The 54,798-nt window shown below is 68.6% G+C and carries 57 protein-coding genes and 2 tRNA genes (1 of these 59 cut by a window edge); 31 read left to right on the top strand and 28 right to left on the bottom strand.

Annotation, left to right across the window (positions count from 1 at the left end):
* The 3 genes from NO889_RS06990 to NO889_RS07000 form a co-directional block, all read right to left on the bottom strand.
* A protein-coding gene (locus NO889_RS06990; protein WP_256411573.1) for a dipeptide epimerase crosses the window boundary here: on the bottom strand, positions 1-409 show its start. It extends 632 nt beyond the left edge of the window; 409 of the gene's 1,041 nt are visible here — the first part of the coding sequence; it begins with the start codon at positions 407-409; the stop codon falls past the left edge of the window.
* Positions 406-1,461, bottom strand: a complete 1,056-nt coding sequence (locus NO889_RS06995; RefSeq protein WP_256411574.1) for an N-acetyltransferase DgcN family protein — start codon at positions 1,459-1,461, stop codon at positions 406-408. Before NO889_RS06995 ends, NO889_RS06990 begins: the two co-directional genes overlap by 4 nt.
* A gap of 90 nt (positions 1,462-1,551) precedes the next feature.
* A complete protein-coding gene (locus NO889_RS07000) occupies positions 1,552-1,869 on the bottom strand; it encodes a DUF5785 family protein (protein ID WP_256411575.1) in 318 nt (105 codons plus the stop codon).
* A 155-nt stretch (positions 1,870-2,024) separates the two neighbouring features.
* Between NO889_RS07000 and NO889_RS07005 the strand changes: the two genes are divergently transcribed.
* A complete protein-coding gene (locus tag NO889_RS07005; protein WP_256411576.1) occupies positions 2,025-4,577 on the top strand; it encodes a methyl-accepting chemotaxis protein in 2,553 nt (850 codons plus the stop codon).
* A 47-nt stretch (positions 4,578-4,624) separates the two neighbouring features.
* Positions 4,625-5,101, top strand: coding sequence for a hypothetical protein (locus tag NO889_RS07010; protein WP_256411577.1), 477 nt, complete (start codon positions 4,625-4,627; stop codon positions 5,099-5,101).
* 43 nt (positions 5,102-5,144) lie between these two features.
* Here NO889_RS07010 and NO889_RS07015 read toward each other — a convergent pair whose 3' ends face one another.
* From NO889_RS07015 to NO889_RS07025, 3 genes are all read right to left on the bottom strand, one after another.
* On the bottom strand, positions 5,145-5,648 hold the full coding sequence (locus tag NO889_RS07015; protein ID WP_256411578.1) for a cupin domain-containing protein: 504 nt from the start codon (positions 5,646-5,648) through the stop codon (positions 5,145-5,147).
* Positions 5,649-5,837: 189 nt separating this feature from the next.
* Positions 5,838-5,912: transfer RNA gene (locus NO889_RS07020), tRNA-Glu, on the bottom strand.
* Positions 5,913-6,145: 233 nt separating this feature from the next.
* Positions 6,146-7,210: a M20/M25/M40 family metallo-hydrolase gene (locus tag NO889_RS07025; protein ID WP_256411579.1), complete on the bottom strand. Its 1,065-nt coding sequence runs from the start codon at positions 7,208-7,210 to the stop codon at positions 6,146-6,148.
* A 132-nt stretch (positions 7,211-7,342) separates the two neighbouring features.
* Between NO889_RS07025 and NO889_RS07030 the strand changes: the two genes are divergently transcribed.
* From NO889_RS07030 to NO889_RS07040, 3 genes are all read left to right on the top strand, one after another.
* The gene (locus NO889_RS07030) at positions 7,343-7,642 is read left to right on the top strand and encodes a hypothetical protein (protein WP_256411580.1); all 300 of its coding nucleotides are present in this window, start codon (positions 7,343-7,345) and stop codon (positions 7,640-7,642) included.
* 72 nt (positions 7,643-7,714) lie between these two features.
* Positions 7,715-8,674, top strand: coding sequence for a zinc-dependent metalloprotease (locus NO889_RS07035; protein ID WP_256411581.1), 960 nt, complete (start codon positions 7,715-7,717; stop codon positions 8,672-8,674).
* 82 nt (positions 8,675-8,756) lie between these two features.
* Entirely contained in the window at positions 8,757-9,212 is a 456-nt protein-coding gene (locus tag NO889_RS07040; protein WP_256411582.1) for a pyridoxamine 5'-phosphate oxidase family protein, read from the top strand.
* 30 nt (positions 9,213-9,242) lie between these two features.
* Here NO889_RS07040 and tgtA read toward each other — a convergent pair whose 3' ends face one another.
* From tgtA to NO889_RS07085, 9 genes are all read right to left on the bottom strand, one after another.
* Positions 9,243-10,724 (bottom strand): tRNA guanosine(15) transglycosylase TgtA, encoded by a 1,482-nt coding sequence (gene tgtA, locus NO889_RS07045; RefSeq protein WP_256411583.1) that lies wholly within the window; start codon positions 10,722-10,724, stop codon positions 9,243-9,245.
* 94 nt (positions 10,725-10,818) lie between these two features.
* A complete protein-coding gene (locus NO889_RS07050) occupies positions 10,819-11,586 on the bottom strand; it encodes an SIMPL domain-containing protein (protein ID WP_256411584.1) in 768 nt (255 codons plus the stop codon).
* A gap of 122 nt (positions 11,587-11,708) precedes the next feature.
* Entirely contained in the window at positions 11,709-12,473 is a 765-nt protein-coding gene (locus NO889_RS07055; RefSeq protein WP_256411585.1) for a Nif3-like dinuclear metal center hexameric protein, read from the bottom strand.
* Between the two features lie 37 nt (positions 12,474-12,510).
* Positions 12,511-13,860: a glutamyl-tRNA reductase gene (gene hemA, locus NO889_RS07060; RefSeq protein ID WP_256411586.1), complete on the bottom strand. Its 1,350-nt coding sequence runs from the start codon at positions 13,858-13,860 to the stop codon at positions 12,511-12,513.
* Positions 13,857-14,519, bottom strand: a complete 663-nt coding sequence (locus NO889_RS07065) for a precorrin-2 dehydrogenase/sirohydrochlorin ferrochelatase family protein (protein WP_256411587.1) — start codon at positions 14,517-14,519, stop codon at positions 13,857-13,859. The genes hemA and NO889_RS07065 overlap by 4 nt, the downstream gene beginning before the upstream one ends.
* A 26-nt stretch (positions 14,520-14,545) precedes the next feature.
* Entirely contained in the window at positions 14,546-15,631 is a 1,086-nt protein-coding gene (gene ahbB, locus NO889_RS07070) for a siroheme decarboxylase subunit beta (RefSeq protein ID WP_256411588.1), read from the bottom strand.
* Between the two features lie 45 nt (positions 15,632-15,676).
* Entirely contained in the window at positions 15,677-16,144 is a 468-nt protein-coding gene (locus NO889_RS07075; RefSeq protein ID WP_256411589.1) for a DUF7112 family protein, read from the bottom strand.
* Between the two features lie 10 nt (positions 16,145-16,154).
* The gene (locus tag NO889_RS07080; RefSeq protein WP_256411590.1) at positions 16,155-16,538 is read right to left on the bottom strand and encodes a 30S ribosomal protein S6e; all 384 of its coding nucleotides are present in this window, start codon (positions 16,536-16,538) and stop codon (positions 16,155-16,157) included.
* 145 nt (positions 16,539-16,683) lie between these two features.
* Entirely contained in the window at positions 16,684-17,400 is a 717-nt protein-coding gene (locus tag NO889_RS07085; protein ID WP_256411591.1) for a lipoyl protein ligase domain-containing protein, read from the bottom strand.
* Positions 17,401-17,504: 104 nt separating this feature from the next.
* On the opposite strand from NO889_RS07085, the gene NO889_RS07090 reads away from it, so the two are divergent.
* From NO889_RS07090 to NO889_RS07130, 9 genes are all read left to right on the top strand, one after another.
* Positions 17,505-19,181, top strand: a complete 1,677-nt coding sequence (locus NO889_RS07090; RefSeq protein ID WP_256411592.1) for a sensor histidine kinase — start codon at positions 17,505-17,507, stop codon at positions 19,179-19,181.
* On the top strand, positions 19,178-20,071 hold the full coding sequence (locus NO889_RS07095) for a DUF8155 domain-containing protein (RefSeq protein WP_256411593.1): 894 nt from the start codon (positions 19,178-19,180) through the stop codon (positions 20,069-20,071). Before NO889_RS07090 ends, NO889_RS07095 begins: the two co-directional genes overlap by 4 nt.
* A gap of 269 nt (positions 20,072-20,340) precedes the next feature.
* Entirely contained in the window at positions 20,341-20,799 is a 459-nt protein-coding gene (locus NO889_RS07100) for a PaaI family thioesterase (protein ID WP_256411594.1), read from the top strand.
* 65 nt (positions 20,800-20,864) lie between these two features.
* Positions 20,865-20,948, top strand: a tRNA-Ser gene (locus tag NO889_RS07105).
* 301 nt (positions 20,949-21,249) lie between these two features.
* A complete protein-coding gene (gene sod, locus NO889_RS07110) occupies positions 21,250-21,849 on the top strand; it encodes a superoxide dismutase (RefSeq protein WP_256411595.1) in 600 nt (199 codons plus the stop codon).
* A gap of 143 nt (positions 21,850-21,992) precedes the next feature.
* Positions 21,993-22,271, top strand: a complete 279-nt coding sequence (locus NO889_RS07115) for a DUF5827 family protein (protein WP_256411596.1) — start codon at positions 21,993-21,995, stop codon at positions 22,269-22,271.
* A gap of 495 nt (positions 22,272-22,766) precedes the next feature.
* On the top strand, positions 22,767-24,017 hold the full coding sequence (locus NO889_RS07120) for an MFS transporter (protein WP_256411597.1): 1,251 nt from the start codon (positions 22,767-22,769) through the stop codon (positions 24,015-24,017).
* A 52-nt stretch (positions 24,018-24,069) separates the two neighbouring features.
* On the top strand, positions 24,070-25,041 hold the full coding sequence (locus NO889_RS07125; protein WP_256411598.1) for a D-2-hydroxyacid dehydrogenase: 972 nt from the start codon (positions 24,070-24,072) through the stop codon (positions 25,039-25,041).
* A 276-nt stretch (positions 25,042-25,317) separates the two neighbouring features.
* Positions 25,318-26,079, top strand: coding sequence for a hypothetical protein (locus tag NO889_RS07130; RefSeq protein WP_256411599.1), 762 nt, complete (start codon positions 25,318-25,320; stop codon positions 26,077-26,079).
* Between the two features lie 419 nt (positions 26,080-26,498).
* Here NO889_RS07130 and NO889_RS07140 read toward each other — a convergent pair whose 3' ends face one another.
* From NO889_RS07140 to NO889_RS07160, 5 genes are all read right to left on the bottom strand, one after another.
* Complete coding sequence (locus NO889_RS07140; protein ID WP_256411600.1) at positions 26,499-26,636, bottom strand: hypothetical protein; 138 nt, start codon at positions 26,634-26,636, stop codon at positions 26,499-26,501.
* A gap of 75 nt (positions 26,637-26,711) precedes the next feature.
* On the bottom strand, positions 26,712-27,203 hold the full coding sequence (gene tsaA / locus NO889_RS07145) for a tRNA (N6-threonylcarbamoyladenosine(37)-N6)-methyltransferase TrmO (protein ID WP_256411601.1): 492 nt from the start codon (positions 27,201-27,203) through the stop codon (positions 26,712-26,714).
* 209 nt (positions 27,204-27,412) lie between these two features.
* Complete coding sequence (locus NO889_RS07150) at positions 27,413-28,573, bottom strand: acyl-CoA dehydrogenase family protein (RefSeq protein ID WP_256411602.1); 1,161 nt, start codon at positions 28,571-28,573, stop codon at positions 27,413-27,415.
* A 138-nt stretch (positions 28,574-28,711) separates the two neighbouring features.
* Positions 28,712-29,929 carry a mandelate racemase/muconate lactonizing enzyme family protein gene (locus tag NO889_RS07155; protein ID WP_256411603.1) on the bottom strand — a complete coding sequence of 406 codons (1,218 nt, stop codon included), beginning with the start codon at positions 29,927-29,929 and terminating at the stop codon, positions 28,712-28,714.
* Entirely contained in the window at positions 29,926-31,032 is a 1,107-nt protein-coding gene (locus NO889_RS07160) for a mandelate racemase/muconate lactonizing enzyme family protein (RefSeq protein WP_256411604.1), read from the bottom strand. Before NO889_RS07160 ends, NO889_RS07155 begins: the two co-directional genes overlap by 4 nt.
* A gap of 588 nt (positions 31,033-31,620) precedes the next feature.
* Between NO889_RS07160 and NO889_RS07165 the strand changes: the two genes are divergently transcribed.
* The 7 genes from NO889_RS07165 to NO889_RS07195 all read left to right on the top strand — a co-directional run bounded on the left by NO889_RS07165 (position 31,621) and on the right by NO889_RS07195 (position 38,393).
* Complete coding sequence (locus NO889_RS07165; protein WP_256411605.1) at positions 31,621-32,922, top strand: nickel pincer cofactor-dependent isomerase, group 22; 1,302 nt, start codon at positions 31,621-31,623, stop codon at positions 32,920-32,922.
* A gap of 117 nt (positions 32,923-33,039) precedes the next feature.
* Positions 33,040-33,387 (top strand): cupin domain-containing protein, encoded by a 348-nt coding sequence (locus NO889_RS07170; RefSeq protein ID WP_256411606.1) that lies wholly within the window; start codon positions 33,040-33,042, stop codon positions 33,385-33,387.
* 2 nt (positions 33,388-33,389) lie between these two features.
* Complete coding sequence (locus tag NO889_RS07175) at positions 33,390-34,211, top strand: fumarylacetoacetate hydrolase family protein (RefSeq protein WP_256411607.1); 822 nt, start codon at positions 33,390-33,392, stop codon at positions 34,209-34,211.
* A gap of 63 nt (positions 34,212-34,274) precedes the next feature.
* Positions 34,275-34,703 carry a universal stress protein gene (locus NO889_RS07180; RefSeq protein WP_256411608.1) on the top strand — a complete coding sequence of 143 codons (429 nt, stop codon included), beginning with the start codon at positions 34,275-34,277 and terminating at the stop codon, positions 34,701-34,703.
* Positions 34,704-34,959: 256 nt separating this feature from the next.
* Positions 34,960-36,090, top strand: a complete 1,131-nt coding sequence (locus NO889_RS07185) for a TAXI family TRAP transporter solute-binding subunit (protein WP_256411609.1) — start codon at positions 34,960-34,962, stop codon at positions 36,088-36,090.
* A 69-nt stretch (positions 36,091-36,159) separates the two neighbouring features.
* Positions 36,160-38,151, top strand: a complete 1,992-nt coding sequence (locus tag NO889_RS07190; RefSeq protein WP_256411610.1) for a TRAP transporter permease — start codon at positions 36,160-36,162, stop codon at positions 38,149-38,151.
* Complete coding sequence (locus NO889_RS07195) at positions 38,148-38,393, top strand: hypothetical protein (protein ID WP_256411611.1); 246 nt, start codon at positions 38,148-38,150, stop codon at positions 38,391-38,393. The genes NO889_RS07190 and NO889_RS07195 overlap by 4 nt, the downstream gene beginning before the upstream one ends.
* 25 nt (positions 38,394-38,418) lie before the next feature.
* Here NO889_RS07195 and NO889_RS07200 read toward each other — a convergent pair whose 3' ends face one another.
* Both NO889_RS07200 and NO889_RS07205 read right to left on the bottom strand, forming a co-directional pair.
* Positions 38,419-38,604, bottom strand: coding sequence for a DUF7130 family rubredoxin-like protein (locus NO889_RS07200; RefSeq protein WP_256411612.1), 186 nt, complete (start codon positions 38,602-38,604; stop codon positions 38,419-38,421).
* Complete coding sequence (locus tag NO889_RS07205; RefSeq protein ID WP_256411613.1) at positions 38,601-38,858, bottom strand: DUF5789 family protein; 258 nt, start codon at positions 38,856-38,858, stop codon at positions 38,601-38,603. The genes NO889_RS07200 and NO889_RS07205 overlap by 4 nt, the downstream gene beginning before the upstream one ends.
* 96 nt (positions 38,859-38,954) lie before the next feature.
* On the opposite strand from NO889_RS07205, the gene NO889_RS07210 reads away from it, so the two are divergent.
* The 3 genes from NO889_RS07210 to NO889_RS07220 all read left to right on the top strand — a co-directional run bounded on the left by NO889_RS07210 (position 38,955) and on the right by NO889_RS07220 (position 41,325).
* The gene (locus NO889_RS07210) at positions 38,955-39,884 is read left to right on the top strand and encodes a DNA adenine methylase (protein WP_256411614.1); all 930 of its coding nucleotides are present in this window, start codon (positions 38,955-38,957) and stop codon (positions 39,882-39,884) included.
* Positions 39,885-39,973: 89 nt separating this feature from the next.
* The gene (locus NO889_RS07215; RefSeq protein WP_256411615.1) at positions 39,974-40,423 is read left to right on the top strand and encodes a universal stress protein; all 450 of its coding nucleotides are present in this window, start codon (positions 39,974-39,976) and stop codon (positions 40,421-40,423) included.
* 23 nt (positions 40,424-40,446) lie between these two features.
* Positions 40,447-41,325: a DUF63 family protein gene (locus tag NO889_RS07220; RefSeq protein WP_256411722.1), complete on the top strand. Its 879-nt coding sequence runs from the start codon at positions 40,447-40,449 to the stop codon at positions 41,323-41,325.
* A 96-nt stretch (positions 41,326-41,421) separates the two neighbouring features.
* On the opposite strand, the gene NO889_RS07225 is transcribed toward NO889_RS07220, so the two are convergent.
* Positions 41,422-42,000 (bottom strand): DUF2150 family protein, encoded by a 579-nt coding sequence (locus NO889_RS07225; protein WP_256411616.1) that lies wholly within the window; start codon positions 41,998-42,000, stop codon positions 41,422-41,424.
* A gap of 125 nt (positions 42,001-42,125) precedes the next feature.
* Positions 42,126-42,977 (bottom strand): TatD family hydrolase, encoded by an 852-nt coding sequence (locus tag NO889_RS07230; RefSeq protein WP_256411617.1) that lies wholly within the window; start codon positions 42,975-42,977, stop codon positions 42,126-42,128.
* Between the two features lie 167 nt (positions 42,978-43,144).
* On the opposite strand from NO889_RS07230, the gene NO889_RS07235 reads away from it, so the two are divergent.
* Positions 43,145-43,624 carry a DUF7979 domain-containing protein gene (locus tag NO889_RS07235; RefSeq protein ID WP_256411618.1) on the top strand — a complete coding sequence of 160 codons (480 nt, stop codon included), beginning with the start codon at positions 43,145-43,147 and terminating at the stop codon, positions 43,622-43,624.
* Between the two features lie 22 nt (positions 43,625-43,646).
* Here NO889_RS07235 and NO889_RS07240 read toward each other — a convergent pair whose 3' ends face one another.
* On the bottom strand, positions 43,647-44,336 hold the full coding sequence (locus tag NO889_RS07240; RefSeq protein WP_256411619.1) for a hypothetical protein: 690 nt from the start codon (positions 44,334-44,336) through the stop codon (positions 43,647-43,649).
* Between the two features lie 141 nt (positions 44,337-44,477).
* Positions 44,478-45,503, bottom strand: coding sequence for a succinylglutamate desuccinylase/aspartoacylase family protein (locus NO889_RS07245; RefSeq protein WP_256411620.1), 1,026 nt, complete (start codon positions 45,501-45,503; stop codon positions 44,478-44,480).
* Between the two features lie 120 nt (positions 45,504-45,623).
* Here NO889_RS07245 and NO889_RS07250 point away from each other — a divergent pair, with 120 nt between their 5' ends.
* The 3 genes from NO889_RS07250 to NO889_RS07260 all read left to right on the top strand — a co-directional run bounded on the left by NO889_RS07250 (position 45,624) and on the right by NO889_RS07260 (position 47,875).
* The gene (locus tag NO889_RS07250) at positions 45,624-46,979 is read left to right on the top strand and encodes a RimK/LysX family protein (RefSeq protein WP_256411621.1); all 1,356 of its coding nucleotides are present in this window, start codon (positions 45,624-45,626) and stop codon (positions 46,977-46,979) included.
* A gap of 7 nt (positions 46,980-46,986) precedes the next feature.
* Positions 46,987-47,400, top strand: coding sequence for a Rieske (2Fe-2S) protein (locus NO889_RS07255; protein ID WP_256411622.1), 414 nt, complete (start codon positions 46,987-46,989; stop codon positions 47,398-47,400).
* Positions 47,401-47,551: 151 nt separating this feature from the next.
* Positions 47,552-47,875: a DUF3784 domain-containing protein gene (locus NO889_RS07260; protein ID WP_256411623.1), complete on the top strand. Its 324-nt coding sequence runs from the start codon at positions 47,552-47,554 to the stop codon at positions 47,873-47,875.
* A gap of 32 nt (positions 47,876-47,907) precedes the next feature.
* Here NO889_RS07260 and NO889_RS07265 read toward each other — a convergent pair whose 3' ends face one another.
* Positions 47,908-48,504 carry a DNA-3-methyladenine glycosylase family protein gene (locus NO889_RS07265; RefSeq protein WP_256411624.1) on the bottom strand — a complete coding sequence of 199 codons (597 nt, stop codon included), beginning with the start codon at positions 48,502-48,504 and terminating at the stop codon, positions 47,908-47,910.
* 147 nt (positions 48,505-48,651) lie between these two features.
* Between NO889_RS07265 and NO889_RS07270 the strand changes: the two genes are divergently transcribed.
* A complete protein-coding gene (locus NO889_RS07270; protein ID WP_256411625.1) occupies positions 48,652-50,634 on the top strand; it encodes a 3-hydroxyacyl-CoA dehydrogenase/enoyl-CoA hydratase family protein in 1,983 nt (660 codons plus the stop codon).
* A 79-nt stretch (positions 50,635-50,713) separates the two neighbouring features.
* On the top strand, positions 50,714-51,484 hold the full coding sequence (locus NO889_RS07275; protein WP_256411626.1) for an SDR family NAD(P)-dependent oxidoreductase: 771 nt from the start codon (positions 50,714-50,716) through the stop codon (positions 51,482-51,484).
* A 204-nt stretch (positions 51,485-51,688) separates the two neighbouring features.
* On the opposite strand, the gene asd is transcribed toward NO889_RS07275, so the two are convergent.
* Positions 51,689-52,732, bottom strand: coding sequence for an aspartate-semialdehyde dehydrogenase (asd, locus tag NO889_RS07280; protein WP_256411627.1), 1,044 nt, complete (start codon positions 52,730-52,732; stop codon positions 51,689-51,691).
* Between the two features lie 92 nt (positions 52,733-52,824).
* Between asd and NO889_RS07285 the strand changes: the two genes are divergently transcribed.
* The gene (locus tag NO889_RS07285) at positions 52,825-54,495 is read left to right on the top strand and encodes a Na+/H+ antiporter NhaC family protein (protein ID WP_256411628.1); all 1,671 of its coding nucleotides are present in this window, start codon (positions 52,825-52,827) and stop codon (positions 54,493-54,495) included.
* The last annotated feature ends 303 nt before the right edge of the window (positions 54,496-54,798 follow it).

A 54,798-nucleotide genomic window follows, 5' to 3' on the forward strand; every position in this document is an offset into this window, starting at 1 on the left:
TCCCGACGGTGAAGGAGGTGTCCGGCGTCGCCGAGGCGTCGAGTCCCCACAGTCGGTATACGGGGACGCCGAGCCGCTTCGCGGCCAGGTCGTGGAGCGCGATCGAGACCGCACAGCGGGCGGCCGGGTTGTCCTGGACGACCTCCCGCATCCGCGACTCGATCGTCGTCAGCGCGTGAGGGTCGCCGACCTCCTCGACGACGTCGAGCAGGCCGGGCAACACCGCGGCGACCGTGTCGGCGGTCTCGCCGTAGTGTCGCGCGGGGGCCGCGCCGCCGACGCCGGTCGTCCCCGCGTCGTCGGTCACGCGGACGATCAGGTTCTCGGCCTCCGTCTGGGTTCCCCGCGAGATCGTGAACGGCTCCTCGAGCTCCATCGAGACCCGCTCGAAGGTGGTCTCGAGGCTCATCCCTCGAGCACCTCCTCGACGATGCCGTCGACGATCCGGTCCGCCCCGTGCCGGACGGGATCGGCCGCGGGAACGCCCACCTCCTCGCCGAACGCGTCCACGATCGATCCGGCCTCGTCGTCGTCGGCCACGTCCTTCGTGTTGACCGCGCCGGCGACGACCTCGGTCTCGTGGACCGGCTCCGCGAGGTCCTCGTAGAGGTCGACGTAGTCGGCGAGCGGCGGGAGCGCGAACTCCTCGTAGCCGTGGATCGCTTCGCGACCGGCGGCGTGACAGAGGACGAGCCCGTCGGCCATCGAGCCGTGGAGGATCCCGCAGGTGACCGCCGAGTAGGCGGGGTGGACGATGGTCCCCTGCCCCTCGACGACGAGCAGGTCGTGGTCGTCGCCGATCTCGAGGAGCATCTCCTCCACCGCGCCCGCGGTGAAATCGGAGATCACGCGGTCGATCGGGTTCCCCCAGCCCGCGATCATGATGCCGGTCTGGCCGGTGGGAACGAACGCGGCGTCGATCCCGCGCTCGCGGGCTGCCTCGACGATCTCCAGGGAGGCGGTCATCTTGCCGACCGAGCAGTCCGTCCCGACCGTGAGCACCACGTCGGCGTCGACGTCGGCGGAGCGGCCGGTCGCGACGCCGAGGTCCTCGGGCGGCTTGCGAACGTCCCGGAGGTCGACGCCGTGTTCGGCCGCCAGCGCCGCGAAGTCCTCGTCCTCGTTGAGGAAGTAGTGGAGCCCGCTCACGACGTCACAGCCCGCCGCGATCGCGGCGCGCACGTCGTCGCGCCAGGTCTCGTCGAACCCCCCGCCGATCGGCGCGATGCCGATGTAGAGGGCGTCGACGCCCCCCTCGGCCGCGGCGAGCGCCTCCTCGAAGGAGTCGACGATCGGCGCGTCCGGGAGGTCGGGGTCGTGGTCGGCGACGCGGTCGCCGGCGCGGTCGCGGTCGAGTATCGCCTCGATCGTCTGATCGCCGTACCGCATCACGCCGAGGGCGGTCTTCGCTTCGTCCGGAAACTTCTCGTGGGCGAGAACGACTATCCGTTCGCTGCTCATGTCCGGTCGGTCACCGCGGGGTGGCTTAAATGGGACGGAGCCGGATCGGCGGCGTCGCCGGAGTCGCCGAGCCGCGGCCGGGCCGGACGGCTACGCCGAGCCGCCGACGAACCGGTCCGCGCCCTCGTAGAACCAGTAGCCGTTCTCGCGCATCGCCCGGCCGAGCTCCTGGTGGAACTCGACGAAGTCCCCGAACTCCTCCGTCTCGACGCCCTCGAAGATCTCCTCGACGGAGACGACCGTCTCGTAGTCGATCCGGATCGGGTGGTCGCCGTACTCCTCGACGTAGTCGGCCGCCGAGAGCGGGAAGTCCTCCTCCTCGTCGATCTTCTTCGCGAGCACCGCGTGGCCGTACTGACGCATGCCCTCGCTCCCCTCCTCGCCGTCGGGGTCGTGTGGCCAGTCCATACACCCGGTTCGCCGGGGGTGCGGATAGTGGTTACGGAGGCGGCGGCGACCCCGCCCGCCGTCGATACCGACGACGACGGACGCGACCACATCGAATTATCTACTATGATAATCTACCGTGTGCGTTTATAACCTCATATGAGAACCGCGGTACAATGCCAACTGACGACGGACCGGGCGTCGCTCGGCGCATCTACGACCGGCTTCGCGGGCGGTACCTCTTCAAGATCGCGGGCGTGATACTGGTCGTTTCGGCGGTGTTGCTCGGCGCGGGTGCGCTGACGTTCGATCAGGTCCAAGCGAGCGTCGAGTCGGACGCGGAGAACACGCTGCTCTCCTCGGCCGAGCGCGAGGCACAGGGCATCGAAGGGTTCATCGACGAGGGCGAAGGCCACGCGGTGCGGATCTCGGCCGCCCGTCAGATCCGGACCTCGAACCAACACTCCATCCGAGAAGAGCTCCGGAGCAACGAGCGGGCGCTCCCCGAGTACGTCGTCGACGTCCACTACTACGACCTCTCGTCCGACGAGATACTGGTGAGCACCTCGCCGATGAAGGAGGGGACCATACACACGCTCGCCGACCGGCCGTGGGCGGTCGGCCCCAGCGCGTTCGAGAGCCACGAGGAGGCCCGTTCGTTCGAGCCGTACACCGTCGAGGGCGAGAAGCGGATCGGCTTCGTCAGCCCGGTCACCACGGACACGGACAAGGCGATCGTGGTGACGGCCGACCTGACACGGCGCGGCGACCTGCTGACGCCGCCGGTCGACGGCGCGGACATGGAGGTCGTCTCGACGCGGACCGGTCGGGTCGCGCTCGCCCCCGACGGCGAGGCGATCCTGAACGACTACTTCCTGATCGAGGACCTCCCGCACCTGCGCTCCGACGTGACCGAGCCGCGCGTCGACGAGGTGACCGGCGAGGAACAGACCGTCGTCGACGCCGATCGGCTCGTCACGGCCACCGTTCCCATCGAGGGGAAGCCCTGGGCCGTCGTCGTCGCCGCGCCCGAGGAGGCAGTGTTCGGGACCGTCGCCGACGTCACACGCAGCGTGCTGTTGCTGATCGGGATCGCCGTCCTCGGTCTCCTCGCGGTTGGCCTTCTGATCTCGCGGGACGTGAACGGCTCCGTCGACGAGCTTCGCGGGTACGCCGAGGCGATCGAGTCGGGGGATCTCGACGTCGACATCGACCGGTCACGCACCGACGAGTTCGGTCAGCTCTCCGCGCTCATCGACCGCATCCGGCGGACGCTGCGCGAACAGATCGCGGCCGCCGAGGAGTCCGCGACGGAGGCGGCCGCCGCACGCGAGGAGGCGGAGGCGATCTCGGCACACCTCGAGACGAAGGCGGAGAACTACGGCGAGACGATCGACGCGGTCGCCGAAGGGGATCTCACCCGCCGGCTCGAACCCGAGAGCGAGAGCGCGGCGATGACGGAGATCGCCGAGTCGGTAAACGAGATGCTCGATCGAGTGGAGGCGCTCGTCGTCGCGATCCAGGACGCGGCGGAGACGGTCGACGAAGAGAGCGCCGAGGTGACGGCCTCCGCCGAGGAGGTGGAGTCGACGAGCGCAGACGTCGCCGAGAGCGTCGAGGAGATATCCGTCGGCACCGAACGCCAGGAACAGCACCTCGCGACCGCGGCCGCCGAACTCAACGATCTCTCGACGACCGTCGAGGAGATCGCCTCCTCGACCGACGACCTGGCGCGGCGGTCGGCGACGACGGCGACGGCCGGCGAGGAGGGCCGTGACCGGGCGAGCGAGGCGATCGACCACATGGACCGGATCGAATCGGAGATGGGACGCACCGTCGAGGAGATGACGACGCTCCGCGACGAGGTCGAGCGGATCGGCGAAGTGGTCGGGCTGATCGACGACATCGCCGAGCAGACCAACATCCTCGCGCTCAACGCCTCGATCGAGGCCGCGCGCGCCGGCGAGGCCGGCTCGGGGTTCGCGGTCGTCGCCCGCGAGGTGAAAGAACTCGCCGAGGAGACCGCGGAGGCGACGACCGAGGTCGAAGCGCTCATCGAGGGCGTCGAGGAGTCGACCCACTCCGTCGCCGACGACATGTTCGCGATGGAAGCCGACGTCCAGCAGGGGCGCGACGTGGTCGACGAGACCGTCGACACGCTGGAGACGATAGCCGAGAACGTCTCCGACGTCAACGCCGGGATCCAGTCGATCAACGACGCGACCGACGACCAGGCGGACTCCACCCAGGAGGCGGTCTCGATGATAGACGAGGTCTCCGAGGTGAGCGTCGAGACCGCGAGCGAGGCGCAGAACGTCTCGGCCGCGGCCGAGGAACAGACCGCGGCGCTCGCGCAGATCTCGACGAACGCGAAGTCGCTCTCCGCGCGTGCGGACGAGCTTCGCACGTTGGCCGGGGAGTTCGAGACGCGCACGGAACGAGAGGACGGCTTCGAGTTCGAGGCCGACGTGGAGACGGTCGCGGCGGACTCGCCGGTCGAGGCCGACCCCGACGGCGATACCTCGTCGGATGACGTCAGCAACGTCGCTGCCGAGGTCGGCGATCCTCCCGTCAACGCCGAAAGCGATCCGGCGGGACCGACCGGATCGCCGGCTTCCGGAGACTCCTCGCGCTCCGCCGTCGAGACCGACGGCGGCGACGACGGCTTCCGACCGGGCGAGGCGTTCCGGAACGAGAGCGACGACGCGGTCGGTTCCGACGACGACTGAACCGACGCCGCACAAGACACTTCTCGGGCCCGGTTCACCCTCCACGTATGCGACGGAGAGCCCTCCTCGCGGCCGCAGTCGCGGGCGCGACCGGTCCGCTCGCCGGCTGCCCGACGCCCCCCTGGGGCGAGATCCCCGAGGACGTCGACGGGGCCGAGGTGACCCTCCGCCGCGAGCACACGGGCGCGTTCGATCCGGGCGACCCCGCGTATCGGGATGCCGCCGTCCTGCTCCGGGCGCTCGAGGCCGACCCGCCGCGTCTCACCGTCAGGGGGCAGGTGCTCGCCGGCGCACGCGAGTGCTACCGGGTGGACCTCGTCGAGGCGGATCTGACCCGATCCCGTCTCCTGATCCGGCTGACGACCGAGGACGACCCCGACTGGGAGGGCGACGCGTGTCCGGACGTCGGGGAGGCACACCCCTACGAGGTCGAGATCGCGTTCACGGCGGCTCCGATTCCCGACCGAGTCGAAGTTCGACACGGCGACGAGACGGTACTCGAGGAGGCGGTCGCGACCGGTTGAGATCGGGACGGATACGGTTCCCGCCTGACGGAGGTTCCGGCGTTTAGGGAACCCTCCCGTCCATCGATCCGCGATACCAGCGACCGGTCTCGGACCCGCACTCGACGCATCGGGCGACGACGACCTCCTCGCCGTCGGCGTCATCGGTCCGGTTCAGTTTCGTGTCGTTCTCGGCGTCGCATTCCTCGCAGTACCGGAGCTTCGGCTGGGTGCCGTACTCCAGCGGCGCGCCGATCGCGAGGGCGCGGATCCGTTCGTTCCCGTGGTTCCAGCCGCGCTGGAACTCCCCGCGGCCGAAGCGGACGATCTCGTCCGGACCGACCTCGACCGGTCCGTCCTCGGTCTCGAAGGTCGCCGTGCCCGAGAGGACACAGAACACCTCCTCCTGTACCTCGTGGCTGTGGTACGCGAACGCGAAGCTGTCACCCGGTTCGAGCTCGTAGTAGTTTATCGCGACGTCGGTGAGGCCGAGCGGCTCGGTGAGCTTCCGCATCACCGCGGCGGGCTGTACGTCGTTCTCCACGTCGTCGATGCGGACTCGGTTCACGCCGTCCCTTTCGGAGTCCCCGGTCAAAACGATGCGTGTCGGCGCGAAACGGCACGTGTCGGCACGTCGGCTCTACGCGTCGGGGACGAGCACGGGGTGGAGACGTTCCGCTCGACGTGAACGACCGTCTCCAGTGTACGGACCCGCGGCTAGGACGTGGAGAGGCCGGGAGAACGCGACGGGGTTGGATGCTCCGGCAGGGATTTGAACCCTGGTCCTTGCCGTGAGAGGGCAAGATGATTGGCCGGACTACACCACCAGAGCGTGCGTCCGCGTTCCGTCGCGTTTCCGGGTAGGGTGTTCCACACTAAAACGGTTCCGTTTCGACCGCGCCGTGTCTCGGTTTGTCGCGGTCGGGTCGGTCGTTCTGTCGCGGTCGGGCCGGTCGTTCTGTCGCGGTCGGGTCGGTCGTTCTGTCGCGGTCGGGCCGGTCGTTCTGTCGCGGTCGGGTCGGTCGTTCACGGTCGCTCTCGTCGAGGCGATCGGCCGCGAACGCGTCAGAGATCGACCGCGAACGAGTCGACCGTCTCGGCTGCGCCGGCGACCGCCGCGAGCAGGTCGGCGACGCGATCCAGGTCCTCGAGGTCGACGACCTCGACCGGCGTGTGCATGTATCGGTTCGGGATGGAGACGGTGAGCGACGGGACCCCACCGCGGGCGGTGTAGAACGCGTCCGCGTCCGTGCCGGTTCGCGTCCCCGCCGCCTGGAGCTGGACGTCGATTCCGGCGTCGGCCGCGGCGTCGCGGGCGAGGTCGACGAGGACCGGGTGGTTCGCGCTGCCGCGGCCGATCACCGGCCCGTCGCCGAGTTCGACGGGGCCGCGCCGCTCGGCGTCGACGTCCGGGTTGTCGGTCGCGTGAGTGACGTCGACGGCGACGAACGCGTCGACCGCCTCGAGGTCGTGGCCGACCATCCGCGCGCCCCGGAGCCCGACCTCCTCTTGAACTGTCGAGACCGCGTGGACGGTGGCGTCGACGTCGGCCGCGGCGGCGCGGCGCAGCGCCTCCGCGGCGACCCAGATCCCGGCCCGGTTGTCGATCCCACGGGCGGCGATCCGGGATCCGACGAGCTCTCGGGTCCCGCTCGAGAACGTGACCGGATCGCCGATCGAGACGTGCTCGCGGGCCTCGTCGGCGTCGCTCGCGCCCACGTCGACGAACTGTCCCTCGATCGCCTCGTACTCGTCCGTATCGGGATCGCGGAGGTGGATCGCGGTCTGGCCGACGACGCCCCGGACAGGCTCGTCGGCGTGGACCGTCACGTGCTGGCCCTTCGAGACGGTGCGGTCTGAGCCGCCGACCGGGGCGATCCGGAGGAATCCCTCCTCCAGCACGTCGCGGACGATGAACCCGATCTCGTCGGCGTGGCCCGCCACGGCGACCGTCGGCGCGTCCGGGTCGCCCTCGTGGACGGCGACGGCGTTTCCGTACGCGTCCGTGGTGACGTCGTCCGCGAACGCGGAGACGTGATCGACCCAGACGCGCTGGGCCGCCGTCTCGAACCCGGAGGGGCTCGGCGTCGCGAGCAGGTCGTCGAGGAACGCGCGGCGGGACTCGTCCATGCGTCCCCGTTCGTATCGGACAAAAAGAACCCCGCGATCCCGCCCGCGACCCGGCGATCGCGGCGGAAGCGGCCGAACGTTCACGTTCCGACCGACGCCACGGTTAAGCGGTCGGCCCGAGAAGTACCGGCCATGAGTGACACGTCGTTCACGCTGCTCGAGATCCACTTGGAGGAGGGATCGGTCCGCATCGGGGAGAACGGGCTTCTCGGTGGCGGAAACGGAGACGAGGCTGCCGACGTTGAGGGGGTCGACGACCCCGCGAGGGACGCGACCGGCGGCGGGATCCTCGGATGCGAGCGCTCGTCGAAGTCGATCCTGGGGGGCCTGGCGGTCGTCGCGCTCCTCGCGGCCCTGGGGATCGCGGCCGCACGCGTGCTCGGCGAGGGCGACCTCGAGGACGCCGAGGCGCTCGACGACCTCGGCGCGTGAGATCGGCCGCGCCGCCGCCGTCACGCGCCGGACCGACACAAGGGACTTGAGGGCGGCGCGCCTCCCGCGCGTATGGACATCCTCCGAAGCCTTCGTGCCGTCTCCGAGGCGTCCGGAACCGGGGTCGTCGACTGGGCGAAAGCCGGGGAGGCGGCGAAGGCGAGTACGGAGCCGGGAGCGCTCGACTTGACGCCCGCCGACCGGCGGGGCTACGCGACCGACGTGCGGGACGCTCGCGACCGGCTCCGCGAGGTCGCCGGCGTCGACTTCGCCGTCCCGGACGCGATCGAGGTCCAGAACCGTCACCACTGGATCGACGCGAACCTCGAGACGTTCCGGAACGTGATGGAGCCGATCGAGGCGGCGGCGTCCCCCGCGATGCCCGAGCTCTCGCGGGTCGTCAACACGGGCTCCATGGCGTTCGCGCTGGGATTTCTCGCGCGGAACGTGCTCGGCCAGTACGACCCGCTGTTGCTCGCCGACGAGCCCGACGCCGACCACGGGCTCTACTTCGTCCACCCGAACGTCGTCGCGGTCGCCGCCGACCTCGACGTGTCGTACCCGCGGTTCCGCCGGTGGATCGCCTTCCACGAGGTGACGCACGCCGCGGAGTTCGGCGCGGCCCCGTGGCTGTCGGGATACCTGGAGTCGCGCGTCGAACGCGGGATCGACGGGCTGGGTGCGAGCGGACTCGACCCCGACGCGTTCGCCGAGCTCCAGACCGCGATGACCGCGGTCGAGGGATACGCGGAGCTGTTGATGGACCGCGCGTTCGACGACGAGTACGCCGACCTGCGCCGGAAGATCGACGAGCGGCGGGGCGGCGGCGGGCCGGTGACGCGGCTCGCCCGTCGACTCCTCGGGCTCGGGCTCAAGCGGCGGCAGTACGAGCGCGGGGCCGCCTTCTTCGAGCGTGTCGCCGACGAGCGGGGGGTCGCCGCCGCGAGCGCGGTGTGGGAGCGCCCGGAACACCTCCCGACGGACCGGGAGATCGACGACCCGGTGGCCTGGCTGGCGCGGGTCGACCCCTGAGCGTCCGTGAGCGTCCCTCCCGCCCGTCCCGAACCCGCGATCCGGACGGTGGTTTTAGGCCCGTCCCGCCCCCACGGTTCCCATGAACCTCACCGGCCCGTGGGACCGGGCGCGCGTCGACGAGTTCCTCGCGGACGCACGGATCCCGGTTCGGGTCGGCTGCCGGACGCCAGCGGGCGACCCCTGGATGGTGTCGCTGTGGTTCCGGTGGGACGGGGCGATCCACTGTGCGACCGGCGCGGACGCCGACGTGGTCGGCTTCCTCGCGGCCGACGACCGCGTCTCGTTCGAGATATCGACGAACGATCCGCCCTACCGGGGCGTTCGCGGTCGGGGTCGGGCGACGGTGACCGCCGACGGAGAGAAACGGCTCCTCCGGTCGCTTCTGGAGCGGTATCTCGGCGGGACCGACAACGAACTCGGCGAGCGACTCCTGCGACCGGGACGCGAGGAGGTCCACGTCCGGATCGAGCCGGAACGGCTCCACTCGTGGGACTTCACGGACCGGATGCCGGCCCGAACGGACCCGGTCGAGTGAGCGGGCTCGGATCCGGCCGAACGGGAACGCCTACCGGCCGAGGTCCCGGAGGTCGTTGACGGCGACGCGGTCGGGAACCCGCTCGAGCGCCGTCTCCGCCCAGCCGTCGTGGCCGAGCGTGATCGCGGTCTCGGGGTTGGTCTCGGCGAGCCGGCGAACGCCCTCGGCGGCCGCGGCCTGAGCGGCGACGTCGACCCGCTCGGGGACCTCGGCGGTGAGCGGATACGTCTCCGAGAGCGCCCGCGGGAACGGACCGAACGGCGGCTTCACCCGCCACACCGCGTCGTGGTCGTGCGTCGAGGGCGGCTTCGACTCCGTGAGAAGCAGATCTTCGGGGGTCTCGAGGCGCGCGAGTCGGTCGTGGTGGCGGCCGACCTCCGGGCGGCGCGCGGCCTCGTGGGAGGTGTAGAAGAACGCGTCCTTCGAGACGGGGTCGGTCGCCTCCAACTGGTCGGCGTGATCGAGGAGGGCGCGGTAGCCGTCGAGCATCGCTGGATGGCCGCGGGCGCGTCGGTCGACGAGTTCCAGCAGGGTCCCCTCGCGGACGGCGGCTTTGATCCGGCGGATCTCCTCGAAGGTGACGTGGAGGTTGTGCTCGGCGAGCAGCCGCTCTGCCGTGTCGTCGTCGCCCGCGCGGAGGTCGGCGGGATCGTGTTCGGTACACACCGGACACGAACACGGGAAGTACGACAGCTCCTCGAGGTGATCGGTTCCCGACACCGTGAGGTAGCGCCCGTCGCGCGCCATCAGCGCGTAGGCGGCGGAGTCGAAGAGATCACAGCCCATGGCGACCGCGAGCGCGAGCATCATGGGATGGCCCGCGCCGAAGAGGTGGACCGGACAGTCCGGATCGAGCCCGCGCTTCGCGGCCGTGACCGCCTCGACGACGTCGGCGTAGCGGTAGGCGTTCATGAGCGGGACCATCGCGCCGACCGGGAACACGTCGAGGTCGGTCCCCGCCGCGTGGCGGCCGGCCGCCTCCCGGAGGTCCGGGTACGTCGATCCCTGGACGGGCGCGTTGACGAGCATCTCCCCGGTGTCGGCGGCCTCGGCGTCCGCGAGCGCCCGCTCCGTCGTCGCGAGTTCGCGTTCCGCGCGCTCGCGGTCGACGTCCGGCGGCGTCGGCACGTCGACGGGCGTCGCCACGTCGCTGCCGATCCGGCGCTGGAACTCGAGGATCTCGGCGGTCGTGACGTCGATGTCGCCGTACTCGGCCAGCTGGAACGATCCCGAGTCGGTCATGATCGCGCCGTCGAACCCGAGGAAGTCGTGAAGCCCCTCTTCGAGCACGCGGTCGCGGATCCGGTCGGTGCTCCGGATGATGTAGGAGTTCGTGATCAGCATCTCCGCGCCGAACTCGGTCCGGAGCCGCTCGGGCTCGACCGTGAGCACGTTGGGGTTGACGACGGGCAGGAGCGCCGGCGTCTCGACGGTGACGCCGGCGCTGGGGACCTCGAGCCGACCGATCCGCCCGGCGGCGTCGTGGTCCCGGATCTCGAAGTGGTCGCGCATACCCCGACTGCGGGTAGCCGGGCGGTAAGGGTTGCGTTCGGGCGAGAACGGCGAACGCGTCCGACGCGGCGGTCGCGTCCGCCGGCGATCTCACCTATGCCCGCTCCGCGCCGAACACGACCCGGACCGAGACGGTCACGTCGACGTCGCCGACCTCGATCCCGGTTCCGGGCGCACCGCCGGCGTCGTCGGCCTCGGCCGCGAGGGCCCTGGTCGCGTACGGGCTGGTCCGGACGTCCGTCGTCGAGACCGTGTAGACGCCGGTCACCTCGAGGTCGGCGTTGGCGGCGAGCGTGTCGGCCTCCGCGTGGGCGTTGTCCATCGCGTCGCCGAGCGCCTCCGACCGGAGCTCGTCCGCGCGCTCGTCGCTGAGTCCGAACCGGACCTGCTGGACGCTATCCGCGCCGGCGCCGACCGCGACGTCGATGACCTCGCCGACCGCGTCCACGTCGTCGACGCTCACGGCGTAGACGTGGACGCCGACGTACTCGCTGCGGTTCGCGTCCGGGCGCGTCTCGCGCGTCTGCCGGATGTCGTAGCGCTCGGTGCGGACGTCCTCCTCGCTCAGCCCCCAGTCGTAGAGGACGCTCCGGAGCGCGTCGTCGCTCTCGGCGAGGTCGCCGCGGACGGTCCCCGCGTCGTCCCCGGTCGACTCGACCGCGACCAGCACGGTCGCGCGGTCGGGCTCCGCGGACGCCTCGCCCTCCGCGGCCACCTCGATGGACCGCTCGAGGTCGTCGGTTTCCGTCGTCTCCGCCGATCCCGAATCGTCGGCCAGGGTTCCCGTTACGCCCGAACAGCCGGCCAGGAGGACGAGGAGCGCCACCCCGACCCCGGCGACGAGTCGCCTCTGTCGTGTCATACCGTCGAGGACGCCGGGAGAGGGCTATAACGTAGCGTAGACACAAAGAGCCGTTTGTCCGATCGCCTCCCGAACCGCCGCGGACCGCTCGTGGCCGCCCCCGCCCCGGAATCGCCCGTCGATCAGATTCCGGTGGGGTGGCTCACGTACGTCGTCTCCAGCCCCCACTCCTCGGCGAGCGACTGGAGGGACCGCACCCCGAACGTCTCCGTCGCGTAGTGGCCCGCGAGAAAGACCGTGAGCCCCGCCTCCCGCGCGTCGTGGTACACCTGCTGTTTTCCCTCGCCGGTGACGAGCGCGTCCGCGCCCGCCGCGGCCGCCTCGTCGAGCCAGTCGGCCCCGGAGCCGGTGACGACCGCGACCCGCTCGATCCGGTCCGGCCCGAACTCGAGGACGCGGGTCCCGTTCGTGCTCCCCTCGAACCCGTCGAGGCAGTCACGGATCGTCTCGGGCGGGAGCGGCTCGCCCGTCTCTCCGAGCGTCCCGATCGTGACCGGCCCGAGCGTCCCGAACGGCTCCCGATCGGCGAGCCCGAGCGCGTCGGCGACGCCGGCGGCGTTCCCCAGCTCCCGATGCCCGTCGAGCGGGAGGTGCGAGACGTACAACGCGAGGTCGCGCTCCGCGAGCGCGGCGATCCGGTCGTACGTCCGCCCGGTCACGTGGTCGATCCCGCCCCAGGAGATCCCGTGGTGGGTGACGAGGACGTCGGCCCCGGCGTCGGCCGCCGCCTCGATCGTCGCCGTCGCGGCGTCGACCGCGAACGCGACGCGCCCGACCGACCCCGTCTCGGGGCCGACCTGGAGGCCGTTCGCGCTGGCGTCGACGTCGGCGTACGCGTCGGTATCGAGCCGGCCGTCCATCCGGTCGACGAAGGTCCGAAGCTCCATGCGGATCCGTACGGGCCGCGAGGAAAAAGCGTTCCCGTCAGTCGTCGAGCTCCTCCGTCGCGGAGTCGGGGATCGCGTCGAACGGCGCGCCGGCGGGGGCCTCGACGTCCTCCTCGGACCCGCCGCCGGGCGTCTCCGGCGGCGCGTCGAACTCGGGGTCGAACAGCGCGAGCGCCGTCCGGATCGTCTCCCAGTCGTCCTCGCCGGCGGCGTCCCGAAGCGACCGGGTGGGGGCCGCGAGCAGCTGGCCGACCAACGCGTCAGCCATCGCCTCGACGGTCTCGCGCTGGTCGTCGGTCAGTCCGCCCTGTGCCTCGAGCTTCGTGATCGCGCGGTCGAGCTCGCGGGCCTTGACCCGGTCCGCGCCGGCGTACATCGCCGAGATGGCGTCGTCGGCGCGCTTGCGCTTGTACGACCGGAGGATCCGGTCGAGTTCCTCGTCGATGATCGACTCGACCTCGCGGGCCTCCGCCTTCCGCCGCTCGCGGGTCTCGCGGGTGACGTCCTCCAGGTCGTCGATGTCGTACACCGAGACGCCCGCGACGTCGCCCGTCTCCAGGTCGACGTCGCGCGGCTGGGCGATGTCGATACAGACGACCCGGTCCGCGCCCACGAAGGCCGTCGGACCGAGCACCGGCTCCGAACTGCCGGTCGCCGTTATCACGAGGTCCGCGTCGGGGACCACGGCGGCGAGGTCGCTCAGGTGGACGACCGACGAGTCGGTGTCGACCTCCTCGGCGACGTACCGCGCGTTCGGCACCGTCCGGTTCGCGACGACGATCTCCGAGACCGCCGTGGTGTCGAGCGTGCGGGCCGCGAGCGTGCCCATCTCGCCCGCCCCGACGACGACGGCGGTGCCGTCGGTCAGGTCGACCTCGCCGGCCGCGAGCCGGACCGCCGCGGAGCCGAGCGAGACGACCCCCTCGTTTATCGCCGTCTCCGTGCGGGCGCGCTCGCCGACGTGGAGCGCCTTGGTGACGGCGTCCTCCAGGACGGGGCCGATCCCGCCGGCCGACCGGGACTCCTCGTAGGCCTCCCGCATCTGGCCGATGATCTGATCCTCGCCGAGCACGAGCGACTCGAGCCCCGCGGCGACGCGCATCAGGTGTTCCAAGCTCCCCTCGTGGTCGAGCCGGCTGACCGCCGCGCCGCGGACGGACGGCGCGAACGACTCGAGCGCCTCCCGACCCTCGACCGTCCGGTCGGTGACGACGTACGCCTCCGAGCGGTTACACGTCCGGACGGCGAACGCCTCCTCGACCCCGTCGCGCGCGAGCAGGTCCGAGACGGTCGCTCGGACGCTCTCGCCTCCCGCGGCGCCGATCTCGTCGATCGTCGCGGACCCGTGGGCGACGCTCACACCCGTGATGGCACCCGGCTCCTTCATCGGTCGACGACCTCCTCGATCACGTTGTTTGCCTCGATTCGAGCCTTGGATCTCCCCTTTTGTAAACCCTTCCAAACCCCCTCGGATCGCACGACTCGACGGATCGCCTCCCGACGGGTTTCCGGGTCGACGCCCGCCTTCGAGAGCGCCTCGCGCAGCTCCCCGGAGAGTTCGGCCATCGCGCCCGCTCCCTCGATCTCCGAGCCGATCCGTTCGCGGAGCGCCCTCGAGAGCGCGGGGCTCCGCCCCCCCGTGGAGATCGCCACCCTGACCGGGCCGTCCGCGACGGTCGCCGGAACGACGACGCTCCCCGGATCGCGGCCGCCGGAGACGTCCGTGCGATTGACCAGGACCCCCGAGTCGAGCGCCGCCGCCTCCGCGGCCGCGTTCACCGCGGGATCGTCGGTCGAGGCGACCACGAGCGTGGGAGCGACGCGGTCGATCCACTCGGGGATCGACTCCGCCTGCGGGGCGGCACGGATCAGTTCGATCGACGAGCCGATCTCGGCCGCGACCTCGATCAGTCGGTCGTCGAACGCCGGACTGACGACGACGACGCGCGCCTCCTCGGCGAACCCGAGCGCCTTCCGTCTGCCGACCGCGCCACCGCCGACGACGAGGACGGTCTCCTCGGAGAGGTCGTGATACAGCGGGATCATGGATTGAGTGCCGTCTCCACGGGGGATCAGGCCGTGTTGCTGTCGGCGCGCTCCTCGATCCGGATCCCGGTCTTCTTCAGGATCCGGGTCGAGAACAGCGTGTCCCAGTCGTCGGGGCCGACGTCCCAGTGGTCGGCCATCGTCTCTTTCACCTCCGCGACCCGGCGCTCGCTCTCGGCCTCGGTCCGCCCGTGGGTCATCGCGAAGAAGTTGTACTCCCAGACGCCCGCGTGCCGGGGGCGCTGGTAGCAGTGGGTGACGAAGTCCAACTCCGCGACCGCGGGGCCGACCTCCGCTAAGACCTCCTCGGGCACGTCCCAGACGGTCATCCCGTTCTCCGTGTACCCGAGCGCGTAGTGGTTGGGGATGACGCCGACCCGGCGCACCTTCCCCTCGAGGCGGAAGCGCTCTATCGTCTCTACCACCCAGTCGACGTCGGCGTCGATGGCGGCCGCCACGTCCGCGTACGGCGTCTCCGTGATCGGCAGCCCGCCCTGGATCTCGACGACGAGGTCGCGCTCGGCGGGCGAGAGCGTCGAGCGACCGGACTGCTCGACGTCGGGAGCCAGATCCGAGAGGTCCACGTCGCCCTCGGCGACCGGCCCGTCGACGAGGAACCGCGCGCCGACGTGGAACTCCCGCAGCTTGGGGAGGTTGTACGTCTCCTGGCCGGTGGCCGCCTCGATCTCCGCGAGCACCTCCTCGACCCGGTCTCCACCGTCCTTGTCGGGGTCGGGGTGGTCGGCGACGCTCACGACGAACCACATGTTGAGGTGGGGGTGTTCCCGTTCGTAGTTATGCGCCACCGCGGTGAAGTCGTTGACCGTCTCCGCCACCTCCTCGTAGCGCTCCTCGGGCGCGTGCATCGCGACGAGCGAGGCCGCGCCGCCGATCTCCTCGGCGTTGACGAGCGCGCCGAACCGCGAGAGCACGCCGGACTCGTCGAGCTCCCGGACCCGCTCGCAGAGCTCGGAGCCGGTGACCGCCAACCCGCGTTCGCGAAGCGCGGCCGCGGCGGGCTCGAACGGGCGCACGGTCACGGGGAAGCCCCCTTGGAACGCGTTGATGATCGCCCGGTCGAGCGCCGTCAGATCCGCGTCGACCTCCTTCATACATAGGGCTCGGGGTCGCGAGAGAATAAGGGATCCGGCCGGCGCTCAGTCGTCGAGATCCCGAGCGATGTCCGAAAGCGAGGATCGGGGGCCGCGGTCCGCGTCGTAGACCGCTCGCGTGCCGGGGATCCGGAGGCCGTACAGGTCGCCGGGAACCACGACGTCGAGGACGACGCTCTCGCCCGGTTCCCGGTCGTTGGCGTCGAGCCACTCGGCGAGCCGGTTCTCGCCCTCGCCGGGCTCGCGCGCGAGCCGCCGGTTGTCGGACGCGCTCCGGAGCAGCCGCCCCGTGGCGTCCGCGAGAACGCGCGCGTGGTACTCCTCGCGGTCGATGACGACCCTGACCAGGTCCCCGTCCGCGAGCGAGAGCGACGCGCAGGAGCCGGACTCGACGCGACCCGACAGGTCGGCGTCGTCGGGGAGCCGGACGCAGGGTCTGCGGGTGCCGCCGCTGCGGGCGAGCGTGACGCGGACGGACGCGACGCTCTCGTCGTCGGAGGGAACGCGTGGCATTGAAGGGGGACTACTCGTCGTCCTCGAACGCGGCGGCGACGTCGCCCTCGCCGTCGACGACGGAGACGTTGATCTGGGCCACGTCGTCGGCGATCTCGCGACCGCGGACGGTGATCCGTCTGCGCTCGCCCTCGCGAGACGGCTTGAACCCGACGCCGCCCTCCAAGAGCAGCTCCTTCAGGCGCGTTCCGGAGACGTCCTCGCGCATCGGTCGGCCCGTCTCGTCCGAGCCGCCGGTGATCTCGACGGTGTGGTCCGGGAGCCCGACGGCGTCCCCGCCGATCTCGTCGCCCACGTCTCGACCGAGGAATCGGTTCGCGTCCTGTCCGTCGACCTCTCGCTGGAACGTCTCGCCGGTCTCGGGGTCGGCGACGACGACTTTGAATTCGGCCATGCGCGGACCGAGACGCCCGCGAATAAAAAGCACGTCGAAAGCCCGACACGCCGAGAGCACGGGGAACGACCGCCTCGCTGTCGCCGCCGCCGACCTCGTCGAGGCCACGTCCGCCCACGTCGACACCGCCGGAGTCCTCACCGGATCACCACGGCTCGGGACCCACGCGTTCGACCCGCCGAGGGTCGCCGTCGCTCCGCTCGACGAGTGCGTTCTCGACGGCCCGCGCGACCCGTCTCCCGTCGCTCGGCCCTCCGGCTTCCGCGACGCTCCCGATCGACTCCGGCTCGAACGGAACGCCGAGCGCGTCGTACACCGGTTCGAGGGCGGTCGTCGACGCCGCCGCGTCGGACCGCGAAACCACGAGACAGCCCGCGACGAGCGCGGCGTCGGCGCGGACTCGCTGGGCGATCCCCGCGAGCTTTCCGCCCGCCGACGTTCCGCCGACGCGAAGGGAGTGGTCTCCCGGACAGAAGGCGTCCGGCGGCTCGCCGTGCGAGACCGTGCCCCCGGTCCCCTCGAGCGCCGATCGCACCGCGCCGGCGACCGTCGCGTGCCGCTCGTCGATGCTCCCGCGGTTCCCGTCGAGCGGGATCGAGACCGCGAATGCGAGGGTTTCCCCGGAGTACGCGACCGCCCTGCCGCCGACGTCGCGCTCGAACGGGGTGAACCCGACCGTTTGGGCGGCCCGGCGAGCCCGGTCGTATCCAGGCTCCCGTGCGTCGCGCCGGCCGAACGCGACCTGCCGGGGAGGCGCCCAGACCCGAACGCCGGGGAGACCGTCGGCCGCGGCTGCGAGAAGCCGAGCCGTGTGCTCGCGGTCGGCCCGAACGGTCGGACTCCGTCCACGAAGTATCCGCATGGGACTCGTGAGGCGACGGACCGACAAACCGCTTGCGTCCGGAGACGGTCGCTGCGGAGAATGGCGCAAAGGTTTTGCCGGTCCTGCGGTTCGTTCCGGTATCGATGAGCGACCCGTCCGCGCTGCCGGTCCAGGCGTACCTCCTCGCCTGTCTGCTCGCCGGAGCCGTCGGGCTCCTTCTCGGACGGGTCGCGTGGCGGGATCGCGCCGAGCCGGGCGGACTCGAGGTCTCGCTTTATTTGGGCTGTGCCGGCGTCGTCGTCGTTCTGTACGCGATCAGAGTTGCGAGCCCGGATCCGCTGGTGATGATCGGGGCGCTCCAGACCGCGACGCCCTTCCTCGCCGCGATGCCCGTGCTCTGGATCGCCTTCGCGTTCGCGTACGCCGGCCGCGACGAGTGGCGGACCGAGCGCCGGCTGGTCGGGCTCGCGACGCCCGCCTTCCTCTGGATTCTCCTGGCGTGGTCGAGCCGGACGCACGGGCTGGCGCGACTCTCCTTCGAACCGGTCGTCGAGGGGCCGTTCACGCTCGTGGAGACCGGGCTCGGTCCGGCGGGGATCGCCTTCGTCCTCTACGCGTACGGGTTGTACGTCGCCGGAATCTTGGTGATCGTCGACCTCTACAGACGGACCGGGAACCGCTACCGGCTCCAGACGTTCGTCGCCCTCCTCGGAACCCTGTTCCCGCTTCTGGCCGGGGTCGTGACGGTCCTCGACTTCGGGAGCTACCCGACGGTCGACTGGACCCCTGCGGCGTTCGTCGTCCACGGCGTGTTCCTGTACGGCGTGGTGTTCTGGCTCGGAACTCTCGACGCCGCGGTGGTCGCGCGAGACACGGCGGTCGAGGTGATGCAGGACCCCGTGATCGTGACCGGATCCGACGGACGGATCCGCGATCTCAACCCCGCAGCGGAGGGGATCCTTCCGGACGACGCCGTCGGAGAGTCGTTGTCGTCGGCGTTTCCCGGCCTGGTGTCCGGAGACGAACACCCGATCGCCATCGACGACCGCCAGTTCGACATCCAGGAGGATCCGATCACTGATCCGCACGGGACGGACCGCGGTCACGTCTTCCTCCTTCGGGACGTGACCGAACGGGAGCGTCGGCAGGCGGCGCTGGAGCGCCGAGAGAGGCAGCTCGAACGCCAGAACGAGCGGCTCGAGGACTTCGCGGGCGTCGTCAGCCACGACCTCCGGAACCCTCTCGCGGCCGCGACCGCTGCCGTCGAGCTGGCGCGTCACGGCGACGACGGCGACGACGCGTTGGAGCGGGCCGCGGACGCCCACGAGCGGATGGACGAACTGATCGAGGGGCTCCTCTCGCTTGCCACCGCCGGACGGACGGTCGACGCGGTCGAACCGGTTTCGATCGACGCGACGGTTCGGACCGTCTGGTCGCGACTCGAGACCGGTTCGGCGACCCTGGTCGTCGAGGACGCCGACGAGACGGTGCTGGCCGACGGTGATCGGCTCCGACAGCTCGTCGGCAATCTGTTTCGCAACGCGGTGGAGCACACGGGCGAGAACGTGACCGTTCGTGTTCGAACGGAACGGACCGACGACGGCGTCACGCTCCGGATAGCCGACGACGGTCCGGGGATCCCGTCCGACGAACGTCACCGCGTCTTCGAACGCGGCGTCTCGCTCGCCGACGGCACGGGCCTCGGGCTGGCGATCGTCGGCGACATCGCCGACGCGCACGGCTGGTCCGTTCGGGTCGTCGACGAGGCGGTCGGCGGCGCGTGCTTCGCGATCGACGGGATCGAGGTCGTCTCGGAGTGACCGCGCCGGTCCGACTTCCCGTCGGGATCCTCTCCCGATACCGTCGGTTCTCGCGGTTCAACTCCCCGTACCCCGCACACGACGCGGGACGCGCGATAGACCTCTATCCGCCAGGCGAGGACGGCGTCTCACCCGTCACCGGCGTCGTCCGGGAGACGCACACCGTCGGCTGTCCGGACCGGTCGTACGCCGCGTCCGAGGACCACCTGATCGTCGTCGACCTCGACGACGAGTGGTGTCGGCGGACCGGAACGGAACCGGGCACGATCGCGCGGATCCTCCACGTGATCCCGAGCGTGGAACCGGGCGATCGGGTCGACGTCGGTGACTCCCTCGGGCCGATGACGCGTTCCGGCTTCTTCGGCCGGTGGGTCGACGACCACGTTCACCTCGGGTTTCGCGCGCCGGGGACGGACGTGCTCCGTGCGAGCGGGTCGCTCCCAGTCGACGTGGACGTGAGCGTCGCGGGCGTTTCCTGGAACGGTACCGGAACAGTCCTCACGCGCGGGCCGAGTCACGTCGTTCTGGACGCACCGACACATCCGGATCCGGGCGAACGCTTCGCGGCGATCGCGAGCGACGACGGCGTTCCGTTGGACGGTGGGCTCGCCCACTATGCGGGCGGCGGCGGGTTCGCCGACGTCGACCTCGGTCGGACCGTTTCCTTGTGGGGAACGCGCGTCGGCGTCGCCACCGATCGAGGGATCGAATGGGAGCCGATCGACGTGACCGCGAACGGGGAACGCGTCACCGGGCTGTCGCTGTTCGCGGCCCGCGACGGCGACTACGGCGCGAAGGTGATCCGTCCGGACCACGAGTTCGCGGTCGGCGACCGCGTCTCGGTCGACGTCGTGCCGAGCGACGACCCGATCCGTCTCGGCGTCGGGTAAGAGCTGGGAGCCGGAACCGGAACGCGGGTTCGGCGGATCCTGTTCGACGGATCGCGTTCAGTGGGCACGTACCGCGCTTTTCCGGGGAGGCGGTTGGGCGAACAGCCGGCGCTCGCGGTCGTGCTCCGCGGCGGTGCGCCGGGCTCCCGCCTCGGCCGCCGCGGACGGCTCGTCAGGTCACGGGGGGTCTGCCGCGGGATCGGGTATGAACCGACGGGTCGTTCGCGCGGATCCCCTGGATACAAACGGGTCGGCGGCGACGCCTGGGTATGGACGAAGAGGCCGTCTCGGAGATGGAGCCGCTTCCCGCGGAGGCGGTGTCGCTCATCGAACGTCGGATCGAGGAGGAGCACGGGTACCTCTCGTGGCTCAACACCTCGGTCGACGTCGTCGAACGCGGGCGGATGGTGCTGTCGATCCCGTTCGACCGGAAGCTGACGAACGCCGACGGGCGGACGATCCACGGCGGCGTCGCGGCGACGCTGATCGACACCGCGGGCGGGCTCGCCCAACGGACCGTCTTCGAGGACCCGCTCTCGGGCGGCGTGGCGACCGTGAATCTCAACACGAACTACCTCCGGCCGGCGAACGGCGACCTCGAGGCGGAGGCGACGGTGGTACGCTCGGGCGGCTCCATCGGCGTCAGCGAGATGTCGGTGACGAGCACGACCGAGAACGGTTCCTCGGAGGTCGTCGTCGGGCAGGGTTCGTTCCGGCTCTTCCGGTGAACGTTTCGACGACGTCGACACACACCGACACCCCTTAGTCGAGGGGCCACGACACGTGAATTCGAGGTGGGATGGCAGAGTGGCCCATTGCGCCGGTCTTGAAAACCGGTAGCCTCACGGCTTCCTGGGTTCGAATCCCAGTCCCACCGTGAGCGCGCGACGCAATTCGCGCCGCGCGCGGCTCGTGATGTGGATCCGAATCGGAGAGCGCGCGGCACGCTTCACGTCGTGCCGCTTCGCCACCCACTACGTAACCGATAATGGTTTCATTCTGTCCTCGTAACGGTCGGCTCGCAGGCGTCGGTCGAGCGAGCTTTTCGGCCTGAACCGCGAACGTACCGCTCTCGTTCGTCGATGTCCGGTAACACTCGCGTCCGGTGACGTGTGGTATCAGGTGACGCATTATCTTTAACAGGTTTCCTGTCCATGTTGGAGACAGGTGATACAAGCATGAGCTACGAACTCGATCCGCTTCCGTACGATTACGACGCGCTGGAACCGCACATCTCCGAGCAGGTGCTCGAATGGCACCACGACACCCACCACCAGGGCTACGTAAACGGCTGGAACTCGGCCGAAGAGACGCTCGAAGCCAACCGGGAGGAGGGCGACTTCTCCTCGTCGGGCGGCGCGATCCGAAACGTGACCCACAACTCTTCGGGTCACATCCTCCACGACCTGTTCTGGCAGAACATGTCGCCGGAGGGCGGCGACGAGCCCGAGGGAGACCTCGCCGACCGCATCGAGGAGGACTTCGGCTCGTACGAGGCCTGGAAGGGTGAGTTCGAGGCGGCGGCCTCCGCGGCGAGCGGCTGGGCGCTTCTCGTGTACGACACGTTCTCGAACCAGCTCCGCAACGTCGTGGTCGACAAACACGACCAGGGAGCGATCTGGGGCGGTCACCCGATCCTCGCGCTGGACGTCTGGGAGCACTCCTACTACCACGACTACGGCCCGGCCCGCGGCGAGTTCGTCGACAACTTCTTCCAGGTCGTCGACTGGGAGGAGCCGTCCGCTCGCTACGAGCAGGCCGTCGAGCTGTTCGAGTAATCCGACAGCCGGAACGCGAACCCCGCACGTCGAACCCCGACGTTTTTTCCACCGACGCACCCGCCAGCGACGGCCGTGCCGGGTCTCGTCGATCGCGTCGAACATCGCCAGCGTTTACGCAACCGAACGCGTAGCCGACGGACATGCCGAGACCGAAATCCGCCTTCGAGGAGACGTTCCCGTGCGATTTCTACGAGCCGGCAGAACTGTTCCAGCCGGACCTGTTGTACACGATCCCGGAGATCGGGCGACTGCTCCAGGGGCTCGAGCCCGACGCCGAGATAGACGCCGACACCGAGGCCGTGCTGATCGACTGGGCGATCCCGTGGGTGATGGTCCACGCCGGCGACATGGTCGTCGCCGAGCCGCCGACCGACGATAGCCCCGGCTACTACGGGCTCGCGGAGGACGCCGACGAGTAGTGAGCGCGAACGCAGCCGGCGGGGATCCGCCGGTCCTGCTCGTCGCCGGCGGCGCGGAGTGCCTCGCGGCCGTTCGCCGCCCGAGGACTCCCTACGGTCGCCCTCTCCTCGCCTGACTCGCGCGGTCTCGCTGCGTTCGAAAGGTGCAAAGCGCCTTTCGTGCTGTCGTCAGAACGCGTCGCGTTCCGTCTGCTAACCGGAACGCGAGGCGTTCCGGTGATGTGGCCGGAACCCGCAGGATCTGGCTGCCAGCCGGGAGCCGGAGACGTCCGGAATGAGGAGACGCCGCCGTCTCGAACCACGGTCCTCAGTCGGTCGCTCCGGTCACCCCTTGCGATCCCTGCCGTGCCGTGCTCCGCTCTCGAAACTGCCCGCTGCGTCCCGCCCGACCGCAGCCGCCCCGCACCTCGCCGGAGGGTCTCGGTCCGTCGGTCGCAACGATCTCTGCCGGAAGACGTAGCCCCATGTACGGCACCCCCTTCCAGGAGAGTATCCGTGGTCTCGACGCCGTCGATAGCGGGCAGCGATTCGGGGATCGTCCGGGAGCGTCCCTTCCAGCTGTTGCTCCTCATCAACGTTCTCCCGCCGCTCGGGACCGCGCTGCTCTCGCCGGTGCTCGGATCGCTCGTCGAGCCGCTCGGTGCGTCCGCGGCCAACGTCGGGCTGTTGATGTCGGCGTTCACCGGTCCGGCCGTGATCGTCATCCCCATCGCCGGGGTGATCGCGGACCGGTACGGCCGGCGGCCGGTCCTCATCTTCGGGCTGATGTGGTTCGGGCTGACCGGGACCGCGATCGCGTTCGTCTCGACCTTTTACGCGGCACTCGCCCTCCGGCTCCTCCAGGGGATCGGCTTCGCCGCGCTCACGCCGATCATCATCACGAGCCTCGGCGACCTCTACACGGGGACGAAGGAGGCGACCGCCCAGGGGCTCCGGTTCACCGGGTCGGGACTCTCACAGACCGTCTTCCCGCTCATCGCGGGCGTCCTCGTCGGGTTCGCGTGGCAGTACCCGTTCCTCCTGTACGCGATCGCGTTCCCGATCGCCGCGGTCGTCTACCTCCGGTTCGAGGAGCCGATGGACGAGGAGGCCGCGAACGGGTCGGACGAGGACCTCCGGACGCAGCTCGGTGACCTCCGAACCCTCGTCGCCCACCGGCGCGCGTGGACGATCGTGCTCGCCCGCGGGACCGCGAACCTGGCGTGGTTCGGCTTCCTCACCTACAACTCGATCGTCGTCGTCGACGTCCTCGGCGGGACGCCCGCGCAGGCCGGGCTCCTCGCGGCGCTCGCGAGTCTCACGTACGCGTTGGCGGCGACTCAGACCGGGCGCATCTCGGCCGTCTTCGACGACCGGCTCTACCCGCTGATCGCGGCGAACGTCTCGATAGGCGTGGGACTCGGGCTCGTCTTCCTCGCGACGGCGCTGCCGATCGCGGCCCTCGGGGTGGTCCTGATGGGGGCCGGCTTCGGGCTCGTGTTGTCGATCTATCGGAGCATCGTCACGGACCTCGCGCCCACGGCGCTTCGCGGCGGGCTCGTGAGCCTGAGCGAGGGGACCGGTCGCGCGAGCGCGACGCTGACACCGATCCTGATGGGCGGGGCCATCGCGGTCGCGAGCGCGCGGATCGAGTTCGTTCCCGCCGTCCGGCTCGTGGGCGTCGCGACCGGCGTCGTCGGCGCGGTCGTCGGGATCGGCTGTCTGGTGTTGATGAGCCGAGCGCCGCCGATCCGGATGGACGGCTGAGTTCCCCGCCGCGACCGCGGATACTTTGTTTCCCCACGTCGACCCCCGGACGATGAACGCGGAGCCGACCCCCACCGACATCGCGGTGCTCGATCACGACGCGCACGGGATCCCGGCCGCCGACTACGCCGAGATACTCCGGGATCGCCTCCCCGACCACACCGTCCGCCTCGCGCGGACCGGCGAGGAACGACGACGGTACCTCGCCGAGGCCCCCGTCGTCGCCGGGAAGTGGCTGAGCGCCGACGAGGTCGAGGACGCTCGGAACCTGCGGCTGTTCGCGTGTAACTCCGCGGGCGTCGACCACCTCCCGCTCGAGGCGCTCGCCGACCGCGGCGTCGCCGTCACGAACGCCTCGGGCGTCCACGGACCCAACATCGCCGAGCACGTGCTCGGGTGGGTCCTCACCTTCGTCCGCCGGCTCGACGAGGGTATCCGGCGACAGGAGCGTCGCGAGTGGCGTCGGTTCCAGTCGTTCACCGAGCTGGCGGACAGCACCGTCACCGTCGTGGGGCTCGGAGCCATCGGCGAGGCGATCGTCGAGCGCTTCGCGGGGTTCGACGTGGAGACGATCGGGGTCCGCCACACGCCGGAGAAGGACGGCCCGACCGACGAGGTGGTCGGCTACGACGACCTCCCGGAGGCGCTGGTGCGGACCGACGTGTTGGTCCTCTCGTGTCCGCTCACCGAGACCACGGAGGGATTGATCGGCGAGGCCGAACTCGACGCGCTCCCGACCGACGCGATCGTGGTCAACGTCGCCCGCGGGGGGATCGTCGACACGCCGGCGCTCGTCTCCGCGCTCCGGTCGAACGCGATCCACGGGGCCGCCCTCGACGTGACCGACCCGGAGCCGCTCCCCACCGATCACGACCTGTGGGGCTTCCAGAACGTCCTCCTCACGCCGCACGTCTCCGGACACACCCCGAAGTACTGGGAGCGCCGGGCCGACGTCCTCGTGGAGAACGTCGAGCGGGCCGCCGAGACGGGCGAGTACGCCGATCTCCGCAATCGGGTCGCCTGAGGGGAGACGACACCGTCGGACTCTTCGCTCAGTACAGGGGATTCATAGACCAGAGTCGGCCTACACCTCTCTCGTTCTGTTAGGAACGCCTTACGAGATACAGAGCGTACATACAGCACAGCGGCTGCCAGTGAAGCCGAAGAGCGACGGGCTCGGGAACGCAGAGCAGCGTGAGCCCGCGGGAATTTCCGGCGTCCGAGAGACGGGGTAGCGCTTACTGACGAGCGCCGCGTAGCCTTCAAGTAGTTTTTTGATATTAAAAAGGCATCACCACGCATGACAGATCGGGAGCCGATCGCTGTCTTCGGTAGGGACTGGAAGCCAGCCGTCTGGGGGAACGTCTTCGTGCTGTTCCTCCTTGTAACGATAGTCGCCGTATTCGTCCGCGGCCCCATCGCATCGGCACTCAAGACGGGCGAGCTCGTCGGCGTTCTCGTCGTGAGCCTCAGTTCGACGCTGTTAGCGACCATTGTCACCGCCTGGCGACACAGGAACAAAGCACCGGTCGCGTTCTACCGGGACCACGTCGCCTTCGACGGGACAGACGTCCCGTACGAGGACATCGCGGTCGCGATCCACGAGGACGCTGACGGCTCGACGGACGCGCTCGGTAACTTCGGGACGGGGCGGTTCGCGCTGTTCGTTCCCGGCGGAACGGACCTGCGGTTCGACTACGTCCAGAATCCAGGCGAGGTAGAGCGCGTTCTCGCCGACAACATCTCGGCGCCAGCCGACCAACTGGACGACGGTTCGGCGAGCGGTACCGACGAGAACGGACGGGAGTACATCACGGACCGCGGGCGGTTCTGGAACTACTGGCGTGCCGATCGGCAGTTGCCCGAAACGGCAGTCATCGACGGCGGCCTGCTCGAAACGGTACTGGAGGTCGATAGCTACAACCTCGAACTGCTGGATAGAGTCGACATGACGGATGCAGAAGGACTGAGCAACATCGACCAGTCCGACGTGACGTTTGACGAAAATGAAAGCCCTCGCCACCACCTTGAGGAGTCAGAGTTGGAACAACCATACGAATGAGACATTCGATCTCGGGTAAGCGATCGTTGGTAGGCTCATAGCGCGGTTTCGAGGATCGTTTTGAGTGTTCATCACCGGGGTTGCGGCGGACTCGTTGCCGAAGGTGAAACGCTCTGAGGTAGGGTGTGAGGTTGTCCTTGGCGACGCCTCGATGTCGAGGAAAACGTGACACCACACGAGCAATGAACACCGATCTGCTTGGTCGGACATGTGCCCCTTCGTCTCGTCGCAACGAGGGCAGTCCACGCTGAAGGTCTCGTACAGAAGTGTGTTTCTTGAGGAAGTCGAACAGACGACCTGTTCACCTCACCATCTCAGATGGTCATACTCTGCGGCGCACTCGACCTCGACGATCTCCTCTGCGTCGAGCCCAGGCTCCAGAGACACCTCGTCATACTGCTGACAGGTGCTATGCGCTTTCAGTCGTCTCGTTTGTCCGCGACTCGGTACAGCTGGAGTGCCTGGCGGATGTGATAGTTCTTTTCCGCGCCATCGGCCGCCTCGAGTGCGTCGTAGAGATGCTGGATAGCGTCGCCGTCCTGGAGGGAAGAGGACATACGCGGCGATACGTGCTCGTCACAATAAAGATGACTTTCTGATAGAACGCGCGCGCTGAATACAGGGTGAGTCTCTCAGAGGAACCGTTCATCAGCCTGCTTCGATTGGATCGTTGACTTCGATGCGTTGATCCACCCCGTGTCTGTATTATCGGGAACATCGAAGTCAGGAACGAACGGTTTGATATCCAGCAGCGGCGTCCGATCAACGACGTCGATTCCGCGAACAATCACTTCGTGACCTGTGACGGAATCAACCTCGACAGTGGAGAGGCCGATCTGATTCGGACGTTGTGGTGCCCGCGTAGCAAAGACGCCCCTTGTTTCCTCATCAAGAAACGGCTCAACCTCCACGGGAGCGATGTCGGCAGCTGCGTGAAAGTGATACAGCAAGATACAGTGAGAAAACCCGTCCAGATCCTGTAATCCCTCCGCGTATGACTCGTCTATCTCGACAGTACCCTCTACGTCATCCGCTCCGGTCGGTTGAATCGGCATTCCGTCCGGCGATTCGAATGGCGTCCGGATAACGCCAATTGACTCGTATTGGAACTGCTCTTCAGACACGTTACTCCTTCAGTCCTCGAATATGAAAGCAGTGTCGTGACCGATACGCGCTCTGTATCTCGCACGGTTATCGGAACATCCCTCTGAGCTGGTAGAATTCTGGACGGTCAATACGCGGACAGGATCGACGGGACGTTTCACGCGAGAACTAGAACGCGGGATCGCCTCGGAGCCGCTGCCTTCATCCGCGGAGGTCGACCGCTACCTCCCTACTGGTACGCCTGCATCCCGGTGAGGTCCTCGCCGAGGATGAGCGTGTGGATGTCGTGGGTTCCCTCGTAGGTGTAGACGGTCTCCATGTTCGTCATGTGCCGCATCGGGGAGTAGTCGGCCGTGATCCCGTTGCCGCCGAGCATCTCGCGGGCGATCCGCGACTGGTCGCGGGCCATCCGGACGTTGTTGCGCTTGGCCATCGAGACGTGTTGCGGGCGCATCTCGCCCGCCTCCTTGAGCTCGGCGAGCCGGTGGGCGAGCAGCTGGGCGAGCGTGATCTGGGTCGCCATCTCCGCGAGCTTGCGCTGCTGGAGCTGGAAGCCGCCGATGGGCTTCCCGAACTGTTCGCGGTCGGTGGCGTACTCGCGGGCGGTCTCGAAGCAGTCCTGGGCCGCGCCGACCGCGCCCCACGCGATGCCGTAGCGTGCCTGGGTCAGACACGACAGCGGGCCCTTCATGCCGGAGACGCCCGGCAGGCGGTTCTCCTCGGGGATCCGGGCGTCCTGGAGCGCGATCTCGCCGGTGATCGACGCGCGGAGGCTGAGCTTCTCGTCGATCTTGTTGGTCGTCACGCCGTCGCGGTCGGTCTCGACGAGGAACCCGCGGACCGGGTCGTCCTCCTCGCTCTTGTCGCGCGCCCAGACGACGGCGACGTCCGAGATGGGGGAGTTCGTGATCCACGTCTTCGAGCCGTTCAGGACGTACTCGTCGCCGTCCTTCTCTGCGCGCGTCTCCATCGCCGAGGGGTTCGACCCGTGTTCGGGCTCGGTCAGGCCGAAACAGCCGACGGCCTCGCCCTCGCCGAGGGCGGGGAGCCACTCCTCCTTCTGCTCGTCGCTGCCGAACGCGTGGATCGGGTACATCACGAGCGCGCCCTGGACGCTCGCCATCGATCGGAGTCCCGAGTCACACGCCTCCAGTTCGCGCATCAGGAGGCCGTAGGAGGTCTCGCTGACGCCCGGCAGGCCGTACCCCTCGAGGTTCGGCGCGTAAAACCCCATCTCGCCCATCTTGGGGATGATCTCCGTCGGGAAGGTCCCCTCGATCCAGTGTTCTCCCATGTCGTCGATCTCCCCCTCGACGAACGACCGCGCCGAGTCGACGAGCAGCCGTTCCTCCTGGGAGAGCGACGCCTCCAAATCGAAATAATCGATCATGTACGGGGGTACGTATCCACGAATAAATAACCCTCCGGGACGGCGCGGCCGCGGTCGATGCCTCGGAGTCGGATCCCGACGATCCCCTCCGGTGACGATCCGGCGACTGCGGCCGCGTTTCGACGGGTACTGCCGGGATCAGAACCCGGTCGTTCCCTCGAGGAGGTGCTCGTCGACGACGTCCGTGTCGAGTTCGATCCCGAGCCCCGGCGTTTCCGGAACCGCGATCCGGCCGTCCTCGATGAGCGGCTCCTCGCGGACCACGAGATCGTCCCACCAGTCGACCTCGAGCGCGTGGTACTCCAGGAGGTCGAAGTTCGGGGTCGCCGCGCCGAGGTGGACGCACGCCATCGTCCCCACCGGGCTACAGACGTTGTGCGGCGACATCGGCATGTAGTTCTCCTCGGCGCGGTCCGCGATCCGCATCGTCTCGTGGAGCCCGCCCACGGTCGTCGGGTCGGGCGTGACGACGTCGACGCCGTGGTCGTAGATCAGGTCCGACAGCTCGAACACGCGGAACCGGTTCTCGCCGGTCGCGACCGGCGTCCGCGTCGCCTTCGTCACCTCCTTTTGTGCCGACATGTTCTCCGGCGGGACGAGGTCCTCGAGCCACATCAGATCGAACTCCTCCAGCTCGTGTGCCAACCGCTTCGCGCTCTCGACGGAGTAGTCCCAGTGACAATCGAACGCGAGGTCGACGTCGTAGCCGATCTCCGCGCGAACCGCCTCGACGATCTCCCGTTTCTCGCGGATCGCCGCGTTCGTCAGCCGGCCGTTGTACGGGTCGTTCTCGTTGTCGGCGGGCAGGTCGAGGTCGAACTTCAGCGCCGAAAAGCCCATGTCGACGACGCGCGCGGCCTCCGCGGCGTACGCCTCCGGGGAGTACGCCTCGGCCTCCGCGTACGCCGTCGCGCCGTCCTCGACCGCGTACGCCTCGCCGGCGTGACAGTCGCAGTAGATCCGAACCTCGTCGCGGTACTTCGACCCGAGGAGCTGGTAGACGGGGAGGCCGAGGATCTTCCCGGCGGCGTCCAAGAGGGCGATCTCGATGCCGGACGCGGCGGTGACGACCTTCCCCGTGGTACCCCCGTGGCCCGACATCTCCTGGAAGATATAGCGGACGAGCCGCTCCACGTCGAGCGGGTTCTCGCCGACCAGAAAGCGGTTCGTGTACTCGACGATCTCCGGGATCCCGCCGCCGCGGTACGACTCGCCGATCCCCGTGACGCCGGCGTCGGTCTCGACCTTGATCAGGTTCCACTCGAAGTTGCCCTCGACGACGCAGGCGTCGATGCTCGTGATCGCCACGTCCCGGTCCGCGTCGCGGACGTCGATCCGATCCGAGTAGTCCCTCATGCGCTGAACTCCTCCAGGGCGTCCTCGTCCAGGGTCACGCCGTGGCCCGGCTCCTCGGGCATCGCGATCCGGCCGTCGTCGTCGGGCGCGAGCGGCTCCGCGACGACGTCGTCGAACGCCTTCACGTCCATGTCGCGGTAGAAGTACTCGATCCAGAGGCCGTTGTCGATCGCCCCGAGAAGCGAGGTGTGAATGTTCCAGTTGTAGTGGGGCGCGATCGGCACGTCGTAGGTCGCGGCGTAGTTCGCGATCCGGAGCCACTCCGTGATCCCGCCGCAGACGGTCACGTCCGGCTGGAGGATCGTCGCCGCGCCCGTGTCGTTGAGCCGCGCGAAGTTGTGACGGGTCCCCTCCAGTTCGCCGGTGGCGACCGGGTAGTCGATGGCGTCGTTCACCTCGGCCATCGTCTCCACGCGGTCGATCATCACCGGCTCCTCGATGAAGTACGGGTCGTACGGTTCGAACGCCCGACAGGCGCGGACCGCCTCGGTCGTCGACTCCCAGACCCCGTTGGCGTCGAGGAGCAGCGTCGTCTCCGACCCCACCTCGTCGCGGACGGCGGCGACGCGCTCGACCTCCTCGTCCACGGAGAGGCGGCCGACCTTCATCTTCACGACCTCGTGGCCCTCCTCGACGTAGCGGCGCACCTCCCCGCGCAACGCCTCGTGGCCCTTCTCGTCGCGGTAGTACCCCCCACTGCCGTAGGAGGGAACGGACTCGCTGTTTCCCCCGAGCAGCTTGTACAGCGGCTGGTCGGCGGCCTTCGCCTTCAGGTCCCAGAGCGCCATGTCGACGGTGGAGATGGCGCGTAACATGACACCCATCCGCCCGATCTGGACGTTGCCGTCGTACATCTCGCGCCAGAGGCGGGTCGTGTCGCGCGGGTCCTCGCCGAGGACGATCGGTTCGAGCATCGACTCGACCGCGTCGGCGACGAGGTGGGCACCCTCGTATCCCAGCGAGTAGCCGACTCCTTCGAGGCCGTCGGCGGTTCGAACGTACGTTATGGCGTGGTCCCGGTACGTGAGCGTCCGGTTGGAGAAGGAGACGGGCGACTCCAACGGGAGCTCGATCGGGAACGACTCGACCTGTGTGATCTCCATGTGTGAGCGGCTAATCGTGTTCGTAAATAACTCGTCATACGGGCAATATACACGTTACAGACCACGGACACCTCCTCGAACGTCGTGGGCGATCCCTCGACCCGATCCGTTCCTCGATCGTACCCCGGTTTCGTGCTATTGATCGCGGTTTCTGGGGACGAACCGGCCGGTAGAACTCGTTTGCTTATAAAACGGATGTTTCGGGGGAGCGTTGGATGGATAGAAGCGGATCGTTGCTGGGGCGGTGACCATCTTCAAAGCCCCAGTCGCGAGGGCTCGTGCGACTCGCTGTGCGCTTCGGTCGCTCGCGGTGCTCGCTCCCTCAGTGCTTGCTTCGTCGGACTTCGCCCTCGCGACTGCCCCTTTGAGTCCCGCCTAACCGCTCCGCAACCGCACCTCACGCCTCCCCAACCTCGCGGTTCGCACTCTCCGAGTGCTCACCGCGTCCCTCGCGGGCTCCTCGCGGCCCGGCGGGCCGCTCGGAGGCGCGCCACCACAATCGATCACTCCTTCGCCTGTACCGAGATCGGCGTGTAAACGAGCACCATCCTCGATCAGTATATCCCCTTCCGTCACGAGCCCCCACACATGGAGTTTCCCGACCGCAGCGACGTCGACCACCTCATCGACGCACAGCCGCTCCCGGCGTTCGCGCGGGTCCGATACGAGCCGCCGAGCGAGACGCTCGCGGACCCGGTCGGCACGGCCAGATCGGAACTGGACCGGCTCGACGTCGACGGGTTGGAGCCGGGCGACACCGTCGCGATCGGCGTCGGCAGCCGGGGGATAGACCGGATCGACGAGGTCGCCGCCGCGGCCGTCGACTGGGCGGAGGCGAGGGGGTACGACCCCGTCGTCGTGCCCGCGATGGGGAGCCACGGCGGGGCGACGCCGGAGGGCCAACGGGAGGTGCTCGGGGCGCTCGGGATGGACGAGGAGAGCGTCGGTGCCCCCATCGACGCCCGGATGGACGCGGAGGCGCTGGAGACGGTGACCGTCGGCGACACCGACGTCCCGGTGTACTTCTCGACGGCGGCGCTCTCGGCCGACGCGGTCGTCGTGGTGAATCGCGTGAAGGCACACACCAACTTCAGCGGGCCGATCGAGAGCGGGCTCGCGAAGATGACCGTCGTCGGCCTCGGCAAACAGCGCGGCGCGAAGTCGTTCCACTCGACGGCCATCGCGGAGGGGTACGTCGAGACGCTGACGGCCGCGCTCGACGTCATCGAGGAGGCGGTTCCGCTGCTCGGCGGACTCGCACTCGTCGAGAACTTCGACGAGGAGCTCTCCCACGTCGAGGCCGTCCCGGCGGGGTCGTTCCTCGAGCGGGAGCCGGAGCTTTTGGAACGCGCCTACGAGGAGATGGCGACGCTGCCGGTCGAGGAGATCGATCTCCTCGTCGTCGACGAGATCGGCAAGGAGATCTCGGGAGCGGGAATGGACACGAACGTGATCGGCCGCTACCGCGTCCTCAACGCGCCCGACCCGGAGACGCCCGACATCGACCTCATCTACGTGCGCGGACTCACCGAGGCGACGAAGGGGAACGGCAACGGGATCGGGCTCGCGGACCTCACCCGGCGGGCGGCGATCGACCAGCTGGACGTGAAGAAGACGTACGCGAACGCGCTCACGAGCGGGTCGCTCGCGAAGTCGAAGCTCCCGGTGGTCGCGCCCGACGACGAGTTCGCGCTGCGGACCGCGCTGGCCGCCCTCGGCGGTTACGACCCCGAGACGGTTCGGATCGTCTGGATCCGGAACACCGAGGACCTCGGCGAGCTCCACGTCTCCGAGGCGGTCGTGGGGGACCTTCCGGAGGCGGCAACGGTTCGCGAACGCGACGTGGCGGTGACCTTCGAGGACGGAACCGCCCGGATCTCCGGACCGTGAGCGTCCCGAACGCGCCCAACCCACCGGGACGGTAAACGTTATCACCCGCGTCGTGTTCGGGCCTATCATGGTTCGAAAGACGCGCGAGACCGCGGACGCACCGACGGGGGAGCCCCGATGAAACCGGTCGCCTTCGACGAGGCCGAGACGTACGAGCCGGACGAGGGGTGGCGGCGGGTGGCGATGGCGGGGAGCGACCAGTTCTCCTTCGAGTGGTTCGAGAAGCCGCCTGGACACAGTTCGCCGATGCACGACCACGAGAACGAGCAGGTGTGTCTCTGCCTCGAGGGCGAACTCACCGTGGCGACGGAGGACGACTCGGTCACGCTCGAAAAGAACGACTCGGTGTTGCTCGAGTCGAACGAGGCCCACCGGGTCGAGAACACGGGCGAGGAGCGCGCCGTCGGCCTCGACGTGTTCGCGCCGGGGCGATCCTTCGACTTCTGGACGGACCGGGAGGAGTGAGAATGAAGTACCTCGCACGCACCGCGACGGGGGAGGCGCTGCTCGGCGACGACGAGGGCTTCGTCCCGCTTGCGTCGATCGAACCCGACCTCGGGAGCGTCCGTGAGGCGCTGCCGCGAGCGGCCGACGGGACGCTCGGCGACGTCGACGACGCGACCGCCGACCGGGTCCCGGCGGCGGACCTGACGTTCGCCGCGCCGCTGGAGCGGTTCGGCAAGCTCTGGGGGATCGGATTGAATTACGAGGAGCACGCGGGCGATCTCGACGAGGACCGCCCAGCGGAGCCGGCGAGCTTCATGAAGCCCCCGACGGCCCTCACTGGACCCGGCGGCCCGATCCGGCTGCCGACGACCGACCGAAGCGACCGGGTGACCGCGGAGGCGGAACTCGGCGTCGTGATGGGACGAACGTGCCGAAACGTCGCGAAGGCCGACGTCGACGACGTCGTCGCCGGTTATCTGCCGGTGATCGACATGACCGCGGAGGACGTCCTCCAGCGGAACCCGCGATTCCTCACGCGTGCGAAGAGCTTCGACACGTTCCTCGTTCCCGGTCCGGTCATCGTCGTGCCCGAGGAGCCGCTCGATCCGTCGTCGCTATCGGTTCGAACCGAGGTCAACGGCGAGATCGAGGCCGAAAACGAGATCCGGAACATGCTGTTTCCCCCCGCCGAGATCGTCTCGTTCCACTCGGGCGTGATGACGCTCGAGCCGGGCGACCTGTTCAGTACCGGGACTCCCGGAGCCGCGCCCATCGAACCCGGCGATCGCGTGCGCGCGGCGGTGGAGTCTATCGGATCGGTCGACGCGCCGGTGACTCGGTAGGGACCGGAACGACGAGCCGGATCCGTAGGAACCTTTATCCCGAAACCCTCGCGATGTATCCGCATGTATCGAGTTCTCATTCCCGTGGGCGACGACAGAGAGCGATCGATGGCCGCGGCGGAGGCCGTGAGCAACCTTCCGAGCGCCGCCGAGGAGGTCGAGGCGGTCGTGGTCAACGTCTTCGAGGAGTTCGACGTCACCGGCGAGGGCGGCCAGGTGAAATCCGAGGACGTCTGGGACGAGACGAACTTCCCCGAGAGCGTGGACGCGGTCGTCGATCACCTCGAGTCGGCCGGCGTGACGGTCTCGAAGCGCCGCGAACACGGCGACGTGACGAAGCGAATCCTCGCCGTCGCCGACGAGATCGACGCCGACGGGATCGCGATGGGCGGGCGCAGACGGAGCCCGACCGGGAAGGTCCTGTTCGGGAGCACCACACAGTCGGTGCTGCTCTCGGCCGACTGTCCCGTGACGGTCGCGCTCGTCGAATAGTGTTTTGAAACAGACATGTTTGAACCGCCGCGCCGTGACTCCCGTACGATCGGCGACTTCTGGTCCCTATTCCGCCAACTGTGTGACCGATCTTTCGGTCTTTCGGCCCGTTCGAATCGAGTGATCGGATCGGACAAGACCGGGGTAAAGATGAGTAGATTGATATGTTATTCGTGTATTATTTTATTGAATAACCAATGAATATTGGAACAAACAGATACCTTATTATGTACCGAAGTGAACATCACATTCGAACATGGCTGACAACGACGTTAACAGACGCAAGTTCCTGTACGGAACGGCCGCGGCAGGGGTAACGGGACTCGCCGGATGTAGCGGCGGCGGTGGCGGCGGCGACGACGGTTCGGGCGACGACGGCTCCGGTGACGACGGCTCCGGAGACGACGGTTCGGGCGACGACGGCTCCAGTGACGACGGATCGGACGAGGCGAGTCTGGAACTCCGCGTCGGGACCTCCGCCGGCGGAACCCAGGACGTCGGACTGGCGGTCGAGCGGGCCGTGAGCCAGGAGAGCGACACGCTCGAGTACTCGACGATCGAGAGTCCGGGGTACATCGGGACCATCTATCGGATGGCTCAAGAGCAGTTCAACGCCGGCATCACCGACAACAACTCCCTGAACAAGGCGCTCGACGAGACGGGCCAGTTCGGGGAACAGCCGGTGTCGCGCATCCCCCAGTACGGGTTCTCGGCGTTCCCGTACAGCATCTACGTCGTCGCCCGCGACGGTACGGACATCGAGACGTTCGACGACCTCGCGGGCGCGAACGTCTACCCCGCGGAGCCGGGGTACTCCACGCGTGCGACGACGCTCGACGTCTGGTCACAGGACCCGACCGCGGACGTCTACGAGGAGATGAACATCCAGGACATGGGCGTCGGTGACGCGCCCGGCGCGATGGAGGAGGGGACGATCGACGCCAGCATCGCGTACGGGACGCCCGGCGTGCGATACACCGGCTTCGTCCAGGAGATGGCCTCTCGCGTCGACCTCCACTACGTCGAGCCGACCGACGCGCTCATCGAGTCCGCGGAGTCGTTCGCGGGAGCCGGAACGACCACCACGAGCTACGACGACTGGCCGATCGCAGACACGGACATCGGGACCGACGAGGTGTTCACCTGGGACCTCGAGGTGCTCTACACGTTCAACCCCGAGGCCGACGCCGACGCCGTCTACGAGCTGTGCCGCGTCGTCGACGAGCACAACGACGTCGTGAACGAGGGCGAGGCCCAGTTCAACGACTACGAGTCGACCGCCGACATGCTCGGGTACGCCCAGGAGCGGATCCCGGTCCACGCCGGCGCGGTACAGTACTACCAGGACAACGACGCGTGGGACGACAACCTCCAGGAAGGAGAGTAGACCCACCGTTGATCCCCGCTTCGATCGCGTAGCCGACGAACGACATTACATTTCTACACGACACAACAAATGGATTCACAAGCGGAACACACGACCGGACCGTCGAGTTGGCTTCGCGGCCTCGATATCACCGTCACGCTCGCGGCCGTCCTCTTTTGGGCGGTGGCGCTCGGCTGGATATACACGCAGACGTGGTCGCCGGTCAAGTACGGCGTGATCTTCGTCGGCGGCATCATGACGGTGTACGCGCTCAACGAAACGAAGGAGTCGCTCGAGGAGGGCAGCTGGATCGACGCCGCGGTCCTGCTTCCGGCAGCCGGCGTGTTGATCACGGCCTCGGCGTACTTCTTCGCGAACTTCGACACCGTCTACCTCCTGCGGCAGGGGTTCGCCACGCCCCACGAGTACATGCTCGCGCGGCTCGTCATCGTCTCGCTCCTGTACCTCACGTGGCGCGAGTTCGGAAACCTGTTCTTGGGCCTCGTCATCGGCGTGATGGTGTACGCGGTCTTCGGGGACAGCGTTCCCGGCGTCCTCGGACACGCGGGGATGAGCGAACTGACGCTGCTCCAGGCGCTCGTCACCGACCTGTACGGCTTTTACGGCTCGCTCACGCAGCTGACCGCGTCGTGGATCGCGCCGTTCCTGCTGTACGCGGGGCTGCTGTTCGCGTACGGCGCGTTCGACCTGATCCTCCGGCTCGCCATCGTCGCGGCCGGCCGGATCCGGTCGGGCGTGGCACAGACGGCCGTCCTCTCGTCGGCGGTCATCGGCTCGATCAACGGCTCGTACACCGCCAACGCCGCCATGACCGGGTCGTTCACCATCCCGACGATGAAGGAGAGCGGAATGGCGGGCCACCGCGCCGCCGCCATCGAGGCGGTCGCCTCGACGTCGGGGCAGGTGCTTCCGCCGGTCATGGGTGCGTCCGCGTTCGTGATGGCGTCGTACCTCGGCGTCGCGTACCTCAACATCGTCATCGCCGGGATCGTCCCCGCGGCCATCCTGGTCGCCTCCATCGCCATCGCGGTCCACTACACCGCGATCAGCGACGCGAGCGACCAGGACATGGAGTTCTCCGAGTTCTTCGACGAGGAGATGACCACGAACGAGAAGGTCATCGAGGGGCTCCGGTTCGGGATCCCGTTCGGGGTCCTGATCTACTTCCTCGGCTTCGCTCAGTACACGGTGATGACCTCGGCGATGTACACCGTCGTCGCGATGGTGCTCACCGGCGTCCTGATGCCGCCGGTACAGCGTCTCGTCGACGGCTCCGAGACGACCTTCGTCACGGAGTTCGTGACCCAGATCAAGAACACGATCCACGGGTTCCGCCGCGGGGCGATCATCCTCGCGCCGATCGCGATCATCCTCGTGGTGGTGAGCGGCGTCGTGAACCTCTTCTCGACGACTGGCGTCCCCGCGAAGATCGCGCTCCTGCTCATCAATCTCTCGGGCGGCGTCCTGCTCTTCGCCGTGCTGCTCGGGATGGCGGTCGCCATCGTGATGGGCGTCGGGATGCCGACGGTCGCCGCCTACGTCATCGTGGCCATCCTCATCGTCCCGACGTTCGTCTCGGACTTCGGGATCGCCCGCTTGACGGCCCACTACACGATGTTCTACGCGGCGATCCTCGCCGGGATCACGCCACCCGTGGCCACGGCGGCGGTGGTCGCGGCCGGGATAGCGGAGGCGAACTTCTGGCGGACCTGCGGGGCCGCTCTGAAGATCGCCGCGCCGCTTTTCGTGTTGCCGGTCGCGTTCGTCTACAATCCGGGACTGATATCGATGTCGCCGGGCGCAAACACGATGTTCCTCGGAGCGCTGGTGATGCTGGGTGCGATCGCGATAATCTACGGCTTGAACTACCCGTTCGAGCTGTCCGTCGGGCGGATCGTCCTCGCCCGCGCCGGGCTGACCGTACTCGGCGTCCTGATCATGGCGTACCCGATGCTGGCCGTGAAACTCGCCGGGATCGCCGTCTTCGTCGCCGTCTTCGTCGGCGAGAAGGTGATGGTGCGTGGAATGAAACTGCCGTTCGCCTCGGGGGTGAACCAATGAGCTCGACGAAGGACTCCACCGAGGACCAGATCGACACGTCCGAGGTCGGCGGCCTCGAGGAGATCGTTCCGGAGCCGCTCATGCCCGTGTGGAAGCGGATCGAGTTGGTCCAACAGTTCCGCGAGACGCACGGGAACACTTACGTGACGGTCCTCGAAGCGCTCACGGCGATAGTCCTCGCCGCCGGCTACCTCTGGTGGGCGTACATCTACTTCATCGCTGACAACGCCGTGACTATCTGAGGGCGGTCTCGAACCGTCCCGGATCTCAGTCTTCCGCCCAGTAGAACAGCGACTCCGTTCCGGCGCTACAGCCCGGACACGCCGACGGAAGCGTTCGTCGGAGCCGTCCCATCTCGCCACAGGCCCCGCACCGCCACATCGCGTATCGCGTCCCGGTGACGTCGACGACCCGACGAACGGGCTCCTCCCGACGCCGGTCGGCGGTGCTCACGCGTCCCCGTCGGACTGGAACGGCTCGCCGACCGCGCGCCGCGGCAGCAGGCTCATCAGCTCCTCGCCGAGCTCCTCGGCCGAGGCGAACGCCGTCGCGTTCGATTCGCTCACCGTCGCGCCGAGGTTGACCTCGCCGTCCGCGAGTCGAATCGTCACGTCGTCGCACGCCGTCGCGACGGTCGCGGGTTCGACGGGATACTCGAACTCGGAAAGCACGCCGTCGATCTGATTTAACTTGATCGTTCGTGTCATATACGTCCGCAACGCTCCCTGACGATATGAACGTACCTCCTCCGCGGGGCGCTCCCGAGACGTTTATTTTCGGCGGCGGCCCACCCTCGACATCGCATGGCCGAGCCGATCCTCAAGTGGGCCGGCGGGAAGCGGCAGCTCCTCGACGCGCTGTACGCGCGGTTCCCGGAGTCGTACGGCCGATACCACGAGCCCTTCGTGGGCGGCGGCGCGCTCTTTTTCGATCTCGAACCGGACGCGGGCACGATCAACGACGCGAACCCGCGGCTCGTCTCGCTGTACGAGCGGGTCCGCGACGAGCCCGATCGGCTCATCGAGCGGCTGGAGTCGTTCGCGGACCCGGAATCGGATCCGGACCCGAACCTGCCGTACGCCGAGACGACCCAGCGCGGACGCGAGGTGGAGAGCTACTACTATCAGCAGCGTGCCCGGTTCAACGACCGGCCGTACGCGGGCGAGTACGACCCCCTCGAGGAGGCCGCACTCTTAGTGTACCTGAACCGGACCTGCTATAACGGCCTCTACCGCGAGAACGCCGACGGCGGGTTCAACGTCCCGATCGGGCGGTACGCGGACCCGGACTGGGTCAAACGCGACCGGATCCGGCGGGCGAGCGGGGCGCTCGAGAACGTCGAGATACGCAACCGTGACTTCGAGTACGTCCTCGAGGCCGCCGATCCAGGCGATCTGGTGTACTTCGATCCGCCCTACGAGCCGATGAGTCCGACTGCCGACTTCACCGCGTACAGCGCGGACGGGTTCGACCGTGAGGACCAGGAGCGCCTGATCGAGGCCGCGACGACCCTCGACGAGCGGGGCGTCAGCGTCCTCGTCTCGAACAGCGGCGTGACGTACGACCGGTACGCGGAGGCGGGCTTTCACGTCGACACCGTGGACGCGACCCGCGCGATCAACAGCGACGTGGACGGCCGGGCGGCGGTCGACGAGGTGATCGCGACGAACGTCCCGGAACCCGGTCGCCGCGACGCCGGACAGCGTCCGTTGTCGACGTTCGAGGACCGGTGAGCGAGCCGCACGGACGCGTCGAGGCGAACGATCCGGGTTCGGTCGGCCATCCGACGGGCTTTTTGACCTCCCCCGCCGTCGAGTCGGGTATGACGAAGCTCGACATCGACCTCGTCCTCGCGCCCGTCGACGGCAGCGAGGCGTCCCACGAGGCCGTCGATTACGCGATCGGGATCGCGAGCGAGTACGGCGCGAGCGTCCACGCGCTGTACGTCCTCGACGAGGAGGTCGTCCGGGCGTTGGAGTCCGGATCGATCGACGAGCGCGACGTCGCCGAGGACACCGCGGCGTTCACGGAGTCGGTCGCGGAACGCGCGGAGGAGGCGGGCGTCGGCCACAGCAACTCCATCGCGTACGGCTTTTCCACCGAGGTGAAGACGGTCCATCCGGGGAGCGTCGTCCTCGACACCGCCGAGGAGATCGAGGCCGACTTCATCGTCGTCCCCCGCGAGCCGGTCACCGGCGATCCGGGACAGGTGCTCGAGAAGGCCGCGGAGTACGTCCTGTTGTACGCGAGCCAGCCGGTCCTCTCGGTGTGACGCCGATCGCGACCTCGACGTCGATGGCGCTCCGCCAGTCGGCGTCCGAGACGCTCCGACCGGCGACACCGATCCCCGCGACCCTCGGGGACCTCCCGTTTCTCCCGGCGGGAACGACGCTGCCCCCGCTCCCGTACCTCCTCGTCGTCCTCGTCGCGGGCGGCGGGGTCGCGGTCGCGCTCCGTCGGCGGCGACCGTCGGTCACGGCTCCGCACGTGCTCGCGTTGACCCCGTGGATCGCCCTCGGCTCCGCGCTCCACGTGCTGTACGTCGTGGAGACGCTTCCCGGTCTCCTCGCGCCGTTCGGCGGGTCGCCGACGGTGTACCTCACGGTCGCGACGCTCGCGGGCGCGACCTGGCTTGTCGCCGAGGCCGTCGGGGGCGACGCCGGACGCGTCCCGTCCCTCCTCGCGGCCGCGGGAACGCTCGTCCTCGCTCCGGTCGTCGCAGTCGCGGTCGCGGGCGGGATCTCCGGGTCCGGTGCGTACTGGTCGGCGGTCGCGGCGATCGCTTCGATCCCGGTCGCGGCGCTCGTCCGGCGCGCGCTCGGTCGGGTCGAGCCTGGCGTCGCCGTCACCGGCGGCGTCGGCGCGCTCGCCGTGTTCGGGCACGCGCTCGACGGCTTCTCGACCGCGATCGGGGTGGCCCAGCTCGGTTTCGGCGAGCGCAGCCCGCTTTCACGGATCATCCTCGAACTCGACTGGGTTCCGGCGGTTCCGGTGCTCGGCGAGGGGTGGCTCTTCCTTCTGGTCAAGCTGGCGGTCGCGAGCGCCGTGGTGTACCTCTTCGTTCCGTACGTCCGCGAGGAGCCGGCGGAGGGGCTGCTCCTCCTCGGCTTCGTCGCGGCCGTCGGACTCGGTCCGGCCGTCCACAACCTGCTCCTGTTCACCGTGACGGCTTAGAGCGGAGAGCGAGGGTCGGTGGGCGGGACCCGGAGAACGGGGTCGGGAGCGGGGCCCGGAGAACGGAGCGGGCGCAGGACGGGAAGCGGCGGCGGTTCAGTCTTCCTCGACGACCTCGGGATCCTCGATGGCGGACTGAAGCGAGTCGAGCCCGTTGACCCACTCGGAGACGAGCCCGTACTCCAGCTCCTCGACGAGGTCCATGTCGAGACGTTCGCCGTCGATGACGCGGGTGCCGGCCTGAACGACGTACCCGAGGGCGGCGTCGAGATCCTCGTCGGCCTCGGCGTCGGCGGCCGCGTGGACGAACTCGTCGACGTCGCCGTCGACGACGCCGCCGACGACGAACTCCTCGGCGGCGTAGAAGACGGGCACGAGCGAGGTCTGGACCCCGTCGATCAGCATGGTCTTGTCCTCGTCGTCGAAGGAGACCTCCGCGAGGACGATGTCGCTCACGTCCCGGATCTCCTCGACGGCGCGGTCCTCGTCGATGCGGTCCTCCTCCAGCGCCGCGAGGATCTTCGCGATCGCGATCGCGGCGTCGTCCTGGAGGTTCAAGAGCAAGCGCGCCGAGTCCTCGTTTTCGGGGTCGAGGTCCTCGTCGGCGAGCCTGTCGAGCCAGTTCTGCCAGCGCTCCTCGGAGTAGAACGTCTCCACCGCCTCGTCCTCGGTCATACCCCATACCTCACCCGGACTACTCAAAGGCCTTTCTTATCGTAGCCCCCGAGAGACGCCGTCACACCCGGCTGAGAACTGGGATCGGTTCCCCCGCCATCGCGATCGATCGTCCGGTACCCCCGCTACTCTCCCAGCGTCGCCTCGGTGTCGATCCCGTACACCGCGGCGGGCGTCTCGACGTGCGCGCGCCGGACGGCCTCCTCGTACCCCGACGCGAGCAGCCAGCGAACCCGCCGCGGGACGGTCTTCGGGCCGAGCACCATCCCCGGCCGGTCGGGGTCGTCGACGAAGTCCGTCTCCATCAGGAACGGCTCGCCCGACTCCGCGGCGCGTTGGAGCCGGTCCTTCTCGCTCATCACGCTTGGAGTGGGTCCCACGAGGCGCCCGGCCGCGTAGTGTTTCACCACGTTCGTCGGATCGAGCCCGACCGACTCGGCGGCGTCCGCGAGGTCGGTGAGGTCCTCGCTCGCCTCGGTGTGAAGCTGGACGGCGCAGTCGAGTTCGGCGGCCCGCTCGAACGCGTGTCGGGTCACCGCGTTCGAGGCCTCCCACACCGCGTCGCTCACGTCGTAGTGGGGCCGGCCGGACTTCAGCGCCAACGCGCGGCCGACCTCGACGAACTCGCTCGCGACGTCGATCCCCCCGCACATCAGGTCGCGCGCCTCCTCGGGCGTGAACCCCCGGTCGTCGACGAGCCGGCTCACGAGCCCCGGATGGACGCCGAGGACGGGCCACGCCCGGCCGGGGAGCGCCTCAGTCGCGGCGTCGACGGCGTCGATCGTCTCCTCGAAGACCGCCCGGAAGTCCTCCGGCTCCTCGACATCGACGCCGAGGAGCCACGAGGGTTTGTTGACGACGAGGAGATGGGTGCCGCCGAGGCGGACGAAGTCGTCGACGGCGTCGATTCCGCGGCCGTGCCGGGGGTCGAGGTGGAGGTGGTCGTCGAGCACCGGCGTGTCGAGGTCGTCGGTCACGTCTCGGATCGCGTTCCCGGATCGGATAGGCGTTCCGTGCGGGCACCGTCGCGGACGCCGGCCGTGGCCGCGATGCCGACCGTGGCCGCGATACCGACCGTGGCCGCGATGCCGACCGCCCTCTCCCGGCGGAAATCCTCTTGTCGCGCCCCGCCGATAGCGATCCCATGTCCCGTCGCGTCACCGTCGCGGTCCTCCTCCTCGCGCTCGGCGGTCTGCTGATGGCGAACCCGCTGTACCTCCCCGTCCCGGTCACCGAGCCGACGACCGCGTACGCCCACGCGGTCCAGCCGGTCGGGCCCGAGACGCCTTCCTACGACGAGGCCGACGTGCGCGACCGCGACGACCTCGACGCCGACGCCCGCGTCGCCTTCGATCGCGCCCGCGAATCCCCCGACGGCGGGTTCACGGTGGAGGACCCCGACGAGCGAGTCGGGTCGCTGTCGTACCCGCCGGGCCCCACGCTCGGGAACGGGCTGATCGTCGTCGCTCACGAGGGAACGCACTACGAGTTCTGGACCCGATCGGTCGAACGCGAGCCGGGCGCGGTCGTCATCCAGCGACTGGTGGTTCAGCCGGTCGGCTTCCTCGCCGGGTTCCTGTCGGTCGTCGCGGCGGTCGCGGTCGGCGTCCACGGCCGACGCTGAGGGGACGAAAAACGGCGCGATCCTACGACGCGTCGTCTCTCTTCACTTCGTCGTCGTTCTTCTCTTCGTCGTCGGCTCCGGTACCGTCGTCGTCCTCGTCGACGACCTCCTCGATCCGCTTCTCGACCGTCTCGTCGACCGTTTCTTCCACGGTCTTCTCGACCGTCTCCTCTACGGTTCCTTCCACCGTTTCCTCCACCGTCTCGCCGACCTGCTCTTCGACGGTCTTCTCCATGGTCTCTCCCACCGTCTTCTCGACCGTCTCGCCCACCGTCTCCTCGACGGTCTTCTCGACGTCCTCAGAGACCTTCTCGACCGTCTCCTCGACGTCCTTCGTCACCTCGCCGACCTTCTCCTCGACGGTCTTCTCGACGTCCTCCGAGACCTTGCCGACGCTCTCGTCGACCGCCTCCTCGACCTCGTCGGCGCGGGGGCGACGGTCGACGCGATCGTTCACCTCCTCGAGCCGGTCGATGACCGCGTCGACCTCGGTCCGGAGCGTCTCCTCGACGTTCTCCGTGACTTCCTCGGTCATCCACTCGGGATCGAACCGGGCCATCTTCCAGAAGACGTGGATGGCGTACGAGACGAGCACGCCGAGCCCGAAGGCGATGCCGACCCGGTTGCCGACGACCGAAAAGAGGACGACGGCGACGAATATCATGAGGCCGTACGCCAGATCGACGACGAAATCGACCCGGTTGGGGTTCATCGGCGCTCCCCTCCGAGTTTCCCGATGGGTCCGGTCATTACGTTTCGCCTGTCCCTTCGTAGCCCAGCGGGTAATACCGATCGTTTCGTCGGACCGGCGGAGAGCCGCGAAGCCGCACGGTCGACGATCGCCGATCGGCGGTCAGCGCGGGGATCCCTGGGCCGACGACCTCTCGGACTCGAGAACTCGTTTCGTCGACTCGTCGACCTCGACCAGGTGACAGAGGGGGTTTCCGGGGTAGACGACGGGGTTCTCGAGGACGCCGATAAGCAGACCGGTGAAGGGCGCTTTCACGCCGACGGCGTCCTCCTTGAACGGGTTGGTGATCGTCGCGATCCGCTCGCCCTCGTGGACCAGCGAGCCGCTCTCGGAGTGGGTATCGACGATCCCGCCGGAGTCGGCGCGGAGCCACGTCTTCTCGCCGGAACCCGCGACGATCGTTCGCCAGCCGGGCCAGCGGACCGCCTCCGTCTCGAGCATGCCGTACTCCGCGAACGCCGACCGGACGCCGGCGAGCGCGTCGTCGATGAGCCGTCGCTGGAACCGGTGTGCCTCGCCCATCTCGACGGTGATCGTCGGGATGCCGTCCGCGGTCGCCTCCCCGCGGAGGGTCCCGCTCGGACCGTCGCTGTCGATTATCACGCTCGAGCCGAACGCCATCGCGAGGCGGTACACCCCCTCGTCGGTCATGTCGCCGCGGGCGTGGAGCATGTTCGTTCGCCCCCGCGTCGAGGTGTGAAAGTCGATCCCGAAGTCGCACGGCTCGATGAAGTTCGCGTAGATCCGGTGGGCCATCCGCTTCGAGCTCGTCGACCCCGGTTTCCCCGGAAACGACCGGTTCAGGTCTCGGTCGTAGACCGGGAGGTACCGCTGTTGGGCGAGGAAGCCGGGCACGTTGAGCACGGGCAGACAGACGAGGGTGCCGCGGAGCGCCGAGAGGTCCCACTCGTGGGCGACCTCCCGAACCACCTCGATCCCGTTGAGCTCGTCGCCGTGCGAGGCCGCGGAGAGGAACGCGGTCGGGCCGTCGCGCTCGCCGTTGACGATCGTCACCGGGATGCGGACGGGGTCGCCGAGGTACGTCTCGCTGATGCCGTAACGGATGTTCTGCGTCTCGCCGGGCGGGACCGCGCCGCCGTTGTACGTGAACGCCCGGTCGTTTCCCATGTCTCACGCGAACGGGGGGGCGGGTATATACGTGACGCACGGGGTACGGACGTGTCAGACTGAGCGTAATCGTGTGAAACGATCGGACCAGTTTTCATCCCGGCCGTCACACTCACCAGCATGACCACGGACCCGGTACGGGTGGGCGTGCTGTCGTTACACAACAGCAAGGAGACGAAGGCGATCTGTAACGCGGTCGAGGGGCTCGGGCACGAGCCGGTGTGGCTCCGCGAGGAGAACGCGGCGATAAGCGTCGATGACGGCGACGTGTCGGTGGAACCGGCCGTCGACGTCATCGCGAACCGGCTGCTGTTGTCGAACACCGACCAGCCCGCGGAGCTGCTCGGGCTCGCGGCGACCTTCGAGCGGATCCGTCCGATGTTGAACGAGCCGAACGCGGTACTGGCGTCGATCCACAAGTTCGCGACCGCGGCGACGCTCGCCGACTGGAACATCCGCGTGCCCGACGCCCTGTTAGCGCTCTCGAACGACCGACTCAACGAGGACCGCGAGCGCTTCGGCGACGTGGGCGTGTACAAGACGGCGATCGGCACCCACGGCGGCGGCACGTGGAAGGTCGACCTCACGGAGCGGGTGAACCCGAAGGTGGGCAACCGCCAGGCGTTCCTCCAGCAGCTCATCGACCGCGACGACGAGAAACACCGGGACCTGCGGGTGTACGTCGTCGGCGACGAGATCATCGGATCGATGTACCGCTACGCGCCCGAGGGCGACTGGCGGACCAACGTCGCGCTCGGTGGCGCGGTCGAGGACGCCACCGACGACATGCCCGAGGAGGCCGCCGACACCGCCCTGTACGCCGCGGAGGTGATGGGGCTCGACTACGCCGGCGTCGACCTCGTCGAGGGGTACGACGGCTGGTACGTCCTCGAGGTCAACCCGACCGCGGGGTTCAAGGGCCTCTTCGAGGCGACCGGCACGAGCCCCGCACCCCACATCGCCAAGCTGGCGATCGAGACCGTCAACGGCGAGGTCGACGACGACGACGTGGAACGGATCGCGGGAACCCTCGACGACTCCCGCCCCTCGTGTGCGCCGAAGCCGAAGTCACGCCCGTCCGAACAGCCCGTCATCGGCTACATCGAGGAGGTCGTCGCCACCGGCACCTCCGGGTCGGTACAGGCGTTCGCGAAGTCGGACACGGGTGCGACCCGGACCAGCATCGACACCTCGCTCGCCGCGGAGATCGGCGCGGGGCCGATAAAGAGCATGACGCGGGTGAAATCCGGCAGCGTGAAGGGGGGGAAGGCCCGCCCAGTCGTCGACCTCGTCATCGGGATCGGCGGCAACCAACACACCGTCACCGCGAGCGTCGAGGACCGCGGGCACATGGACTACCCGCTGCTTCTCGGCCGGGACATCCTCTCCGACTACCGCGTCAACGTCCGGAAGCGCGCGGACACCGACGAGACGGAACGCGGCGAGTCCGGCGAGATCCTCGAAGAGGAGGAGTAAGGGGCCGATGTCCGACGACACCCGGATCGTCGACCTCGAGGCCGTCCCCGAGAACGGGTCGTACCGGTTCACCGCCGAGGACCCGTTCGCGACCGAGACGGAACTGATCCTCGTGCGCTGTGCGGAGGAGCCGGGGGTGCGTGCGTGGACCAACACCTGTCCGCACGAGAGCCAGCGGCTCGACGCCGGCGACGGCGCGGCGGTGCGGGAGAACGCGATCGTCTGTCCGCGACACGGGTCGCTCTTCGACGCCTGCTCCGGCGAGTGCGAGAACGGTCCGGCGGCCGGGACGACGCTCCCAGGAGTCGACCTCGCGGTCGAAGACGGCGCAGTCCACCTAGCCGACGACCGCTACGCGTTCCTCCGCGAGGGCGGGATCGACGACGACGAACCGGGGTCGACGTCGCACGTCTCGTTTTGAGTCGTCGGGAGTCGCGTTGATCCGGACGTCCTGATCGCGTCCGTCGTCGCCGTTCCGCGCGGAGGAGTCGACGAACGGTCGACCTGAGACGATCCGATCGGGAGGATCGCCCGGCCGTACAGTTATGGGAGAGAGCGACGAACCGCGGAATATGCTCGGGTCGCCCTCCCTCTCGGTCGAGTGGATCGCGGTCGGTTGTCTCCTCACGATCGTCGGGTGGCTGATCAGGTTCCGCGGGTGGACGTTCCTGCTCGCGGGATACGACGGAACGTCGTCCGTCCCCGACGAAGTCGTCGCGGAGGTCGCGGGCAACACCGTCCTCCGGATCGGGCTGGCGGGGATCGCGGTCGGCGTCGTCGTCGCCCTCGTTGATGCCCCGGCGTTCCTCCCGACGGTGTACGCGATCGCGGTGCTGTTCGCGGTCGCCCGACTGCTCTACCGGCTCCACACGTACACGCCGACGAAGGCCGCCTGAGGCTACGACTTTCGGCGATGCGACTCTCGAGACTACGACTCGTACTCGGCCCAGACGTACCGCGTCCCGTAGCTCCGGTAGGGTCGCCACGCCTCGGCGATCTCGCGCATCTCCGCCCGCGAGAGGTCCTCACCGTCGTTGTACACCCGCTCTAACCCCTTCCGCACCGCGAGATCGCCGAGCGGCAGCACGTCCTCGCGACCGAGCGCGAAGATGAGGTACATCCGGGCGGTCCACTCGCCGACGCCGCGGATCTCGGTGAGCGCCTCGACGACCGCGTCGTCGTCGGCGGCGGCGAATCCCTCCCGAGTGAGGTCGCGTTCGCCGTCGCGGAACGCCGCCGCGGCCGACCGCAGGTACTCGACTTTCGTGCGGCTGAGGCCGGCCTCCCGGAGGTCGTCCTCGTCGGCGGCCAGCACGCGGCCAGGGGTCGGGTCGCCGCCCAGGACGCCGAGGAACCGCTCGCGGATCGCCGCCGCGGAGGCGGTCGAGAGCTGCTGGTTCACGATCGAGGTACAGAGGCGCGCGAACTCGTCGTCCGCGGGCTCGACGGCGAGCCGGCCGTGGCGGTCGACGAGCGCGGCCATCGTCGGGTCCTCGCGTAGGGTCGCCGCGATTCGATCGTCCATCGACCCGACGTTGGGCGCGGAGACACGTGTACGTTTCCGGTCGCGAGTGGAGTCGACGAACCGATCGTCGACGCACAAATAAACTAACATTTAGTTTCTCGTTTGGGAAATGGAAACGTTGAACCGGAGCGCTTGCGACCCTCCCGTATGCGACTCGAAGACGTTCAGCGGATCGCGGTACTCGGGGCCGGAAACATGGGACACGGCATCGCCGAGGTCGCCGCGCTCGCCGGCTACGAGGTCGCGCTCCGCGACATCGAAGAGGAGCTGGTTCGGGACGGCTACGACCAGATCGAGTGGTCGCTCGGCAAGCTCGCAGAGAAGGATCGACTCAGCGACGAGGAGGCCGAGGCGGCGCTCGACCGCGTGGAGACGTTCGTCGACCTCGCGGACTCGATTTCGGACGCCGACGTCGTGATCGAGGTCGTCCCGGAGAAGATGGGAATAAAGAAGGACGTGTACGACGAGGTGGTCGAACACGCCCCCGAGCAGGCCGTCCTCGTCACGAACACCTCCAGCCTCTCGATCACCGAGCTCTCGGAGGTCACGGACCGACCCGAGCGGTTCTGCGGGATGCACTTCTTCAACCCGCCCGTGCGGATGGACCTCGTCGAGGTCATCTCCGGGGCCCACACCGACGGGGAGACCCTCGAGCTGATAGAGGGCCTCGCCGAGGAGATGGGGAAGACGCCCGTGCGCGTCCGCAAGGACAGTCCGGGATTCGTCGTCAATCGCGTCCTCGTCCCGCTCATGAACGAGGCGGCGTGGATCGTCGAGTCCGGCGACGCGACGGTCGAGACCGTCGACTCCACGACGAAGTACGACATGGGGCTCCCGATGGGCGCGTTCGAGCTCGCGGATCAGGTCGGGATCGACGTGGGGTATCACGTGCTCGAGTACATGCACGAGGTGCTGGGCGAGGCGTACCGCCCCTGCCCGCTGCTCGTCGAGAAGGTCGAGAACGAGGACCTCGGGAAGAAGACCGGGTCGGGATTCTACGACTACGAGGACGGGGGTGTGGAGGTCCCGACCGGCGAGGGCGACGAGGACGTTCGGCGACGGCTGCTCGCCGTGATGGCCAACGAGGTCGCCGGCCTGGTCGGCGACGACGTGGCCGACGCCGCCGACATCGATCGGGCCATGCAGCTCGGAGCCGGCTTCCCGGACGGGCCAGCGAAGCTCGCCGACGACGAGGGGCTCTCCGCCCTCCGTGACGTCCTCGACGCCCTCCACGAGGAGACCGGCGAGGCACGCTACGAGGCGACCGAGTACCTCCGGGAGGCGGCCGAGGCGGGCGGCTTCCACGGAAACGGAGCCGAGGACGGGGAAAACGCGGGCGACGCCGCCGACTACGACACGCTCTCGGTCACCGTCGACGGGCGGGTCGGCCACGTCGAGATCGACCGTCCCCACCGGATGAACACCATAAGCGACGAGCTGCTCGATGAGTTCGGGTCGGCGATCGACCGGCTCGACGCCGACGACGAGGTGCGAGCGATCCTCGTGACCGGTGCGGGCGACCGAGCCTTCTCGGCCGGCGCGGACGTCCAGAGCATGGCCGCCGGGGGGGCCGACCCGATCGACGCGGTCGAGCTCTCCCGAAAGGGACAGCGAACCTTCGGAAAGCTGGAGGAGTCGGACAAGCCCGTGATCGCCGGGATCGACGGTTACTGTCTCGGCGGCGGGATGGAGCTCGCGACCGCGGCGGACCTGCGGGTCGCCTCCGAGCGCTCGGAGCTCGGCCAGCCGGAGCTGAACCTCGGACTGCTCCCCGGCTGGGGCGGAACCCAGCGGCTCGCCCGGATCGTCGGCGAGGGACGCGCGAAGGAGATCATCCTCACCGCCGACCGCTACGACGCAGAGACCATGGCCGAGTACGACTTCGTCAACGAGGTCGTCGGAAACGACGAGCTCGACGATCGTGCCTGGGAGCTCGCCGAGCGGCTCGCCGGCGGCCCGCCGATCGCCCAGAAGTACACGAAGCGGGCGATCCACGCCGGACGCGCCGACGCGGACGCCGGACTGGAGGTGGAGGCGATGGGCTTCGGCCACGTCATGAACACCGACGACCTCATGGAGGGGGTCACGGCGTTCATGAGCGACGAGGAGCCGGAGTTCGAGGGGAAGTAGGAGCGCGTCCGCCGCTCGGACCGATCGATCGTCGAGGGGAGAAGCTATATTTCGGTTGACATCAAACGCTCACGGGAACATGAACGGAGTAGACGGGAAGACGGCGGTCGTCACGGGAGCGGGATCCGGGATCGGACGGGCGACGGCCCGCCGCCTCGCCGAGGAGGGTGCCGACGTCGTCGTTGCGGACGTGATCGAGGAGCGCGGGAGAGAGACCGTCGAGTCGATAGCGGCCGACGGCGGGAACGCGACGTTCGTCGAGGTCGACGTCTCCGATACCGAGGCGGTCGAGCGCATGGTCGACGTCGCCGTCGAGACGTACGGGGGGCTCGATCTCGCGGTCAACAACGCGGGCATCCTCACCGGATTCGCCGAGGTCACCGACATCACGGAGGAGCAGTGGGACACGCTGATGGACGTCAACCTCAAGGGCGCCTGGGCGTGTATGAGGGCCGAACTCGACGTCATGGAAGAGGAGGGGAGCGGCGTCATCGTCAACGTGGCCTCGGAGGCCGGCCTCGTCGGGATGGGCGGACTCGCAAGCTACTCGGCGAGCAAACACGGCCTCGTCGGGCTGACGAAGACGGTCGCACTGGAGTACGCAGGCCGGGGCGTCCGGGTCAACGCCATCGCGCCGGGCCCGACGGACACGAACATCGCCGAGAACATGCGGGGCGGCGTCGACCCGTCCACCCTGCCCTTCGACACGTCGACGATGAGCGAGGTTCCCATGGGTCGGAGCGCGGATCCCGAGGAGATGGCGGGCGTCGTCGCGTTCCTCTGTTCGGCGGACGCCTCCTTCATCACCGGCGTCACGATCCCGGTCGACGGCGGGCAGGCGGCCGACTGAGCGAGTAGAACGGGATCGTCGCTGGCGCGGTTCCGCGCCAGCGACTCCCTCGCACGCGCTCCTCGCGCCCGTTCGGGCGCTCGGAGACGCGCGCCACCGCTCGGACGATCACTCGTCTCTTCACCCGTACTGACCGGGTTCTTCACCCGTACTGACCGCACGGCCGCTCGGCCGCCGTGGCGTCGTCGGATCCCGTTCGTCGGATCAGACGTACCCTTCCTCGACGAGCAGCTCGCCGTTCAGGATCGACGCGCCGGCCGCGCCGCGGATCGTGTTGTGTGCGAGGCAGTTGTACTGGACCCCCTTCGTCGTCGACTCGACGCCCCCGGCGACGATGCCCATCCCGTCGGCGTACATCCGGTCGAGCCGGGGCTGCGGGCGGTCCGGCTCGTCGGGACCGAACACCTTGATGAGCTGGTCGGGCGAGCTCGAGAGATCGGCGCTCTCGAACGCGCGCATGGCGTCTCGGACCGCCGCCGGCTCGGGGTCGTCGGCCAGGTCCGCGAACACGTTCTCGAGGTGGCCGTCGAGCGTGGGGATCCGGTTACAGGAGGCGACCACGTCGGCGTCGTGAAGCGACAGTTCCGCGCCGTCGAACGAGCCCAGCAGCTTGCGCGACTCCGTCTCCATCTTGTCCTCCTCGCCGCCGATATGCGGGATCGCGTTGTCGAGGATCTCCATCGACGTGACGCCGGAGTAGCCCGCCCCGGAGACCGCCTGAAGCGTGGAGACGTGGACCGCCTCGAGTCCGAACTCGTCGAGCGCCGCCAGCGTGGGAACCATCGTGATCGTCGAGCAGTTCGGGTTCTTCACCAGCGCACCGTCCCAGCCCCGCTCGTCGCGCTGGACGTCGATCAGCCCGAGGTGGTCCGGGTTGATCTCGGGGATGGTCAGCGGGACGTCCCCCGCCATCCGGTCGTTCGAGGAGTTCGAGGAGACGACGTATCCCGCCTCGAGGAACGGCGGCTCGACCTCGGTGGCGACGGAGGAGGGGAGCGACGAGAAGAGCAGGTCGACGTCGGCGTCGGCGATCGCCGCCGGCTCGGTCGCGACGACCTCCATCTCGGCGACGTCGTCTGGGATCGCGGTGTCCACGCGCCACTTGGCGGCCTCGCGGTAGCTCAGGCCCGCACTCTCCGGGCTCGCCGTCACGGCCGCCAGTTCGAAGATCGGGTGGTCATCGAGCAGTTGGATGAATCGCTGACCGACCGCACCGGTCGCACCGAGGATACCGACTCGTACAGACATTGCGTGACTGTGAGAGGCAGTCACGTAAGTGCGTTCGGATACGCGGCGATCGGGGCGCCTAATTATATATTTAGGAGTCGCAGTTGCCGGGAATGTCCGAATTCGGCGCGCTCTCAGTCGTCCCGCCGCTGCTCGCCATCGTGCTGGCGATACTGACCCGGAAGGCGGTGTTGTCGCTGTTCCTCGGCATCTGGTCGGGGGCCGTGATCTACACCGGCGGGATCGGGATCGTCCGGACGTTCGAGTGGATCGTCGCCGCGCTCTCCGACGAGTTCCAGGCGACGATCCTCGTGTTCACGCTGCTGCTCGGCTCCGGGGTCGCCATGGTGTGGAACCTCGGGGGGACGTACGCGGTCCGCGACTGGGCGACGGAACGGCTCGACACCCAACGGAAGGCCGGGCTGGCCGCGTGGGCGCTCGGGATCCTGATGTTCTTCGACGACTACGCAAACACCGCGATCGTCGGCTCGGCGATGAAAGACGTCTCCGACGGGCTTCGGATCTCCCGCGAGAAGCTGGCGTACATCGTCGACTCCACGGCCGCGCCGGTCGCGACGCTCGGTATCTCCTCGTGGGTCGCGTTCCAGCTCTCGCTCATCACGGAGGGGTACGAGACCGCGGGCGTCGCCGCCGGAGACCGCCCGAGCACCTTCGAGGTGTTCCTCTCCGCGATCCCGTTCAACATGTACGCGATCCTCGCGATCGTGATGGTCGTCGTGATCGTGGGAACGGGACGCGACTACGGCGAGATGCTGACGGCCGAACACCGGTCGTGGACGGCCGGCGAGGTCACACGTCGGGGAGCGGTCCCGATGCAGGACGTCGCGACCGAGCTCGGCGAGCCGCCGGCGTCGACCCCGCGGCTCGTCAACTTCTTCGCGCCGGTCGGCGTCCTCGTCGTCGTCACGCTCGCCACCGCGCTGGCGACCGGCGGGTTCTCCGCCACCGCGTTCGGTTCCGACCTCCTCGCCGGGGACGCGACGGCCGCCGGCGGGGCGCTGTGGGACGCCGCGCTCGGTGCCGCCTACGAGGTGGCGCTGACGATCGGCTCGTTCGCGATGGTCGCGACCGGCTTCCTCCTCGGGAAGGCGTACGACGTCTTCGGCGTCGGCGACGCCACCGAGTACGCCATCGACGGCTTCGGGATCATGATCACCGCGGTCTCCATCCTCGTGCTCGCGTGGGGGATCGGTGAGGTGATCTCCGCACTCGGGACCGGCGAGTACGTCGCGGAGCTCACCGTCGGAACCGTGTCGCCGTCGCTGCTCCCGGTGCTCGTGTTTCTGGTCGCGGGCGTCATCGCGTTCTCAACGGGCACCTCTTGGGGAACGATGGGGATCCTGACGCCGATCGCGATCCCGGTCGCCTGGCAGGTCACCGGCGGCGGTGCGGCGGGTCACACGCTCGTCGCCGTAATGGTCGGCGTCATCTTCTCGGGGGCGATCTTCGGGGACCACAGCTCGCCGATCTCCGACACCACCGTTCTCTCCGCGACGTTCACCGGGTCCGACCTCATCGATCACGTCCGCACGCAGCTGTACTACGCCGGGACGGTCGGCGTCGTAGTCGCGGTACTGTTGCTCGTGTGGGGGGTCACCCGCGTGACGCCGTTCGCGCTGTTACTGCTCGGCGCGGCGATGATCGTCGGGCTCGTCTACCTCCTCTCGGAGTTCGACGCGAAACGGAGGGGGATCGAGCCGGTGTCGGTCGACGAACCGCGGGCGGAGGACCCAACTGAGAGCGTCGACGGAACGACCGAGTGACCGCCGCTCCGTTCCCGACCGCGTTCCGACGACCGGTCGTTTAAATCACCGGGTCGCGTACGACGGAACGCGTGCCCTCAGTCCCCGCCCGAGTACTCCCGGCTGGGAGCGATGACCGCGCGGAGAACCCAGGCACGTGACATCCGGTCGCGGAAGCGACCCGCCCGTCGCCGCGCAGGCGACCGCCCGCCACGAGGGTTTCCCGGTCGACGCGGCACGCTGCCGGAGATGAGACCGGTCGTTAGTGTCGCGGGCGTACATTTCACGGGTGATAAGTACTCTCTCAACCCAGTCAACAGTATG

The organism is Halorubrum rubrum (assembly GCF_024494685.1).
Taxonomy (GTDB): domain Archaea; phylum Halobacteriota; class Halobacteria; order Halobacteriales; family Haloferacaceae; genus Halorubrum; species Halorubrum rubrum.

What these genes read in the sequence shown, in the direction of transcription:
- NO889_RS07255 (WP_256411622.1), top strand. Translation starts at nt 46,987, where the DNA reads ATGTCCGACGACACCCGGATCGTCGACCTCGAGGCCGTCCCCGAGAAC.
- NO889_RS07030 (WP_256411580.1), top strand. Translation starts at nt 7,343, where the DNA reads ATGAGTGACACGTCGTTCACGCTGCTCGAGATCCACTTGGAGGAGGGA.
- NO889_RS07250 (WP_256411621.1), top strand. Translation starts at nt 45,624, where the DNA reads ATGACCACGGACCCGGTACGGGTGGGCGTGCTGTCGTTACACAACAGC.
- NO889_RS07195 (WP_256411611.1), top strand. Translation starts at nt 38,148, where the DNA reads ATGAGCTCGACGAAGGACTCCACCGAGGACCAGATCGACACGTCCGAG.
- NO889_RS07210 (WP_256411614.1), top strand. Translation starts at nt 38,955, where the DNA reads ATGGCCGAGCCGATCCTCAAGTGGGCCGGCGGGAAGCGGCAGCTCCTC.
- NO889_RS07040 (WP_256411582.1), top strand. Translation starts at nt 8,757, where the DNA reads ATGAACCTCACCGGCCCGTGGGACCGGGCGCGCGTCGACGAGTTCCTC.
- NO889_RS07235 (WP_256411618.1), top strand. Translation starts at nt 43,145, where the DNA reads ATGTCCCGTCGCGTCACCGTCGCGGTCCTCCTCCTCGCGCTCGGCGGT.
- NO889_RS07225 (WP_256411616.1), bottom strand. Translation starts at nt 42,000, where the DNA reads ATGACCGAGGACGAGGCGGTGGAGACGTTCTACTCCGAGGAGCGCTGG.
- NO889_RS07245 (WP_256411620.1), bottom strand. Translation starts at nt 45,503, where the DNA reads ATGGGAAACGACCGGGCGTTCACGTACAACGGCGGCGCGGTCCCGCCC.
- NO889_RS07075 (WP_256411589.1), bottom strand. Translation starts at nt 16,144, where the DNA reads ATGCCACGCGTTCCCTCCGACGACGAGAGCGTCGCGTCCGTCCGCGTC.
- NO889_RS07065 (WP_256411587.1), bottom strand. Translation starts at nt 14,519, where the DNA reads ATGATCCCGCTGTATCACGACCTCTCCGAGGAGACCGTCCTCGTCGTC.
- NO889_RS07190 (WP_256411610.1), top strand. Translation starts at nt 36,160, where the DNA reads ATGGATTCACAAGCGGAACACACGACCGGACCGTCGAGTTGGCTTCGC.
- NO889_RS07275 (WP_256411626.1), top strand. Translation starts at nt 50,714, where the DNA reads ATGAACGGAGTAGACGGGAAGACGGCGGTCGTCACGGGAGCGGGATCC.
- NO889_RS07285 (WP_256411628.1), top strand. Translation starts at nt 52,825, where the DNA reads ATGTCCGAATTCGGCGCGCTCTCAGTCGTCCCGCCGCTGCTCGCCATC.
- NO889_RS07160 (WP_256411604.1), bottom strand. Translation starts at nt 31,032, where the DNA reads ATGGAGATCACACAGGTCGAGTCGTTCCCGATCGAGCTCCCGTTGGAG.
- NO889_RS06995 (WP_256411574.1), bottom strand. Translation starts at nt 1,461, where the DNA reads ATGAGCAGCGAACGGATAGTCGTTCTCGCCCACGAGAAGTTTCCGGAC.
- NO889_RS07010 (WP_256411577.1), top strand. Translation starts at nt 4,625, where the DNA reads ATGCGACGGAGAGCCCTCCTCGCGGCCGCAGTCGCGGGCGCGACCGGT.
- NO889_RS07025 (WP_256411579.1), bottom strand. Translation starts at nt 7,210, where the DNA reads ATGGACGAGTCCCGCCGCGCGTTCCTCGACGACCTGCTCGCGACGCCG.
- NO889_RS07175 (WP_256411607.1), top strand. Translation starts at nt 33,390, where the DNA reads ATGAAGTACCTCGCACGCACCGCGACGGGGGAGGCGCTGCTCGGCGAC.
- NO889_RS07215 (WP_256411615.1), top strand. Translation starts at nt 39,974, where the DNA reads ATGACGAAGCTCGACATCGACCTCGTCCTCGCGCCCGTCGACGGCAGC.
- NO889_RS07165 (WP_256411605.1), top strand. Translation starts at nt 31,621, where the DNA reads ATGGAGTTTCCCGACCGCAGCGACGTCGACCACCTCATCGACGCACAG.
- NO889_RS07265 (WP_256411624.1), bottom strand. Translation starts at nt 48,504, where the DNA reads ATGGACGATCGAATCGCGGCGACCCTACGCGAGGACCCGACGATGGCC.
- sod (WP_256411595.1), top strand. Translation starts at nt 21,250, where the DNA reads ATGAGCTACGAACTCGATCCGCTTCCGTACGATTACGACGCGCTGGAA.
- NO889_RS07005 (WP_256411576.1), top strand. Translation starts at nt 2,025, where the DNA reads ATGCCAACTGACGACGGACCGGGCGTCGCTCGGCGCATCTACGACCGG.
- NO889_RS07140 (WP_256411600.1), bottom strand. Translation starts at nt 26,636, where the DNA reads ATGTCCTCTTCCCTCCAGGACGGCGACGCTATCCAGCATCTCTACGAC.
- NO889_RS07260 (WP_256411623.1), top strand. Translation starts at nt 47,552, where the DNA reads ATGCTCGGGTCGCCCTCCCTCTCGGTCGAGTGGATCGCGGTCGGTTGT.
- ahbB (WP_256411588.1), bottom strand. Translation starts at nt 15,631, where the DNA reads ATGAAGGAGGTCGACGCGGATCTGACGGCGCTCGACCGGGCGATCATC.
- NO889_RS07115 (WP_256411596.1), top strand. Translation starts at nt 21,993, where the DNA reads ATGCCGAGACCGAAATCCGCCTTCGAGGAGACGTTCCCGTGCGATTTC.
- NO889_RS07170 (WP_256411606.1), top strand. Translation starts at nt 33,040, where the DNA reads ATGAAACCGGTCGCCTTCGACGAGGCCGAGACGTACGAGCCGGACGAG.
- NO889_RS07240 (WP_256411619.1), bottom strand. Translation starts at nt 44,336, where the DNA reads ATGAACCCCAACCGGGTCGATTTCGTCGTCGATCTGGCGTACGGCCTC.
- NO889_RS07180 (WP_256411608.1), top strand. Translation starts at nt 34,275, where the DNA reads ATGTATCGAGTTCTCATTCCCGTGGGCGACGACAGAGAGCGATCGATG.
- tgtA (WP_256411583.1), bottom strand. Translation starts at nt 10,724, where the DNA reads ATGCGCGACCACTTCGAGATCCGGGACCACGACGCCGCCGGGCGGATC.
- NO889_RS07150 (WP_256411602.1), bottom strand. Translation starts at nt 28,573, where the DNA reads ATGATCGATTATTTCGATTTGGAGGCGTCGCTCTCCCAGGAGGAACGG.
- hemA (WP_256411586.1), bottom strand. Translation starts at nt 13,860, where the DNA reads ATGAAGGAGCCGGGTGCCATCACGGGTGTGAGCGTCGCCCACGGGTCC.
- NO889_RS07055 (WP_256411585.1), bottom strand. Translation starts at nt 12,473, where the DNA reads ATGGAGCTTCGGACCTTCGTCGACCGGATGGACGGCCGGCTCGATACC.
- NO889_RS07085 (WP_256411591.1), bottom strand. Translation starts at nt 17,400, where the DNA reads ATGCGGATACTTCGTGGACGGAGTCCGACCGTTCGGGCCGACCGCGAG.
- NO889_RS07125 (WP_256411598.1), top strand. Translation starts at nt 24,070, where the DNA reads ATGAACGCGGAGCCGACCCCCACCGACATCGCGGTGCTCGATCACGAC.
- NO889_RS07050 (WP_256411584.1), bottom strand. Translation starts at nt 11,586, where the DNA reads ATGACACGACAGAGGCGACTCGTCGCCGGGGTCGGGGTGGCGCTCCTC.
- NO889_RS07220 (WP_256411722.1), top strand. Translation starts at nt 40,447, where the DNA reads ATGGCGCTCCGCCAGTCGGCGTCCGAGACGCTCCGACCGGCGACACCG.
- NO889_RS07155 (WP_256411603.1), bottom strand. Translation starts at nt 29,929, where the DNA reads ATGAGGGACTACTCGGATCGGATCGACGTCCGCGACGCGGACCGGGAC.
- NO889_RS07000 (WP_256411575.1), bottom strand. Translation starts at nt 1,869, where the DNA reads ATGGACTGGCCACACGACCCCGACGGCGAGGAGGGGAGCGAGGGCATG.
- NO889_RS07090 (WP_256411592.1), top strand. Translation starts at nt 17,505, where the DNA reads ATGAGCGACCCGTCCGCGCTGCCGGTCCAGGCGTACCTCCTCGCCTGT.
- NO889_RS07100 (WP_256411594.1), top strand. Translation starts at nt 20,341, where the DNA reads ATGGACGAAGAGGCCGTCTCGGAGATGGAGCCGCTTCCCGCGGAGGCG.
- NO889_RS07130 (WP_256411599.1), top strand. Translation starts at nt 25,318, where the DNA reads ATGACAGATCGGGAGCCGATCGCTGTCTTCGGTAGGGACTGGAAGCCA.
- NO889_RS07185 (WP_256411609.1), top strand. Translation starts at nt 34,960, where the DNA reads ATGGCTGACAACGACGTTAACAGACGCAAGTTCCTGTACGGAACGGCC.
- NO889_RS07080 (WP_256411590.1), bottom strand. Translation starts at nt 16,538, where the DNA reads ATGGCCGAATTCAAAGTCGTCGTCGCCGACCCCGAGACCGGCGAGACG.
- NO889_RS07035 (WP_256411581.1), top strand. Translation starts at nt 7,715, where the DNA reads ATGGACATCCTCCGAAGCCTTCGTGCCGTCTCCGAGGCGTCCGGAACC.
- asd (WP_256411627.1), bottom strand. Translation starts at nt 52,732, where the DNA reads ATGTCTGTACGAGTCGGTATCCTCGGTGCGACCGGTGCGGTCGGTCAG.
- NO889_RS07205 (WP_256411613.1), bottom strand. Translation starts at nt 38,858, where the DNA reads ATGACACGAACGATCAAGTTAAATCAGATCGACGGCGTGCTTTCCGAG.
- NO889_RS07270 (WP_256411625.1), top strand. Translation starts at nt 48,652, where the DNA reads ATGCGACTCGAAGACGTTCAGCGGATCGCGGTACTCGGGGCCGGAAAC.